Raw genomic sequence first — 55,438 nt, 5'->3', positions numbered from 1 at the left:
TTCGATAGGTGCATGTCCCATGCCGGACGCGAGCCGTCACTTCCGCGCGTGCGTGATCAGATTGTTGCGGAGCTTGACGATCGACTTCTGCGTCTCCGCAAACTCATCGGCATCCATGCCGGTCGCCTTGACCAGTGTCCTCTGCGCCCCTTTCTCGCGCAGGTGGCGCCCCGTCTCGGTCAGGCTGACGATGACCTGCCGTTCATCGTCGGGATCACGTCGGCGGCGCAGATAGCCCAGTTCCTCGAGCTTCTTGAGCATTGGCGTCAGCGTGTTCGACTCGAGGAACAGCTTCTCGCCCAGGCTCTTCACCGTCTGGTTGTCTTCCTCCCACAACGCCACGATTGTGATCCACTGCGTATAGGTGACGCCCAGCGCCTCGAGGATCGGCTTATAGGCGCGACCATAGGCGAGGTTGGCCGAATAGACCGCAAAGCACATGAAATCGGCGAGATTCGCCGTCGCGAGGCCTTCTTGCTTCGTTTTGGTCATGGACGCCTCCTGTTCCGGCATGGGCCGGACAAGCAGATATAAATCGCATGCGATTAAATCGGAAGGGGGTTGACAATCCAAGGCGCATCCCCAATTTAACTCGTATCCGATTAAAGCGGATGCGAGTTAAAAGAAAGGGATACCGCCATGGCCACCAAGGTCCTCTACACCGGCAAGACGCACACCACCGGCGGGCGCGAGGGCGCCGCTCGCAGCTCCGACGGTCGCCTCGATATCGCCCTCTCCTCGCCCGGCTCGTCGGGCGCCGGCACCAATCCCGAGCAGCTCTTCGCCGCCGGCTGGTCCGCCTGTTTCATCGGCGCGCTCGGCCTTGCCGCTGGCGCACGCAAGATCCAGCTGCCCGCCGACACTGCCGTCGATGCCGAGGTCGATCTCGCCAATACCGACGGGGCCTATTTCCTGCGCGCCCGGCTCAATGTCAGCCTTCCCGGGATCGAGCGCGAGATCGCCCAGTCGCTGGTCGAAGCCGCGCACCAGACCTGCCCCTATTCCAAGGCCACACAGGGCAATATCGACGTGGTGACCACTGTCGTCTGACCATCTGCACGGCTCCGGCGACCGCACTGCCACCTCGGCAAGGGTGCGGCCGCCCGGCCGGAAGGTCCTCCCGGGCCGGCCAGTGGAGCCGGCCTTGGCTTCCAACTCCACGCCGACGCAACCCTTGCACTGAGCAAACCTTGCCCAGAGCAAACCCTGCACTGAGCAAACCCTTGCTTTGAGCAAACCCTTGCTTTGAGACGAAAGGCACCGATGACCCTTTTCATCCTGGCCTATCTCGCGGGCGTGCTGACGATCCTCTCGCCCTGCATTCTCCCGGTCGTGCCGTTCATCCTGGCGCGCGCGAACCAGTCCTTCCATCGCAGCGGTCTACCGATGCTGCTCGGACTGGCTTTCGCATTCGCCGCGGTGGCGAGCCTGGCGGCGGTCGCCGGTGGCTGGGCTGTCGAGGCGAACCGCTTTGGCCGCGCCGCCGCGCTGGTTCTGCTGGCGGCCTTCGGTCTTGGCCTGATCTTTCCGTCGCTCTCCGCCCGGCTAGCTGCGCCGCTGGTGACGACGGGCTCGCGGCTGACGACATGGGCGCAGGACGGACGGGCGGGCACGCTTTCGTCGCTCGTCCTCGGCGTTGCCACCGGACTGCTCTGGACGCCCTGCGCTGGCCCGGTCCTGGGGCTGATCCTCTCGGGCGCTGCGTTGAGCGGGCCCGGTCCTCAGGCCAGCGCGCTCCTGCTCGCTTACGGTATCGGAGCCGCCACCTCGCTGGGCGCGGCCCTGCTGGCCGGCCGGCAGATCCTCGGCCGGCTGCGGCCATCGCTGCTCTGGGTCGAGCGGACGCGCCGGCTCGCCGGGGTCGCCGTGGTCGGCAGCGTGGTGCTGCTGGGGCTGGGCCTCGACACCAGCCTGCTGCAGCGCCTCTCCGCCGAACAGACCGCCAAGCTGGAGAACACGCTCTTGACGAAACTCGCAAAGCCGCTTGGCGGCTGGGGGCAATCTGCCGAGGCCGCAGTCCCCGATACGCTGTCAGGCCCGCTGGCCGCCTTGCTCGACCGGCAGGGCTGGATCAATTCGCCGCCGCTTCGCGCCGAAGCGCTGCGCGGCAAGGTCGTGCTCGTCAACTTCTGGACCTATTCCTGTATCAACTGCCTGCGCGCCCTGCCCCATGTGAAGGCCTGGGCGGAGACGTACAAAGCACAGGGTCTCGTCGTCATCGGTGTTCACACGCCTGAATTCGCCTTTGAGCGAGATCCCGACAATGTGGCGCGAGCCAAAGCGGCGCTCGGCGTGAGCTATCCGGTCGTGCTCGACAACGACTTCCGCATCTGGCGAGCCTTCGGCAACTCGGGATGGCCGGGGATCCATATCGTCGGCGCTGACGGCCGCATTCGCCATCAGGCGACCGGCGAAGGCCGCTACGACCAGTCCGAGCAGGCAATCCGGCGTCTGCTGGCTGAAGCGAACGCCCCCGGCGCCGCCGATGGCAGGCAGCCGGTCGAAGGCCAGGGCACCCAGAAGGAGGCCGACTGGGCCAATCTGCGCTCGCCCGAAACCTATCTGGGGCATGACAAGGCCGAGCGTTTCGCCTCTCCCGGCGGCCTCACCAGGGACGCGCCGCGCGAATACCAGCATCCTGCCACGCAACCAGGTAATTTCTGGAGTTTGTCGGGGAATTGGACAGTCGGTTCGGAATTCGCGGTGCCTAACGCGGCCGGAGGCGGGCTGCGCTATCGCGTCCATGCCCGCGACCTGCATCTCGTGCTGGTTCCGGGCTCCCCCGACCGCCCGGTCCGGTTTCGTATTAGAATCGACGGTGCCGCGCCAGGGGCAAGCCATGGCGCCGACACCGACGAGCAGGGATTCGGCACTGTTCGCGACGGCCGGCTCTACCAGCTCGTGCGCCAGGCCGGGCCGGTCGCGACACGAACCGTCGAAATCGAATTCTTGGATCCGGGCGTGCGCGCCTACGCCTTCACCTTCGGCTGAAGTAGCCGATCCAGATGCGCTTTCAGCCCCCGCAAGCAATCTTCGGAGAATGACAATGCAATCTTCCCGCTCCGCTGAATCCGTCGACCAGAGCCGCCGCCGCCTGCTGGCAAGCGCGGCCGCGGCTCTCGCGGCCACGCAGCTCGGCCCGATCAGCCCGGCGGCCGCCCAGCCGGCGGCAGCCCCATCGGGCGCCTCCGGCTTCCCCTCCCTCAAGCAGATCGACGCCGGGCTCCTTAATATCGGTTATGTCGATGCCGGCCCGACCAGCGGCCCCGTCGTCATCCTCCTGCACGGCTGGCCCTACGACATCCACAGCTATGTCGATGTCGTGCCCTTGCTGACGGCTGCAGGTTACCGCGTGATCGTGCCGCATCTGCGTGGCTACGGCACGACCCGGTTCCTGTCGGATGCGACGCCGCGGAATGGACAACAATCGGCGCTCGCAATCGACGTGATCGCGCTGATGGACGCACTCAAGATAGAGAAGGCCGTGCTCGGCGGTTACGACTGGGGCGCGCGAACGGTCAACATCGTCGCTGCGCTCTGGCCTCAGCGCGTCAAGGCCATGGTCTCGGTCAGCGGCTATCTGATCGGCAGCCAGAGCGCGAACCGGATGCCATTGCCGCCGAAGGCCGAGCAGGAATGGTGGTACCAGTACTACTTCGCCACCGAGCGCGGCCGGGCCGGCTACCAGCAGAACACGCATGATTTCGCGCGGCTGATCTGGCAGACCGCATCGCCGCGCTGGGCTTTCGACGACGCCACCTTCGCGCGCAGCGCCGCCTCTCTCGACAATCCCGATCACGTCGCCATTACGATCCACAACTACCGCTGGCGGCTCGGCCTGGCGGAGGGCGATGCCCAGTATGACGATCTGGAGCAGCGGCTCGCCCAGGCTCCGTCGATCGCCGTGCCGACCATCACGCTGGAAGGCGACGCCAACGGCGCACCGCACCCGGACCCGGCAGCTTATGCCAAGAAGTTCTCGGGCCGGTATCAGCACAGGACCCTCTCCGGCGGCATCGGGCACAACCCTCCGCAGGAGGCGCCGGCAGCCTTCGCCGAGGCGATCATCGCGGTCGATCGCGCTTGAACCTGGTCGGCGAATGACCGAGTTTAAGCGCCTCGCGGGGGCGCAGGGCGTGCATGGATCGCATCGATGCGATGAGGGTGTTCATCGCCGCCCTCGATGAAGGAAGCCTCGCCGGGGCGGGCCGCCAGCTCGGCCGCTCCCCGGCAGCGGTCAGCCGTGCGGTGGCCTTCCTCGAGCAGCAGGTCGGCGCCACGCTGCTGCACCGAACCACCCGGGCGATCAGGCTCAGCGAAATCGGCGAGCGCTATGCCGCGGCTTGCCGCCGCGTCCTCGCCGAGTTGCAGGAAGCCGAGGCTGTTGGGGCGGGCGAGCGAGTCGCTCCCCGCGGCACCCTGACGATCACGGCGCCGCCGATCAGCGGCGAGGAGATCCTGCGCCCGATCGTCGATGCCTATATCGAGGCCTTCCCAGCTGTTTCGGTCAATCTCGTTCTGCTCGTACGCAGCGCAAACCTGATCGAGGAAGGGATCGACATCGCTCTGCGCATCCTGGAGCTGCCCGATTCCTCGATGACGGTCATCCGCATCGGCGGTGACGTCAAACCCGTGATCGTGGCCTCGCCGCGCTATCTGAGCCAGCATCCCCGCATCGACGACCCCAGCGACCTGACCAGGCACAGCATCATCGCCTGCACCGATTTCGGGCGTGACACCTGGGTCTTTCCGCCAGCGAAGGGCGGCTCCATCCCCCGCTCCGTGCCCTTCAAGCCACGGCTGACGGTCAACAGCGTCAGGGCGGCGCTCGGCGCGGCCGTAGCCGGCCTGGGCGTCACGCGTCTGCTCACCTATCAGGTGGCTGAGCGCGTGCAGGACGGCTCGCTGGTCCTCCTGCTGCGGGACACCGAGCCGCCGGCTCGCCCGGTCAATCTGGTTCTGCCGCAGGGCCGCTCCTCGGTTCCCAAGGTCCGCGCGTTCCTGGACTTCGCGGTGCCGCGCCTGCGCGCCGACTTCGCCCGGCTATCGGCTGCCTCGATCGCGATGCGCGGCTGATACGAGGCATTCTTCCACTTGAGGGAAGAATGCCTGCCGAACGACAGGCATTCAATCGATCCGCGAAATCTTCAAAATGATTCTCACCAGGCCAGACGGGCCGGACAGCGGTCATTCCGCTCGCTGTCGAAGACACGAGGATCATCATGAGCGACGAACGGAAAGTGGCTGTCATCACCGGCGCTTCGCAGGGCATCGGCGCGGCCCTGGTGAAGGGATTTCGCGACCGCAACTATCGCGTCGTGGCGACGTCGCGCTCGATCAAACAGGGCAGCGACCCGGACATTCTCGCCGTTCCCGGCGATATCGCCGATCCGGCGACGGCCAAGGCGGTCGTTCGCGAGGCGCTCTCCCGCTTCGGACGGGTCGACACGCTGGTGAACAATGCCGGCGTCTTCATCGCCAAGCCTTTCACCGACTACACGACCGCCGATTTCGAGAGCAAGATCGCGACCAACCTAGCGGGCTTCTTCCACATCACGCAGCAGGCCGCGGGCGCGATGCTGAAGCAGGGCTCGGGTCACATCGTCAGCATCACGACCAGCCTGACCGACCATGCTATCGCCGGCGTCCCGACCGTGCTTGCCAACCTGACCAAGGGCGGCATCAATTCAGCGACGAAGGCGCTCGCCATAGAGTATGCCGGCCAGGGCATCCGCGTGAACGCAGTCTCGCCGGGCGTGATCAAGACGCCGATGCATGCGCCGCAGACGCATGAGTTCCTGGCCGGCCTGCATCCGATGAAGCGGATGGGCGACATCCGCGACATCGTGGAGGCCGTGCTGTTCCTGGAGAGCGCCGGCTTCGTCACCGGCGAGATCCTGCATGTCGATGGCGGCCAGAGCGCCGGGCACTGAGGGAGGAAGGGACATGCCTATCGTCACCATCCAGGTCACGCGCGAGGGCTCCGGTCCCGGACGCGTCTCGGTTACGCCCGAAGAGAAGGCGCAACTCATCGCCGGCGTCAGCCAGCTTCTGCTCGATGTGCTCAACAAGCCGCTCGACGCGACCTTCGTTGTGATCGAGGAGGTCGAGCTCGAAAACTGGGGCTGGGGCGGCTTGCCCGTCCCGGAATATCGCAAACGACGCGCGGCGAGCTAGAGCATCGGCCCGAAAAGGCGAATGCGGTTTTCGCGAAAAATCGATGCAAAAACAAAGAGCTAGAGCGCGAGAGCTCTCTCGTCTGGTTCGTCCAGCGTCGAATACCGATGTCTGCAAGGGATGAGGTGGTTAGCAGACATCGGGCAGGCGCCCGCAAGCGGAGCTTGAAACCTTCACAATAGCGAAGATCCGCAGACCGCTCTGTTGCCAAACCCTTCCCGCGCGCGGGCCTCGGATGCCGCATGTCCGAACTGCAACCTGTCAGGGGCTTAAGTGCGGGGCTTCAGGTCTCCCAGAACGGTCGGGATCAATTCCGAGACGGTCGGATGGATCGGGACCGCCCATTGCAGCACCGGATAGGAGGCTCCGGCATTCATCATGTCCAGGATGCCGTGGATCGCTTCGTCGCCGCTGACGCCGAGGATGGCTGCCCCCAGAATCTGCTTCGTCTCCGCGTCGGCAACCACCTTCATGAAGCCCTTGGTCTCCCCCTTTTCGATCGCGCGTCCAACCCGCGTCATCGGGCGTTTGGATACCAGCAGCTTGCGGCCTGTGTGCATCGCCTCCGCTTCCGACAGGCCGACGCGCCCGAGCGGCGGATCCACATAAAGCGCGTAGGCGCTGATCCGGTCGCTCACGCGACGGCCCGCGCCGTCGAGCAGATTGGCGGCGACGATCTCGTAATCGTTGTAGGAGGTGTGGGTGAAGGCTCCGCGGCCGTTGCAGTCGCCGAGCGCCCAGATGCCGGGGACATTGGTGGCCAGGCCGTCATCCACGCCAATATAGCCCCGGGCATCCACCGCGACTCCTGCCTTGTCGAGGCCGAGATCATCCGTGTTGGGACGGCGCCCCACCGCCAGCAGAACATGCGAGCCCACCGCGACAGGCTCACCGGAGGTGCAATCGATGCCGACGGCTATGCCGTCCGCATGAGGCTTCAAGGCGATGCAGGTGGCGTCGGTGCGCACGACGATTCCCTCATCGACGAGGATCTCCCTCACGGCCTCGGAGATGTCCTCGTCCTCGCGCGCGATCAGCCGCGGTCCTTTCTCGACAATCGTGACCTCCGCGCCGAACCGCCGGTACATCTGTGCGAATTCGAGCCCGATATAGCTTCCGCCGACGACGATCAGGTGCCTCGGGACGGTTTCGAGCTTGAGGATCGAGGTGTTGGTAAGATGCTCCACCGTGCCGACACCGGGCAGATCGGGCACGCTGGCGCGCCCGCCGACATTGATGAAGATGCGCGGCGCCTTCAGCAGGCTTTCGCCTATCCGCACGACGTCCGGGCCTTCGAACCGGGCATGTCCTTCGATAACGGTCAGGCCGCCCATGCCGCGCAGCCACGTCTCGACTCCCGTGCGGGCATTGGTCGAGACTGTATCGGCCCGGGCCTTGACCCGCTTCATGTCGATCCGGATCGGACTCTCGATCGCGATCCCATACTCGCTGCTTCGCCGGGCAAGATGGGCCGCATACGCGCTGGCCACGAGCGTCTTGGTCGGCATGCAGCCGGTATTGACGCAGGTTCCGCCAAACAGTTTGCGCTCGACGAGCGCAACCTTCATCCCCGCAGCAGTCAGCCGTCCGGCGAGCGAGGGACCGGCCTGCCCGGCCCCGATGATGATGGCGTCGAAAGATTGCGTCATGTCGAAGAGCCCTGGGACCGAGCTCGGACCCTAGCGAATTTACCATGCAAGCCGAGGATTGGCTTGCTGCAAAAGCGCGCCCTGGACAACGCACTGAGCCCGGATATTCACGCCCGAATTTGCCTGTCTGGCCGCATTGCCGCAGCTATTCGGCGGCGCGCCCGGTCGTCCTGGCATGCCTGCCTCACAAGAACAGTAAGTAGAGCCCTATTCCGAGGCCGGCGAGCCATAGCGAAGTCATGGCAATCACCACGGCGAGCAAGCGATTTTCGGTCATTGCGCCCTCCGGTTTTATCGAGTTCGGCCTAGTTAATCACCCGAACTTCGTCGCGGCCTCCCCCATTCAGACGACGTCGGGCAGCTTTCTCACAACTGAAGCCCGGCATGAACACTCGCGAGCGCAAGCTGTACTGCTTTCGCTTGGTCATGCATGGCAAGTCAGGGCAGAAATGACGGCGTCGGTCGCCATCGGGAGAGCTAACCAGCTAGGCGAGGCCGACGCCGGACGCGATCAAGGCGCTGCTGGCTGCGATCTGCCAAATCCCAATCTCGCAATCTGTCAGCGCAAAATGTGATGGATCTGACCGGTCAAAGTTGGACGCCCCGGGACAGTTGTGCTGAGGTACAGGCATGGACCATCCCCCGATCCACATCGATTTCCTGAACGCGCTTGATGTCGAGGCGCTGGCCTTGACCGACGCGGAGATCATTGCCGCTGTCGAGGCGGGGCTTGCCGCCCAGGGCCACGGGCAGACCGAGATCGAACCGCGCGTGCATCTGATGCCGAAGGCCGGGGCCAACGGCCATTTCAACGTGCTGCGCGGCGCCTTCCGCGCGCCGATCAACCGGGCGGGCGTCAAGGTGATCGGGGATTTCGTCGACAACTACAAGCTCGGCCTTCCCTCCGAGATGGGCCTGCTGCTGTTGATGGACCCGATGACCGGCGTGCCGACCGCGATCGTCGACGGCAGCCACCTGACCGACATGCGCACCGGAGCGATCACCGCGATCGGAGCCAAATATCTCGCGCGCAAGGACTCCAAGGTGCTCGGCCATATCGGTGCGCGCGGCACCGCCTACTGGAATGTCCGCCTGCTGGATTCGCTGTTCGATTTCGACGAGATCCGCGTCCATTCGCGCCGGCCCGAAAGCCGCGACGCCTTCGGCGCGCGCCTCTCGGCTGAGCTGGGCAAGCGCGTGATCGTGACGGATGACTGGCGCTCCTGCGTTGAAGGCGCCGACATCGTCGTCGAAGCCTCGCGGCTGAATGCGCCTGAGCCAATTTTGAAGACGGAGTGGATCAAGCCGGGTGCATTCGTCGTTCCCTATGGCACGATGAGCGCGGTCGAATTGTCGCTGACCGACATCATGAGCAAGCTCGTCGTCGATGATTGGGGCCAGTGCAAGGGCGGGCCTTTCGGCTCGCTGCGCGCCCATGTCGAGGCGGGTAAGCTCTCCGAGCAAACGCTGCATGCCGAGATGAGCGAGATCGTCGCAGGGCTGAAGCCCGGGCGCCAAAACGAGGACGAGACCATCCTGTTCTGGCATCGCGGCCTCTCGCTCTCGGACATCGCGCTCGGGCATTTCATGCTGGAGAAGGCGAAGACCATGGGCCTCGGCCAGCGCCTGCGCTACGCGTGAGCCTGATCGCGAATGCGCGGATGTACGCCGTCGATGCCGCAACGACAGCCACGTGGGCGGCCTTCTTCGCCCGCATCGCGAAAACGAGTGGGGTAGATCTCACGGTTTTCGCGCATCCCGCACCGGCGCCGCTCGAGGACCTCTGGCGGCGCGGCGATCTCGGGCTCGCCTTCATCTGCGGTTATCCCTTCGCGCGCGGTGGCTTTCCCGTCCTTCCCGTTGCCGCACCCATCCCCGCTTCGGGCGACGGCCGGCCGCTCTATGCGACGCATCTGGTCGTGCGGGCCGATAGTGACATCATAAGTCTGCGAGAGAGCTTTGGCCGCCGGCTCGGCTGGACGGTCGCGCATTCGCAATCCGGTTTCAACGCGTTGCGGACGCATCTGCTTGCGAGTCGGCAGGAGCGCGGGGCGCTCTATGCCGACAGCATCGGCCCGCTGCTGACCCCGCGCCGGGTGATCGACACCTTGCTGGCCAACGAAATCGACATCGGCCCGCTCGATTCCTATTTCTACGACCTCCTGCTGGCAGCCGAACCGAACACCGCGGCGCGCCTGCGCATCGTCGAGACCACGCAACCCCGGCCGATGCCGCTGCTGGTGGCTTCGCGCGGGATCGACGAGACGATTATTGCCCGCCTGAGGGCGGCGCTTCTCGAAGCGGATAGCGACATCGCCATGCGCGACATTCTCGCCCGCCTGCGGTTGTCCGGCTTCGCGGCGCTCGATCCTGCCGCCTATCGCGTGCTTGTCGCGGAGGCGGATGCCGCCGATCGCGCGGGTTATTTGCAGCCGGAGTGAGCTTTGATTGCGTGCAGAATCACGCCGTCATCCCGGACGCAGCGAAGCGAAGCTCCGGGATCCATCATAGAGCGCGTGGCCTCCGATGGATCCCGGAGCGGCGTCGCTTCGCGACTTGTCCAGGATGACGTCAGGGGGGCAGGGTAACTCCAGCACTCCGCGCGCGGATGCCGGCCAGCGTGATCTGTCCCAATGGCTTGCCCCCTTCGCCGAGGATGGTCGCAGCGTCGCGCGCCTCCGCCAGCAACGCCGACAGCACCTCCCGGACCGACAGCGAGCCCGGCAGAGCGAAGCCATCGTGGGCCTCGCCGGGCTCGACCGCATCGGCCGCCCGCACCAGCGACAATCTCCGCAGCGCCCGGTCCGCGCCGACGAAATCCGCGACGAAAGCGTTGACGGGGGCAGCCAGAAGCCGGTCGGGCGTGTCGTACTGCACGAGCCTGCCGTCCTGCATGATCGCGACGACGTCGCCCATGCGGATCGCTTCGTCGATATCGTGCGTCACCAGGATCACGGTCTTCTTCAGCCGCTTCAGTATGGCCAGGAACTCGTCCTGCAAACGGCCGCGCACGATCGGGTCGACCGCCCCGAAGGGCTCGTCCATCAGCATCACCGGAGGATCGGCTGCGAGCGCGCGCGCCACGCCGACGCGCTGGCGCTGGCCGCCCGAGAGATGGCGCGGATAGCGCGACAGGTACTGCGCGGGGTCGAGCCCGACGAGGTCCAGCATCTCTTCGCTGCGCGCCTTGATCTTCTGCGGGTCCCAGCCGAGCAGCTTGGGGACGGTGGCGACGTTCTGCGCGATCGTCATGTGCGGGAACAGGCCGATCTGCTGGATAACGTAGCCGATATGGCGGCGCAGCTCGACCGGGTCGGCCTCGGTGACATCCCTGTCACCAACGATGATGCGCCCCGACGTCGGCTCGATCAGCCGGTTGACCATGCGCATCGTCGTGGTCTTGCCGCAGCCCGAGGGACCGATCAGCACGCAGACCCGGCCCTTCTCGATCGTCAGGTCGAGCCCATCCACAGCGGGGCGCGCGACGCCGGGGAACAGCTTGGTGACCTTCTCCAGCCGGATCGTCATGAGGTTCCCATCCGCAGCTGGCGTGTCATCAGCCGCTCGATTCCCGCAAAGACGATCTCGACACCCAATGCCAGAAGGGCGACCGCGACGGCGCCGGCGATCAGCTGCGGGAAGTTGAAATTGGCCATGCCGGCGGTGATCAGCTCGCCGAGGCCCCCACCGCCTATGAAGGCCGCCAGCGTTGCCGCCGAGACGATCTGGACCGCGGCCGTGCGGATGCCCGCGAAGATCACCGGCAGCGCCAGCGGGATCTCGATGCGTGTCATCACCTGCCTGTCGGACAAGCCCTGGCCGCGCGCCGCCTCGACGATGTCGGCATCGACCTCGGTCAGCCCCGTATAGGTGTTCAGCAGCAAAGCTGGCAGTCCGTAGAGCGTCAGCGCCACGACGGAAGGCAGGAAGCCCGTCCCCAGCAGCGGCAGCATGATCACGAGCAGCGCCAACGACGGCACGGTCCGCAGAATATTGACGATTGCGATCGCGGCATTGGCGAAGCGGCGATGGCGCGTCAGGGCCAGCCCGAGCGGCAGCGCGATCAGCAGCACGGCGGCCAAAGCCACGCCGGTCAGCCAGAGATGGTTCTGCAGCGCGACGATGAAGATCGAGGGGTTGGCGGCGATCCATCCTGCCATCAGGCAGTCTCCGCCTGATTGGCGCGCAGGCGCAGCTCGACCCGGCGCAAACTCTCGTCGCAAAGGATCGCCAAAGCCGAGGTCACCACCGCGCCAGCCACGACCTTCTCGCCGAAATCCTGGGTGATGCCTTGGAAGATGATGTCGCCGAGCCCGCCCGCATTGATGAAGGCGGCTACGGTCGCGACAGAGACCTGCGTGACCACGGTGATCCGGATGCCGGCGATGATGACGGGAAGGGCCAGCGGCAGCTCGATGGCAAACAGCCTGCGCCAGCGGCCATAGCCCATGCCGTCGGCGGCATCGAGGATATCTGGCGAGATCTCCCGGAGTCCGGTGGCGACGTTGCGGATGATGATCAGCAGTGCATAGGCGACGAGCGCGACGATCGCCGGCCAGAAGCCCAGTCCCAAATAGGGGATCAGCAGCGCGAAGATCGCCAGCGCCGGCACGGTATAGAGCGCGCCCGAAACCAGCAGGACAACGAGGGCGAAACCCGGCCGCCGCGCCGAAAGCACGCCGAGCGGCAGGCCGATGGCGAGCGCGATGGCGAGGCCGACGCCGACGAGCTGGATATGCTCCCACAGTGCGATCAGCAGACGGTCATAGTTCTCGATCGTCCAGCTCATGGCGCGGAGTCTTTGCCGGTCGCCATATCCGCCCAGGCCAGTCCACCGGCTTCGATGGTCAGAGCCAAAGCCTCATATTCGCGCCCCATCGGGCGGTCGTCATCGAGGCGGGCGACGTGTCGGCGGACGAAGACGTGCGCGGCCGCGGTTCCGCGCCCGAGCGTGATGTCGCCGCGCAGATCGACCGCCTCCGCCGCGACGACGAGTTCGATCGCAGCCAGCCGCGTCAGGCGCCTCGCGATCGCATGCGTCTTCTCGACGATGCGCGGCGTCATCGGCGCATAATCCTCGACGCCGTCGGCGACGGGTAGCGTCATCCCCCCGAGCGGCAGGGCGAGATGGCGAATCTCGGCCTCCAGCGCCGCGACGGTTTTCTGCGAGGTCGCGAAACCCGAATGCGAGCCGCCATGCCGCGTCAGGAAGCGCGGCAGGTCGCTCATCGATGGCGACATCAGCTTCATGACGCGCGCAGCCGATGTTGTCGCGAGATGGGCCAGCGCGAGGCCTGCCGCCTCCAGCGTCAGGGCGAGTTCCGTCGTGTCGAAATTGACGCTGGAGAGCATGGCGTCACGCGAGACCAGCACGGCCGGACTGTCGCAGACGCTGGCAAGCTCGGCCTCGACGATCGCCCTTGCCGCTGCGACGGCAAGCGATGCATGGCCTGCAACGGGAGCGAGACACCGGAAGGAGAGCGGGTCCTGAACCTTCCGCGCCGTGCCGGGCTCAAACAGGTCACTGCCGGCAAGCAGCGCGCGGAGCCGATCGGCGCCCGCACTATGGCCTGGCATGCCCCGCATCGCGGCGAGATCGGCGTCCAGCGGCGAGAGATTGGCGCGGAAACCCTCCAACGAAAGAGCACCCGCGACGACGCTGACCTGCAAGGCCGTGCTCAACGCATCGACGGCCAGCGCCGCCAACCCGACGCTTTGCGAGTTGGCGTTGAGCAGCGCGAGCCCGTCCTTGGGGCCCAGTTCCGGCAGGGCGATGCCGGCTGCCGTCATCGCTTCGCCGCCAGGCCGGACAGTGCCCCCGAATTCGGCTTCGCCCGCGCCAACCAACGGCAGGAAGGCCTGCGCCAGCGGGCTGAGATCGGCCTCGCCGAGCGAGCCGATCCTGCGCACGACAGGGTGGACACCAGCGTTGATCATGGCGGCAATCGTCGCTGCCAGCACCGGCGACAGCCCCGATGCGCCATGGCAGATACTGACAAGACGCGCGAACAGCAGCGCGCGAACCTCTTCGGTCGTCATCAGCTCGCCGACGCCGACCGCTCGCGCCCGGATGGCCCGCGCCTGGAAAGCCGGAATGGCCTCGGTCGAAAGACGCGTATCGACGGCGGCCCCCAGCCCGGTGGTCAGGCCGTAGACGCTCTCCCCGCGTTCGAGCGCACGCAGCACGACGGCGCGTGCAGCCAGCAGCCGCGGGCCAAGGGATTCGTGCAAGGCGACAGGAGCAAAGTCCCGCGCAACCGCAATGACCGCCTCGATCCCGATCGCGACCTCGCCGATAATGATCGGCGCGGCCGGTCTCGCAGCCGTATCATGCACTGGCGTCGAAACGATGCTCAGTTCACCAGTCCCTTGGCCTTCAGAAAGGCGGCAGCAACCGTGCGGGGCTCCTTCTTGTCGACCTCGACTTGCCGATTGAGCTCCTGCATCGTCGGGTTGTCGAGCGCGGCGCCGACTTTTTCCAGCACGGCGACGATCTTCTCATTGGCTGCGATCTCCGGTCGCACGACGGGAGCCAGGAAATAGGGCGGGAACAGTGACTTGTCGTCGTCGAGTGCCACGAATTTCTCGGCTGCGATCTGCCAGTCGGTCGAGAAGCCGTTGGCGACCTCGATCTGCTTCTGGTTCAGCGCCTCGTAGCGCAGCCGCAATGCGGCGAACTGCTTGAACTCGGCGAACTGCGCGCCATAAACTTCCTTCAATCCTGCGATGCCGTCGCGCCGGTCGACGAACTCCGTCCCGGCACCGAGCCTGAGCTTGGACGAAACCTTGCCGAGATCGCTCAGGGTCTTGAGGTTGAACTCCTTGGCGGTCTCGGGCCGTACCACGATCGCATAGCCGTTATTGATCCCCGACGGCTTCAACCAGGTCAGGTTGAACTCCTTCTCGTAGAAGGCCTTGACCATGCCGCGAACCTTCTCGGGGTCGGTCTCGGTGACACCCTGCGCCTTCATCACGGCGTTGAGGCCGGTGCCGGTATATTCCGGATAGAGATCGATCGCGCCGCTCTTCAGCGCCTCATGTGCGACCAGCGTGCCGCCGAGATTGATCTTGCGCTCGACCTTGAAGCCGGCGGCTTCCAGCGCCGCGCCATACAGTTCCGCGACGACGAACTGTTCGGTGAAGTTCTTCGAGCCGATCTTGATGGTCTGGGCCGAGGCGGCGGAAAGGCCGGTCGCCAGCACTGCAGCAGCCGCAATGACCGTTTTGAGAAGGCGCATGGCTTTGGTTCCTTGGCGTCTGAAGGGGGCAGGCTATCAAGCGAGGCGGCTGATGCAAGGAGCGGTCGAGACAAAGAATGGTGATGTTTCCATCGTTACGCCCGATGGAAGGACGATCTTTGCGACAAGGCTCAGGGCGGTGCGTTTCTTTCCCCGCCCCGGATTGCCACCGGCAGACGATTCTCGATCGGCGAGAGCGGGCAGACCCAGGCTTCCGAATAGGCGCAGGAGGGATAATAGGCGAAATTGAAGTCGAGGATCAGCCGCCCGTCGCCCGCGCTACCGAGATCGGCGCTCTTGATCGTGTCGAGAAGATAGCGTCCCCCGGCGAAACTCTCCTGGCCGTTGGTTGCGTCGCCGAAAGGCAGGAAGACGCCGCCGCCATAGCCTTCGATCCAGTAGAGCGTCAGCTCCTTGCCGAGCGCGGCCTCCAGCCCGATCGTCATGGCGAACGGCACGAGCGTCACCGTTCCGTCCTTGCCAGCTTCCAGCCTGATCATCTCACAGCCGAGTGCTGGGCCGAGTTCGACCTTGAAGCGCAGCGCCGGATCATAGGCAAAGCAGTCAATTCCGCGAAATTGGGCCCTGCGCGCCGGCGACAGAGGTGACTGCAAATGCTCGCGGAACAGCCGGTCACGCACCCCGCGCCAATGCATCCAGCCCTTCTCCTCGGGCATGGCCCGAACCGCGGCATAGAGATCGGCTATCTGGCGGCGCCAGTCATGCAGGCTGACATAGCGCCCAAACGCCGCTTCAGCCGACGCTTGCCCCGCCTCCTTGAGGATCTGATCCGTCATGATGTCTCGCCCTTGCGGCAGATGCACCGGTCAACGCGCCGTAACCCGCGACCCTTCATCGGCAATCGACGCTCCACTATGGCGGCGTCAGATCATGGCAGTTGGGATATCAAGCAAGACGGAGCCCTCGGTGTCAAAGCCCAGTTCTCGCCGGCTCGTTCGCGCCAAAAGCCGCCGTTGAATCGTCGCCGCGAAGCGGACCTGCAAAAGTGACCGGTTGGCGTGGACGTCAAGCTGCTGAGCCAACCCCGCTAGCGTCCTATCACCCTTGGTCGGGGCAGACGCCATCTCGGCCTTGCAAGCCGTTGCGTAATTCCACGCCGGGCGTCACGTCATAATCTCCCGTCGCAGCTATTATGGCGCCTTCGGGGAGAACGCCAATCGTCAACGCCGTTGAGATTTTCGGAGCACACTCTGCCAGCCCAACGAGTTCCACCCATCGTGGAAACCCCGGCCGCGCGGCGCTCACACGCTCAAAGGCAGTGTTCGAGGGCCGAGTGAAGTCGCCGCGCCAAGAACTGTGAACGCCGGCAACGGATCACGACCTAGCCCTTCAGCCCGCGCGGGAGGCCATCGCATCTTCGACATATGCCACATTCCCGCCATTAAGGATCGTATCGACCCAGGCGGGCATCGTCGCGCCGCTCTTCACCAGCGCATCGAGTTCGGCCTCCTTGGCCTTGAGCGCAGCAAGGCGCCCGATCACATCGGAGACCCTGCCGGAGGGCACGATCACGATACCGTCGCTGTCGCCCGTCACCACATCCCCCGGCTGCACGAGGACGCCGCCAAGCGCGATGCCCAGGCCGATGCTGCCAGGTCCGTGCTTGAACGGCGAATTCGGCGAAACGCCGCGGGCATGCACCGGGAGCCCGGTCTCGACAATCCCTACCACATCGCGCACGAGGCCGTCCGTGACGACAGCCAGGATGCCGGCATTGCGCATCAGGCCGATCAGCAGGTCGCCGATCACGGCCGCGCCCTCATAGGCATCCGTCGCGATCATCATGACATCGCCGGGCCGCGCGAATTTAAGCGCGGCATAGAGCGCGAGATTGTCCTTGGGGGCGGTCGCGACCGGCAGCGCCGCGCCGACGAAGGCTGGTCCGTCCCAGACCGGCCGGATGCGATGATCGAGTGCACCGGAGCGGCCCAGCGCATCAGCCACGAGCCCGGTCGATACCCCCCTCAGCGTCGCGATCGCCACCTCGTCCGGCCTGCGCCAGTCGCGTCGGATGGTGAGAAGCGCTGGCTCTGCCATGATGGCTCCATCCTGTTGCGATCAGTTCGTCTGCGGCGTCAATCGGCCCGGCCGCGCGCCTCGACACGCCAGAGTGCGACCAGGCTGTCGCCGGAGACCACATGCAGGAAATCGTGCAGATTGGTTGTCGGGTCGCAATGTGGGACCGTGCATTCCACCACTGTCCCGATCGCAAGGGTAGAACGCCCGGCCTCGGGGAGGACGCGCCCGAACTCGTCGCCGCACCACTCGATCCGCCCGACCAGTTCGGTGCCGAGGAAGACGCGCGGCGCCGGTCCGTCGAGGGCAAAGCTCTTGCTGCCGCCGTCGGTGATGGCAAAGCCCGCCGAGCTGTGCCCGACCACAGTCACCGCGACCCGCAGTGCGGGTCCGAACTCCGGCCCGCCCCGGCCATAGACGTCGACGGAATTATAGGCCTCGTCCATGAACACATAGGAGCCGGGCTGGACTTCGGTGAGAACCTTTTCCTCGCAATCTAGCAGGTGACTACCGGTGCCGCCGCCCGAGACGATGCCGGGTTTGAGACCGGCCTGCTCCAGAACGGTCAGCATATCGCGCAGGGTGCGGCTGGCCTCGGCATTTGCGGCGCGGCGCGCGGCGAAATCGTCGATATGCTGGACCTTGCCCTGATAGGCCTGCACGCCCACATAGCGCAGGTTCGCCTCGCACGTCACCGCCCTGGCGAGCGCCACCGCCTCCTGTGCATTGGCGACGCCGCTGCGCTTCAGGCCGGTATCGAGATCCACGAACACGTCGAAACGGGTCGCGTGCCGTGCGGCCGCTGCTGCATAGGCCGCGACGAGATCGAGCCGGTCGACCACCACGCCGATGCGCGCGCCCTTGGCCGCCGCCCGTGCCAGCGCATCGATCTTGGCCGGGCTGGCGATCGGCGCGCTCAGCATCAGGTCGTTGGCGCCGCCCTCGAACAGCGCCAGCAATTCGCCGGGCTTGGCGCAGCAGATTCCCGAGGCTCCCGCCGCCATCTGCCGCCGCGCGATCTCGGCGCATTTATGAGATTTTGCGTGCGGCCGGAAGCCGATGCCGGCGCGCTTGCAGGTCTGCGCCAGCGTCGCGATGTTGCGCTCGAAAATCTCAAGGTCCAGCACTGCGGCCGGCGTCTCGAGCCGGGCGCGGCTGCCGGCCTCGCCGACCATCGGCAGGTTGAGCGCGGCGGCTCCGAAAGGCTGCAGCGTCACGTCCGTTCTCCCATCCGCGCAGCCCGCGCCTGTTGGGTCGCAGGTAGGTCGACGGTTGCGCCGTCGGCTGCGAAGATCACGCCATAGTCGCGCTCCGCCCCCGCCAGAGTGACCTTTCCTTCATGGAGGTCGTCGGCGACGCGCCAGGGCTCACGTTTCAAGGCATCTCCATAGCCGCCGCCACCGGCCCCGGTGAGCCGGAAGATGTCGCCGCGCCTAGCATTGAAGCTCTCCATCGGCATGGTCGGTAGATGGCGCTGCGTGCCGTCGCGCTGGATGAAGAGATGTGCCGAGGGCGCGCCGGTGCCGCCGCCTTCGATCCCGAAGGGCGGATGATCGCGCCGGTCGCCCCGCAAGGTAAAGCGCGCATCGGAGAGGAAACGGAACTCCCGGACGAAGGCGAGTCCGCCGCGAAACTCACCCGCGCCGCCTGAATCCGGCACGAGCCCATAGCGCAGCACCTCGACGGGCATATCGGTCTCGACCATCTCGATGGGCTGATTGGAGAGATTGGCCGCCGGATTGGAGATGCCCTCGATGCCGTCCTTGCCGGAGCGTGCGCCCCAGGTGCCGACCACCATCTCGTTCAGCACGAAGGGCTTGCCCTCATGCACGCCGCCGCCCGCGAGCAGATAAGGCCCGCCCTCCGAGCCGCCGATGGCGCGTTCGGGCACGACCTGGGCCAGCGCCTGCATGATCGCGTCGAACACCCGGTAGCCGACGACGCCGCGCGCTCCGCAGGCCGCGGGATAGCGCGGATTGACCAGGCAGCCTTCCGGCGCGCGCACCGTGATCGGGCGCAGGTAGCCCTCGCAATTGGGAATGTCCTGCTGCGACAGGCAGCGAATTGCGCAAAACGCCGCCGATTCCGGGAGCGAGATCGGGCAGTTGATCGAGGCCGCCACTTGATCGGCCGTGCCGGTGAAATCGATGTCGATCGTGTCGTCGGCGATGGTCACCGTCGCGACGATCGGCAGCGGCACCGGGTTCTCGCCGACGCCGTCGATATAGTCGGTCGCGCGATAGATCCCGTTGGGAAGCGCGCGGATCACGTCGCGCATCATCGCCTCGGCATGGTCGTGCAATGCGTCGATGTAGCGGTCCAGCATCGCCGGCCCATAGCGGGCCATCAGCGAGCGCAGGCCTTCCTCGGCGACGTTGCAGGCCGCGATCTGCGCACGGATATCGCCCAGAACCTCGACGGGCGCCCGCGTATTCGCCTCGATGATGCGAAACACCGACTCGGCCGGCTCGCCGGCCTCGTAGAGCTTCAGCAGTGGCAGGCGCAGGCCTTCCTGCTGAATCTCGGTGGCATAGATCGCGACGCTGCCGGGCACGATGCCGCCGAGATCGGTGTGATGGGCAACGGTGGCGGCAAAGCCCGCGAGCCTGTCGTCTACGAAGATCGGCTTGAGGATGTAGACGTCGGGCAGATGCTGGCCACCCGAGCCATAGGGATCGTTGGCGATCAGCACATCGCCTTGCTTCAGCGTGCTGCCATAGCGCTCCCGCACGAAACCCATGATGCGCGGGAAGGAGCAGAGCTGGATCGGCAATGTCAGACCCTGCGCGATCACGCGGCCTTGCGCATCGCAGAGCGCGGTCGAGTAATCCATGATGTCGCGCACCACCGGCGAATAGGCGCTGCGCATCACGATCAGCGCCATTTCGTCAGCGGTGGAGGCGAGCGCGTTCCGGATCACCTCCAGGGTGATCGGATCGATCTTTTCGGCGCCGGTTTCTGCGGTTTTCATGCGGCCTCCAACGCGATGTCGATGTTGCCGGCATCGTCGAGGCGGGCGGTCTGGCCCGGCCCGATGACGCAGGTGCAGTCATATTCCTCGATGACGAAGGGGCCGCGTCGCGGCGATGCATCGAGATCGGCGCGGCCGATCACCGCGATTGAGGCCGTGCCGGTTTCCTCGAAGGAAACCTGCCGGTCGACGCGGCGTTGCGGCGGCGCTGCGCCGAATCTCTGCGGCGGCGCCACCAGCGGCAGCCGCACGGTGAGCCGCGCATTGATGAGATGGACCTGGTCCTTCTGCGAACGGTGGCCATAGGTGCGCTCGTGCTCGAGATGAAACAGCTCCGCCAGTTCCTCGAAGACGAGGCGCCGCGCCGGGACGGTCAGTTCATAGGCCTGCCCGACATAGCGCAGATCGGCGGCGTACCGGAATTCCGCGCCCGACAGCTCATAGCCTTCGAGCGTCAGAACCCGGCGGGCATCCTCGGTCAGCTGGCCGTAGAGCTCGGCCAGCCCGGCATCGTCGAGCTCACCGGCTCGGCGGCGCGAGGGCCGCACGAACTCCTGCTCGACATCCGAGCGCAGCAGTCCCAGCGCGCTGAACACGCCGGCCGCGCGCGGGACGACCACCCGCCTGATACCGAGCGCCTTGGCGACTTCGGCAGCCACGACCGGGCCGTTGCCGCCGAAGGCGACCAGCGTCGAATGGCGCGGGTCGCGGCCGCGATAGGTCGAGACGGCTTTCACTGCCCGCGTCATCGTAGTGACGGCCAGCGTCAGCACGCCGCGCGCCGTCTTGGTCAGGTCGAGGCCGAGCGGTCGGGCAACCTGGTCGTTCAGCGCCGCGCGGCCAGCGTCGGCCTGCAGCGGAAAAGTCCCACCGGCGAGTGCGACATCGTTGATGTAACCAAGGGTCAGGAAGGCGTCGGTCAGGGTCGCCTGTCTGCCGCCGAGCCCGTAGCAGACCGGTCCGGGATAAGCGCCCGCGCTCTGGGGACCGACGGAAACCTGGTTCATCTTGTCGATCGCCACGATGCTGCCGCCGCCGGCGCCGATCTCGGAGACGTCGATGAAGGGCATCTTGATCGGGTATCCGCCACCCTTCACCAGCTTGCTGGAGAGATTGATACCGGCTCCGACCTCGTATTCGGTGGTGCGGGCGGGCTCGCCATCCTCGATCAGCGCGGCCTTGGCGGTGGTGCCACCCATGTCGAAGGAGATGATGCTCGGCTCGTTACTCCCTGAGACCAGCCTTGCGCAGGCGATGACGCCGGCCGCCGGCCCGGATTCGACCAGCGAGGCCGCGCGCTTCACCGCCGAGCCCAAGCGCATGATGCCACCGCCCGAATGCATCATCTCGACTGGACAGGTGACGCCGATCGAGGCGAGGCGCGTCGTCAGCGCCGCCGCGTAGTTGCGTACCACCGGGCCGATATAGGCGTTTACGACGACGGTCGAGGTGCGTTCATATTCGCGGATCTCCGGCAGAATTTCCGAGCCGCGGCAGGTATAGACGCTCTCGTCGAGTTCCTCGCGCAGGATGGCCTCGGCCGCGATCTCGTGGTCGGGATTGGCATAGGCGTGCAGGAAGCTGATCGCGACCGCCTCGACCTTGTCCTCGCGAAAGCGGCGCGCGGCTTCGCGGACGTCGGCCTCGTTGAGCGGTATGCGCACTGTGCCATCCGGCCCGAGCCGTTCTCTGACTTCGAGCCGCAGATGCCGCGCGGCCAGCGGCTTGGGCTTGTCGTATTGCAGGTCGTAGAGCACGGGAATGCGCAGGCGACGCATCTCGAGCACGTCGCGAAACCCTTCGGTCGTCAGAAGCCCGGTGCGCGCGCCCTTGTATTCCAGGATCGCATTGGTCGCGACCGTGGTCGCATGGACGATGCCGGTGATGCGGTCTGGCGTCGTCGAATACTCTTGGACCAACGCCTTGAGCGCCTGGGCGATTCCGCGGCTGTAATCGTCAGGCGTCGAAGGCACCTTTCGCGTTTCGATCAGCCCGTCGTCGCGGGCGACGACGATATCGGTGAAGGTGCCCCCGATATCGATGCCGATCCTGTAGCTGTGTTGCACCATGGCGTTTTCGTCTCGTGGTTTGAAGAACGGCGGTCAGCCGACGCTGTCTTGCGCGTGGCCTCGGGATGGAGCGGAGGTCGGCTTGCGGCGGCCGGCGATGCCCTTCGGCACGGCCGCGATCAGAAGCTGGGTGTAGGGGTGGCTCGGTCGATCGAGCACGTCGAGGCAGGCGCCCTGCTCGACGATCTCACCCTTGCACATCACGATGATGCGCGAGCACAGCGTCCGGACCAGTGCGAGATCGTGGCTGATGAAGAGCAGGGTCAGGCCAAGCTCGCGCGTCAACCGGCTGAGCAGGTTGATCACCTGTGCCTGCAGCGAGACGTCCAAAGAGGATACAGGCTCGTCAGCGATGAGAATGTCGGGCTTCATCGCCAGCGCTCTTGCCAACCCGATGCGCTGGCGCTGGCCGCCGGAGAGTTCATGCGGCAGCCGGGGCGCCAGTTCGGCGCCGAGCCCGACGAGTTCGAGCATCGCCAGAGCCTCGGTCTCTCGCTGCTCGCGCGGCACGCCGCGCAGCGCCAGTGTCTCGGTCAGGCAACGGCTTACGGTCTTGCGAGGGTTGAGCGCGCTGCTGGAATCCTGGAAGGCCATCTGGACGCGGCGGCGCCAGGGGCCGGCATGGTCGCGCATCAAGACGGACAATGGCTCGCCATCGAGCAGCACGTCGCCCGATGTCGGTTTCGTCAGCCCGACCGCGATGTTCGCAAGCGTCGACTTGCCCGAGCCGCTCTCGCCGACGATGCCGACGATATCGCCGCGCGCGACCTCCAGCGAGATGCCGTCGAGCGCGACGAAGCGCGTGTCGCGGCCGAGCAGCCGATCGAACGCATTGCCCTGCGCGTAGGATTTCGTGACGCCGCGAAGGGAGAGGATCGGCCCGCTCATAGCGGCCTCCAGCAGGCGAAGCGGCGTTCGCCCTCGGTCAGCAGTGCCGGCATCTCGAGCTCGCAGCGCGCGACGACACGCGGGCAGCGCGGCGAGAACGGACAACCCTGCGGCATGCGGCCCAGGCGCGGCGGCGCACCTTCGATTGCCACCAGCGGGCCGACCGGTGCGGTCAGGCTCGGCACGCAAGCCTGCAGCAGGCCGGTATAGGGATGGCGCGGGCTGAGCTCGATCGCCTCCACCGGCCCGTCCTCGACGACCTTGCCGCCATACATCACCACGACGCGGTCGACGATCTCGGCAACGAGCTGGAGGTTGTGCGAGATGAAGAGCACCGCGATGCCGAGATCGCGGCGGAGTTCGGCGATGAGGTCGACGATCTGGGCCTGCACCGTAACGTCCAGCGCCGTCGTCGGCTCATCGGCAATGAGCAGACGCGGCCGGCAGGCGATCGCCATGGCGATCAACGCGCGCTGGCGCATGCCGCCGGAGAACTCATGCGGGTAGGCATCGAGGCGCTTGCCTGCCTCGCGAACGCCGACGCGTTCCAGCGACTCGCCTGCGATGCGGCGGGCCTCGCCTGCGGACACCCGCCGATGCGCCCGTACGACATCGGTGATCTGCCGGCCGATCGTCAGTGCCGGGTTGAGCGAACTCTGCGGGTCCTGGAAGACCATCGCGATGTCGCGGCCACGGATGGCGCGCATGCGGGCCTCGTCGACATCAAGCAGATCCTGCCCGTCGAACATCACGCGTCCGCCGGTCGTGCGGGCGGGCGCGCCCAGCAGTCGCATCACCGCGAGCATTGTCAGGCTCTTGCCGGAACCGGATTCTCCGACGACGCCCACCGCCTCACCGGCAGCGACGGCGAAATCGACGCCACGCACGGCCTCGATGACGCCGCCCGAGGCATTGCGGAAGCCGACCCGCAAGCCCTCGATGCTGAGCAGGGCGCCGTTCATGCGACGAGCGGCACTCATGCGACGAGGGTCCTGGTTTCGCTGCGCGGATCGAACAGGTCCCGCACGGCATCGCCGAGCAGATTGAAGCCGATCACTGTGATCGAGATGGCCAGGCCCGGGAACACCGGCAGCCACCATTCCCCGGAATAGATCGCGTTGCGCGCATCCGAGAGCATCGAACCCCAGCTGGCCTGGGGAGGCTGGACGCCGAGCCCCACGAAGCTGACGGAGGCCTCGACGACGATGCCGATCGCGACGAGCAGGGTCGCCTGAACGATGATAGGCGACAGGCAGTTGGGCAGGATGTCGCCGGCGACGATCTCCCAATGCCCCGCGCCCTGGAGATAGCGCGCCCGGACATAATCGGCTCCGACGATGCGGCTTGCCACCGCATAGGTGACGCGGGCGAAGACCGGCGAGAACAATACGCCGACCAGCAGGACGATCTTGACCTCGTTGGGGAGCAGCAGCGGCCCGACGCGCACCGGCCCGACGCCGAAGATGCCGACGATCGCGATCGCCCAGACCAGCAGCGGGATCGAGGCCACGCCATCGACGATCCGCATCACCAGCTGATCGCCAAGACCGCCCTTATAGGCGGCAAAGAGCCCGGCTGAGACGCCGATCAACGCACCGATCACCACCGCCCCGATGCCGACCGCAAGCGAGGCGCGGGCGCCGTAAATGACCCGGCTGAGCACATCGCGCCCCGCCTGGTCGGTGCCGAGCCAATGCGCGACATCGGGCGGCAGCAAGCGGTCCTCGATGCTGAGAGCGACCGGATCAAAGGGTGCGATCAGTGGCGCGAAGATCGCCGCCGCCAGCATCAGCACGACGATCGCGCCGCCAAGCCAGCCGGTCCAGCCGATGCCACGCAGCGCGTGCGAGAAACGCGTCATGCCGCCACCCGCTGGCGCGGATCGAGTACGCGGTTCACGAGGTCGGCAGCGAGATTGGCGACGACGAAGATGACGGTGAAGAGGAAGACGATGCCCTGCAGCAGCAGGAAGTCGCGCTGGGAGATCGCATTGAGCAGCGCGCGCGACAGGCCGGGAACGTTGAATACCTGCTCGATGATCAGCGCCCAGCCGAACATGTAGCCGAAGGACAGCGCCGCGAGATTGATCACCGGCGGCAGCGCATTGACCAGCGCATAGAGCACGACCTGGCGGGATGAGAGGCCCATCGCGCGGGCGGTGCGGACATAATCGCCGCGCAACGTCTCCTGCAGACTGGCCTGCGTCATCCGTGCGAGCACGGCGACATAATAGATCGCAAGCGACACTGCCGGCATCAGGATGGTCTTCAGATGGGCGCTCAGGCCCGCCGAGAGCGGCACATAACCGCCCGGCGGCAGCCAGCGCAGATCGACAGCAATAAAGCGGATCAGCACGATTCCGAGCCAGAAGGCGGGGATCGAGAGCCCGACCACCGAGGCGAAGCGGGAGACGCGATCGAACACGCCGCCCGGTCTCAGGGCGGCTAGTATGCCGATGCCGACACCGAAGCCGACGGCTATCGCGAAGGCGAACAGCACGATCGACAAGGTGACGGGCAGCGAATTGAAGATCTCGACCGCGACGTCGCGGCCGGTGACGAATGACCTGCCGAAATCGCCATGGAGGATGTCGGATAGCCAGGAGCCGTATTGCGCCACGAAGGGCCTATCGAGCCCGTTGGCCTGCTCGAACTGCGCGATCTGCTCCGCGGTCGCGTCGGCGCCCAGCACGATCCGGGCGGGAGAACCCGGACCGGAGCGCGTGAGCGCAAACAGCGCAAACCCGACGAAGAGAAGGGTGCCGATGGACGAAACGATCCGGCCGGCGATCAGGCGGAGCATGGGCGGGCGGTCCTGGAGCTTGGTGATCTGCGGCTGTCAGATTGTTCGCTTAAACCACCGCGTCATCCCGGGCTTGACCCGGGATCCAATCGAAAGGCGGCGCGCTCTCCGATGGATCCCGGATCTCCGCTTCGCTTACGGCCGGGATGACGGGGGTATCGGCGACGCTAGACCTTCACCTCGCCGACGCTGATGGTCAGCGCCTGGTTGACCTTGAAATCCTTGACGCTGTCGCGCCACAGGTTCGAGGCATGGACATAGCCGAGCACCCCAAGCGGCGCGTCGCGGGCGATGATCGCTTGGATCTTGCCATAGACCTCCTTGATCTTCGCCTGCTCGGTCTCGGCGAAGGCTGTGACCATCAGCGCATTGAGTTCGGGATTGTCGTAGCCTGTACTTTTCGACAGGAACTGGCCCGGCGTCAGCGTGTTCTGGATCAGGTAGCTGGCCTCGCCCGGTGACATGAAGACCTGCATCGCCATCTGATGTTCGCCACGCGCGATCTGCTGGATCAGCACCGAGAACTCATAGACCTTGAGGTTGATCTTCACGCCGATCTTGGCGAGCTGCGCCTGCAGGAAGATGGCCGCATCCTTGGTGTCGAGCAGATAGGGCTCGGCTTGGATGCTGATGTCGATCTCAGCTCCGGTCGGGTATTTCGACTTGGCGAGATACTCCTTGGCCCGGTCGAGATCGAAGCCGAGCTCCTTGTCGGCGGCTGCGTCATACCAGTAGCCGCGCGGCGGCGCCGGAACGGCCGAAGGGTCGAGCAACCCGTAATAGACCTTGTCGCCAATCGTCTTGCGATCGATCGCGCAGGACAGGGCCTTGCGGAAATTCACATCGTCCAGCGGCGCCTTGAGGTTGTTGGTGAACATCAGCAGCGCGCCACCCAAGGTCGGGCGCGAGGCTCCGGTGACCCCAGGCATGGTCTTGAGACGGTTGAACTCGCGCGGCGGCGGCGCGCTGATGATGTCGACCTGGCCGGTCAGGAGATAGGCGACGCGCGTCGCATCCTCCGGGATCATCTTCACCACCAGCCGGTCCCAGGCGGGCAGGCCCTTGCGCCAGTAGTTCGGGTTCTTCTTGAAGCTGATATAGTCGTTGGGCTTCCACTCCTCGAACATGCCGAAGCCCGTGCCCATGCCGACCGGCTTCGTCTTGAAATAGTCGTCGCCGTGCTCCTTGCGCGAGCCGGCCGGGAAGATGCCCATATATTTGGTCAGGAAGTAGAGCCACGGGCCATATGGTTCCGAAAGCTCGAACTGGACCTTCAGGGGATCGAGCACCGTCACCTTGGTGATGCGCGTGAACAACGGCCGGCGCAGCGCCTTGTTATTGGCGTCGAGCAGGTAGTCGAAGGAGTATTTCACGTCCTCGGCGGTCATTTTCTTGCCGTTCTGGAACGTGACGTCATCGCGCAGCTCGAAGGTATAGGTCTTCTTGTCGGCCGAGATCACCGGCAGCGCCTTGGCGAGCTGCGGCTTCAGCACGCCGTCGGCATCGTATTCGACGAGGTTCTCGAACACTGTCTGGCCCAGCACCATCGCGTCATGATTGAGCTGGTTGATGGGGTCGATGGTGATGGGATTGCTCGGCAGCACGATCGTCAGCGTCTTGCCGTTCGTCGGCTGGGCATGGAGCAGGCTGGCGGGAAGCAGCGACGCGAAAGCGCCGCCTGCGCCGGCCGCAAGAAACTGTCGGCGATTTGTCGGCAAACTGGCCATCGAACATCCCCTTTTTATGTGGCAATGCCTTGCAGCGTAGGACGCTGGCGTCGCGCTGAACCCGGAAAGCGTAACATCGCGTCCGCCCCGAATAAAAATAAGAACTGTTGGCTGCTCGATAGTCGCGGGCTATCGTCTTTATCGCATGCGGTATACCTTCGGTCAGGCTGAAGCATTCTACTGGGTGGCTCGACTCGGCGGCTTCCGCGCGGCCGCGACCCATCTCAATCTGTCGCAGCCGACGGTGAGCCTCAGGGTGAAGGAACTGGAGCGGATCCTGGGCGGCGAGTTGTTCGACCGCACGCTCTACCGGCCGGTACCGACGACGCTGGGCAGCGCGATATATGCCGATGTCGAGCGCATGCTCAGCCATGCCGAACAGGTCCAGCGTCGCTCGAAGGACGCCGAGCCGATGCGCAGCCTGCTGCGGATCGGCGCCGCCGATTCCTTCGCGGCGCTAATACTCCCCGATCTGTTGGCTTCGCTGGCCACGCGCCGCCCCTCGCTGCAGGTCGACGTGACCGTGGATTTCAGCCTGCGACTCGAACAATTGCTGCTCGACCGCTCGATCGATATCGCCTTCCTGTCGCAGCCGCGCGTGCATGAGCGCATCACCATCGCCCCGCTCTGGCTGATCGACCTGGTCTGGGTCGTCGGCAAGAGCCTTGATTTCGAGGGCGACATCGCGACACCCGGAAAGCTGGTCGACCTGCCGATCTTCACCAACAGCCCGCCATCGGGCCTGTTCACGACGATTCAGATGTGGTTCGGCACCCATGGCCTGAAGCCCAACCGGCTGAACACCTGCAACCCGCTGACAGTGATCGCGCGACTGGCCAATGCCGGCACCGGCGCGGCGATGCTGCCAAGAGAAATGCTGCGCCTCTCCGGGCACGATCTGGATCTGCGCGTCCTCGAGCCCGAGCCCGCCATTCCGTCGCATAATCTCTGCGCGATGTGGTGGGACAATGAATCGGCAGCCGAATGTGCCGATCTTGCCGAGATGGCACGGCAGATTTTCAGCGCCACGTCGGAAACGCGCGGCCCCGGGGCGGCGCCCTTTGTGTAAGCTATCAAATGCGACGCGAGTTTCGCTGCGTATCGCTGCGCGAAACCGACGCCAGATTGTCCGCAAGCCGACATTGGAAAAGGTCAGGAACGGGCCAGATTCGGAAGCTGATCTTGCCGGAAGCGGGCTGAGGATCAGCCTGCACGGTCCGCTCGATTGGTACGCAATGGCCAGGTTGCGGAAGCACTTCGCCTTAACTGCGGCACTTTAGCTTAAACACCCCGAAATCCCAATGCAGGTATTTCAATGGGTTATGGAGGGGCTTGACAGCCAGTGCGGCAAACTTCGCCTTTCCCTACACTGGTGGGTCTTGGTTCGCCTCAAGGCAGCTATTTGTCATGCCGGCCGCTCCCCGCGGCAGGCAGCCACATTCCCGAACGGATACCGGCCGTTTAGGGCAATCTTCGAATATCCAGTTGTGACGCGAGGCAGATGTCAGGCCTCATTGCGCGACGATCGACGGTGTCTCGGTCGCTGACGGGCGCGCTGGCTGCAGCCAGGTGCGATGCTCGCCTCCTTCCGGATTGGAGCTCGCACCTAGCTTGGCCATCCACATGCGGCAGAGAGCCGACGGGCTCAATACTTCTGGAAGTGGAAGCCTTCGGCGAAGGTAAGCTCCACCATGTCGCCGCGCCTCAGGCGCCTGATCCCGTCCTGAATGCCGGGATCCGACACTGTGCGGGTCCGGGGTCCGAGCGGCCCGACATAACTCACGATGCCTGTCGCCGGATCGAAGCTCTCGAACCTCGCCGTCAAGGTCAGTGTCCGCACGACGAACTTGTCGGGCAGGTTCTGGAAGCTGGGGCCGCTGACCGCCTCGGTATAGACGATTGCCGGCTTGGCACCCTTCCGGGCGCGCTTGGCACCAAGGATGACGCCTTCGACACGCCGGATCTGGACCCTGTCACCGGCGTTGATGTTCTGCAGATCGCCAAACACCTCGGGCACCGCGACAGGCCATGTCTGACGGCCCTGCCGGACGATCACCATGCGCTCCGCGGCGTTCACATCGGCGATCTCGACATCAAGCTGCTCGATTTCCACCGGCCCGACGCCGGCGACGATAACTGTCCGGCTTGTCACGGTCGGATCGGTCGCGCAGCCCGCAACTCCCACCGCCAGCGAGACCGCAAAGATCAAGCTTATCTGCTTCAACATCGGGCTTCTCCCTTTTCAAAAGCAATCCGGCTTGAGACCTATTGCCGGCCTCCGGATTTGATCTGCAAATCAAGAAAGGTTCGAATGGATGACTGGTAGAGGTTCAGGAATAAAGGCCAACTTCGGCCGCAACACAATAGCCGGGCGAATGACTTACTTGGGTCGCGATGAGAGATGGCCGATGAGGCTTGGCCGATGAGGCTTGGCCTCGGCTGGCCGGCAACGCCCGGTTTTGGTTCATCACTCGATGGCGCCGAGCGGCGGCTGGGCTCGGCACTCGTCCATATGTGCGCCCAATTCGTGCCATCACTGCTATAGATGGCGCGAATGCCAAGAATGTCCCGGCAGAGCAGGAGCAGATTGTGACCGAGCGATTTGAACGGCATCGCCAACCTTGGACACATGAGGAGCTCGAGAAGCTAAAGCTGCTCGCCAAGAAGGGCATGGCCCTGAAGGCGATCTCGAAAGCGATGACCCGCAGCGAAGAATCCATCAAAGACCGCGCCAAACTCGACGGCATCGGGATCGCCAAGCTCCGTTAGGCCGTGCTCACGGCACGGCCTTGGGGCGCAAAGCCGATCCGCTGTCGGACGATGATGCAACTCCGTTCCTGGCGCTGCGCCGACCGGCCGCAGGGAGCGCCCTGGCTTCACCGCACTAGCTCAACTCGAGCCACCCAGACAAATTGTCAATAAATTCAATATCCTATGAGGTGGACCAGTGGATTGCGAGGCGGGCTCCGGCTTGCCTTAACATCAGTCCGAAACGCCCTCGCGACCCGCGATGACCATGCAGGTCGCGGTCATCATGGCGCAGAGCTTGGGGACGCCGCCCGAGATGGCGAAGACCTCGGCCATGGCAAGCGTGAGGGTGCGCCCGGCCTTGACCACCCTGCCCTTCGCAAGCAGCCTCTCGCCAGCCGCCGGCGACAGCAGATTGATCTTGAACTCGGCCGTCAGGATACCGGCGCCCGCCGGCATCATCGTCAGCGCGGCATAGCCCGCAGCGGAATCGGCGATGGTGGCCACGGCGCCGGCATGGACGAAGCCGTGCTGCTGCGCGAGATGGGCTGAAACCGGCAGTTCGATCTCGACTTCGCCGGCGGCGACATGGACGAGCCGCGCGCCCAGCGTCGTCATGAACACCTGTTTGGCGAAACTCGCCTCGATGCGCTGCCGGATTTCGTCCTGCATATCGTCCGGCATGAGCGAACTTTCCTAAGAGCCTGGCCGAGAATGTCGTAAGCAATTTCAATCGTTTGGCATTTGGCATCGAAACGCGCCGTCATCCCGGGCGACCGCAGGGAGACCCGGGATCCATTCCGGAGCGCTTGGTTCCGGAATGGATCCCGGATCTCCGCTTCGCTGCGCCCGGGATGACGGCGCGTTTTCCGCTGATGTTCAAGTCCTTGAAAACTGGGATATCACTATTGGCCAGACTCTAAGCGGCGACGGCTTCGGCCGGCTCGCGCGAGAGATGAGCCACGGCCGCGCGCAGATCTGCAAGTCCCGCTTCGGCGCCGACACAGTGCTCGGCAAGATGGCGGCGGAACAGGCGGGATCCGCGCTGCCCCGGGAAGAGCCCGACGAGATGGCGCGTAAAGGCATGGAGTCGCCCGCCGCGCTCGATATGGTCAGCGATATGCGGCGCCAGGCCCTCCAGCATGGCGAAGGCATCCGCAACGGGGGCAGCCTCGCCGAAGAGCAGCGGATCGACCTGAAGCAGAATCTCGGGGTTCTGGTAGGCCTCGCGGCCGATCATGACGCCGTCGAGCTGCGCGAGGTGCGCGATCCATTCATTGGGCTCGCGGATGCCGCCGTTGATCGCCACCAGCAGGTCAGGATTGGCCGCTTTCAGCCGATAGGCGCGATCGTAATCGAGCGGCGGCACTTCACGATTTTCCTTGGGCGAAAGGCCCTGCAGCCAGGCTTTCCGCGCATGGACCACCAGCGCATCGACGCCGGCGGCGCGGACGCTCGCCGCGAGCGCATCGAGCGCCGCTTCCGGATCCTGATCATCGACGCCGATCCGGCATTTCACGGTCACGGGAATGGAGACCGCGGCCTTCATCGCCGCGACGCAGTCGCCGACCACAGCGGGCTCGCGCATCAGGCAGGCGCCGAACGCCCCGCCCTGGACCCGGTCCGAGGGGCAGCCGCAATTCAGGTTGATCTCGTGATAGCCGAAATCGGCGCCGATCCTGGCGGCCTGGGCCAGAAGCGTCGGATCGTTGCCGCCAAGCTGGAGCGCGACGGGATGCTCGACCGCATCGAAACCGATCAGGCGTTGGCGGTCGCCACGGATCACGGCCTGCGCCGTCACCATCTCCGTATAGAGCCGCGCGCGACGCGACATCAGGCGATGGATGACGCGGCAATGCCGGTCCGTCCAATCCATCATCGGCGCGACGGAAAAGCGCAGGTCCTGGGGCGTGAGGGCGATCATGGCGGCTCACTAGCGCAAAATGCGCGGCCATGCACCCCCGGCGCGCCTCAAGCGGTGAGCCTGCCCAGGGCACGCTCGATGCGCGAGCAGCCGGCGCGGGGTCTCGCCTTGTCGTAGCAGCGCTTCAGCTTGCCGCTGGCATAGGAGCGCAGCACGATCTCATGGACATAGCTTTTGCGCACCACGGCTGGCGTGTTGACCAGCCGTTCCGAGATCGCGCGCATGATATCGGCGAGCTGACGCTTCCTGCCGGTCTCGGTCGCGACGATTTCGCTGGCCAGCAACAATTCGGCAGCGGCAGCGTTGGCGGCGAGCATGCGCAGATCCTTGCTGCTGATGGCGAGACCAGAGACGCGCTTCAGATAGGCGTTGATATCGCTTGCGTGGATTTCGGCGACGGAACCATCCTCGCGTCGATATTGCAGCAGCCTGCGCCCCGGCAGTGTCATGATGCGGGTCAAGGCGCGGGCAAGGCCTGCATCCTCGACAGCGCAGCCGATCTCCTTGCCGCTCTTGCCGCGAAAGGACAGCTCAACGCGGCTCCCTCTCAGCGCGGCATGGCGCTTCAGCAAGGTCGAGGCGCCGTGACTGCCATTCGCCTTGGCATAGGTCTCGTTGCCGACGCGGATATGGCAGCGATCGATAATCGCGGCGGCGCAGGCCAATGCCTTGTCCTGACTGAGGTCGCGGCCTTTCAGATCGCGCGCGATTGCGGCGCGCAACTTCGGCAGCGCATCGATGAGGCGTTGCAACCGCTTGAGCTTGCGGCGCTCGCGAACCTTGTCCCATTCGGGGTGATAGCGGTGCTGGGCGCGGCCGGCTTCGTCATGCCCAATGGCCTGAAGATGGGCGCGGGGATCGGCCGCGATCTGCACGTCGACATAGGCTGGAGGGATGGCGAGCGAGCGAATGCGCTTCAGCGTCTCGGCATCGACGATGCGGCGCCCTTGCGCATCAAGATAGGCGAAGCCGCGGCCGAAGCGGCGGCGCGTGATCGTCAAGGCCGTGGCCGACACCCGTTTCAGGCGGCCCGGTGCGGCGGCAGGACGCGAAGCATCCTCAACGATCATTTGTTCCATGTCCCGCGCTCCAAAAAAAGGCGCGGGACATGTATGGGGTTTCGCCCGCGCTGCCTTGGCCTCAATCGCCCAGGCAGCCTCCGGTTCCCGAGGGCACCGGAGTTTTTGCAGTCTTACTTAGTTTAGCGGCTTACTTCTTGGCCCGGGCGACGATCTGCGTCGGGTTGACGAAGCGCAGTGCGATCAGGAGCCAGATCAGCGTCGTCACCATGTAGATCACCGCCATGGCGTCGATCGACTGCACGGCGCGCACACCGGCCGCGAAGACGGCATAGTAGAGCGCCACCACCAGCGTCTGGCTGGTCGGACCGGCCGTGAGGAAGGTCAACTCGAACATCGCGATCGTGCGGACCAGAACCAGGAGCAGCGCCGCCAGGATACCGGGCATGAGCAGCGGCAGCAGGACGTAGATGAACAGCTTGAAGGTGTTGGCGCCGAAGACGCGTGCGGCCGCCTCGATCTTGGTGTCGATCTGTTCGATGAAGGGGATCATCACCAGGATCACGAACGGGACGGTCGGCACCAGATTGGCCAGCACCACGCCCGACATGCCGCCGGCAAGCCCCGCGCGGTAAAGCACCGTCGCCAGCGGAATGCCGAAGGTGATCGGCGGAACCAGCAGCGGCAGCAGGAACAGCAGCATCACCAGCTTCTTGCCCGGGAAATCGCGACGCGCCAGCGCATAGGCTGCGGGCACGCCGATCAGGCCGGAGATGAAGACGACGAGGAAGACGATCTGGAAGGTGACGCTCAGCACTTCATAGAGCTGGAACTCGTTCCAGGCCGATGAATACCAGCGCGTCGTCCAGCCCGCCGGGAACCAGGTTCCGAGCCAGCGTGTGGCGAAGGAACTGGTGACCACGGTGGCGATCATCCCGAAGAGATTCAGGATGAAGAAGCCGATCACGGCCCAGTTGGCGAAGGCCCAGAGCTTGGCCGAGAGGCGGTTATCCTTGACCATGACTCAGCCCTTTCCGCCGCCGGCCGGGCCACGATAAAGCAGGCCACGCGCGGCCAGGACGGCCACGACGATGGCAAGCTGAACCAGCCCCATGATCATCGCGACGGCCGAGGCCATGGAATAATCGTACTCCTCGAAGGCCGCCTGATAGGCCGCGATCGAAATCACCCGCGTCGGCCCGGCCGGCGCGCCAAGCAGCACGGCGGAGGGAAAGACCGAGAAGGCTTGCACGAAGCTCAGGCAGAAGGTGATGGCGAGGCCCGGCAGCAGCAGCGGCAGCAGGATGTGCTTGAAGCGCTGCCAGGGACCGGCCCCCAGCGTCGCGCCAGCCTGCTCCAGCGCCGGGTCGACGCCCGAGAGATAGGACAGCGTCAGCAGGAAGGTGAAGGGGAAGCCTGTGATGACCAGAGAGATCATCACGCCCCAATAATTGTGCAGCAGCTTCACCGGCGTCGAGATCAGGCCGAGCGTCAGCAGCGTGCGGTTGAACCAGCCTTGCGGGCCGAGATAGTTCAACAGACCCTGCGCCACCAGCACGGTGCCGAGCGTGATCGGGATCACCAGGATGGTGGTCAGCAGGCGCTGATGCTTCATCAGCCTGACGCGGAAAGCGATCGGCACCGCCATTACCAGCGTCAGCACCGTCACCGGCAGCGCCAGCCAAAGCGTGGTCGCGATCGTGCCGTACAGGAACGAGTCGGAGAAGAACCGGCTGTAATTCGCGAAAGTGCCGCCGGCCTTGGGATTGAAGGAGAGGAACAGCCCGTAGAAGAACGGGTAGATGAACAGCAGCAGCAGGAACAGGACGGCCGGCAGGACCAGCAGCGTCAACCCGTCCAGCCCGCGTGCGGCGAGCCTTTGGCTCAGCGGTATCGTGGGGGCCGACATGCTCACACCTTGTCCCCATAGACGAGAACACGATCGGGCTCGGCGGCAAGCGTGACCTGGGCTCCGGCCGCGATGCGATCATGGGCGAGGAACGAAAGATCCGTACCATCGGCCATGCGGGCGAATCCGACGAATTCGCGACCGCGGAATTCCGTCGAGATGACCTGTGCCTTGAGGCCTGGGACGCCTTCAGCGACCGGGTGAAGATCCTCGGGGCGGATGGCGACATGCGCAGCCACGCCCGGCGCGACAGCGTTGCGCGAGCGGCCGACGATCGACGCGCCGTCCACGGCAACCGTCGCACGCTCGCCTTCGACCGAGGCGACGCGGCCGGCGACCTTGTTGCGGAAGCCCATGAACTCGGCGACGTCGAGATGATCCGGCCGGGAGAACAGATCCTCGGGCACGCCGACCTGACGGACCTCGCCATCGCGCATCACGACGATGCGGTCGGCAAGCGACAGCGCTTCTTCCTGATCGTGGGTGACGTAGATCGTGGTTGCGCCCAGCGTGTTGTGGATGCGGCGGATTTCGGCGCGCATCTCGAGGCGCAGCTTGGCGTCGAGGTTCGAGAGCGGCTCGTCCATCAGCACCAGCGGCGGCTCGACGACGATGGCGCGTGCAATGGCGACGCGCTGCTGCTGGCCGCCCGAAAGCTGGCCCGGCAGTTTCTCGGTCTGGCCCTGGAGCCTGACGAGCGCGGCAGCCTCGCCGACGCGGCGGTCGATCTCGGCCTTGGGCACGCCGCGCATCTTCAGGCCGAAGCCGATATTTTTGTTCACGCTCATATGCGGGAACAGTGCGTAGTTCTGGAAAACCATGCCGAAGCCACGCTCTTCCGGACGCAGCGGGTCGATGCGCTTGTCATCGAGCCAGATGCCACCGCCGGTCGCCGGCAGCAGCCCCGCTATGATGTTGAGCGTGGTCGACTTGCCGCAGCCCGACGGGCCGAGAAGGGCGATGAACTCGCCCTTGCCGATCGTCAGGGAGACGTTCTTCAAGGCGTTGTGGGTGCCGAAGTCCCGGCTCAGGCCGTCGAGCCTGAGCTCGCGGAAGGATGCTGCGTTGATCGTCATGGCTACCGGGTGCTGGAGTCAGGTGCGAATTTCTGATGGAGACGGCCCGGCGCGCAGCCCGGCCATCGCCGCGTGGCTTACTTACGCTTGGCGCCGCCGACCTGCTCGTCCCAGATGCGGAAGGCGACGACCATTTTGTCAGGATCGAGCGGGGTCTCAAGCGGGTTCTCGGCGATCAGCTTGTCATATTCGGGACGGCCGAACTCCTTGATCGACTTCTGGCTGTCTTCCGGAGCCATGGCGAGCGTGACGCCCTTCACGGCCGGACCCGGATAGAAATAGCCTTCGTCATAGGTATAGGCCTGCTGCTCCTTGGTGAGCAGGAAGTTCATCAGGTCGATCAGGACCGCGAGCTTCTCGTCGGACACGCCCTTGGGAATGCACATGTAGTGCGCGTCGGTGACCCAGTGGAAGCCCTTCAGGGCGGCGATCTTCGCCTCCTTCGGCACGACACCCAGCACGCGCGGGTTGATGTCCCAACCAGTGGTCGTCACCGTCATGTCGCGCGAGCCGTCGCCGAGTTCCTTCATCACGGCCGCGGTGCCGCCGGGATAATACTCGATGTTCTCGCCGAGCGCCTTGAGATAGGCCCAGGTCTTGTCCCAGCCCTTGACCGGATCCTTGGGATCGGAATCGCCGAGCAGATAGGGCAGGCCCATCATCCAGGTGCGGCCGGGGCCGGAATTGGCGGGACGCGGATAGATGAAGCGGCCCTTGTTCTGCTGCGTGTAGGCCAGCAGTTCCTCGGCGGTCGCGGGAACCGTCTTGACCTTGTCGGGCATGTATTCGAGCAGCGGGCCGGACGGGTAGTAGGTCACGACGACGCCCTGCCCGCTGGCAAGGCCCTGCATCTTGGCGGCGCCTTCGAGGAAGATCTCGTCGAGCTTAGGCAGGTTGGCGGCATGCTGGGGCAGCAGCGGTACCCAGAGCTTCTGCTCGACGCCGGCAGAGAGGGCGTCCGTTCCGGTCAGCACCATGTCGATGTCGACGCGGTTGGCGTCCTGCTGTGCCTTGATCTTGCCGGGCAGTTCAGGCGCCGGGGCCTTGGTGAAGGTGATGCGCGAGACCAGATTCGGCTTGGCCTTGCGATAATTCTCGATCGCCCGCTGCGTCAGGGCGAGATTGCCGGCAACGTCGACGATGGAGAGCGTGACGGGAGATGTCGGCAGCTTGAGCTGCTGGGCGAAAGCCACAGGTCCGTGCGCCGCAACACCGGCCAGACCAGCGACGCCACCGAGGAAAACACGCCGATTGATGCTGTCCTGAACCATAGTCTCTTCCTCCGGATGCGGGTTTCCCGCCTTATTGTCTTCTGGGCTCCAGCCGGCCGATTTCCGAGGCTGGAACCACAATTCGCGCGGCGTATAAGTTGACGCCGACCCGAATTAGTCGGTATCCTAGTATACTAGTCGACCAGAGCTTGGCAATGGGCATCGCAGCAGCACGACAAAGCACCGAACAGATCCACCGCCTGCTGCGGACCGACGTCCTCACTGCGGTTCTGCGGCCGGGAGAGGCGATGTCGGAGGCGCGCATGGCGGTGCGATTCGGCGTCAGCCGGACACCGGTGCGCGAGGCCTTCAAGCGGCTGGTCGAGGAAGGTTTCCTGATGGTGGTGCCGCAGGTCGGCACTTTCGTCGCGCCGATCGACCTTGCCTCTGTGCATGACAGCCAGTTCGTGCGCGAGACGCTCGAATGCCGCACCGTCGTGCTGGCGGCCAAGCATATCGATGATGCCGGCAAGGCCGCGCTCGAACAGCATGTCGTGCAGCAGGAACGCGATCTCGACATCGGCGACCGCGCCGGCTTCTTCGAGCATGACGACCAGTTCCATGCCGAACTCGCGCGGCTGGCCGGTCATCCATCCGTCTGGAGCCTGATCGAAGGCGTGAAGGCGCAGCTCGACCGGGTCCGCTGCCTGTCGCTGGAAAGCGCGGCATGGCCGGGCATGATCCTGCGGCAGCATCGTGAGATCGCCGAGGCCGTCATAACCGGCAATGAGGCCGCGGCGGAAAAGGCGATGCGCGCCCATCTGCGCACCGTCTTCGACGCCATTCAGACCATCGCGCAGAGCCATGTCGATGCCTTCGCCGGGACAGCCCCGCCGTTGCGACTGGACTGACGCGCCCGCGTCACTCCCTGCAAGAACCCCCACTCCCCACAAGAACACTACGAAGGAAACGCGACCATGGAACAATGCTGGCGCTGGTTCGGGCCAGACGATGTCGTGACACTGGCCCAGGCCCGACAGGCCGGGGCGAGCGGCATCGTCAACGCGCTGCACCAGATTCCCTACGGCGTCGTCTGGAGCGTCGAGGAGATCGAGGCGCGCAAGGCGATCATCGCCGCCGACGCCAGTCTCGGCCTGCGCTGGACCGTGGTCGAGAGCCTGCCGATCCATGAGAGCGTCAAGATCGGCGAAGGCGATCTCGAGCCGATCTTCGAGAACTACCGCCAGTCGATGCGCAACCTCGCCGCCTGCGGGCTCGAGGTGATCTGCTACAATTTCATGCCGGTGCTGGACTGGACCCGCACCGAGCTTGCCTATCCCCTGCCCGGCGGCGGCACGGCGCTGCGCTTCAACATCCATGAATATGTCGCCTTCGACCATTTCATGCTGAAGAGGCCGGGATCGGCGGAAGGGCATTCGGCCGATGTGATGGACCGCGCCAAGGCCTGGTTCGAACGCTCCTCGGAAAGCGACCGCGACAGGCTGCTCGCCAATATCATGGCGGGGCTGCCCGGCGCCTATGACCGCTATGATGTGCCTGGGCTCGCGCGCATGCTGGAGCGCTATCGTGGCATGAGCCATGAGCGCCTGCGCGCCAATCTGAAGCGCTTCCTGGAGGCCATTATCCCGACGGCCGAAGAGGTCGGCATCCGGATGTGCATCCATCCCGACGACCCGCCGCGCCCGCTGTTTGGCCTGCCGCGCATCTGCTCTGACGAGGACGACATCGCCTTCATCCTGAACGCGGTCGACAAGCCCGCCAACGGGCTGACGCTGTGCGCGGGGTCGCTGGGCGCCAATCCGAAGAACGACGTGCCTGCGATCGCGAAGCGCTTTGCCGACCGGATCTGGTTTGCGCATCTGCGCAATGTCGCCAAGGACCCGGACGGCTCCTTCATGGAAGCCGAGCATCTGGGAGGGGATACCGACATGGTGGCGCTGGTCGAGGCGCTGATGAGCGAGGAGCAGCGGCGCAAGGCCGCCGGCCTGCCGCATTGGCGCATCCCGATGCGGCCCGACCACGGCCATGCCCTGCTCGACGATGTCGGCAAGGGCAGCTTCCCGGGTTATCCGGCGGTCGGCCGCCTGCGTGGGCTTGCCGAGCTGCGCGGCGTGATGACCGCGATCAGCGGCCTGCGCGGCTACGACGCCTGATCAGGCGAGGATGCGCTGGTCCGCGAGATGGACCAGCTTTCCGCCCGCGATCGTCGCCACCACGTGCGGGTTCGGGCCGTCCTCGACGAGGATCAGGTCCGCCCGCTTGCCCGGCGCGACGACGCCGCGATCGGTCAAGCCGAATGCGATGGCCGGAGCCTGCGAGACCAGTTTCCAGGCATCCTCGAAGGAGGCTGCGCCCTTGCGTGCAAGGATGAAGGGCGCGAGCGGCAGCGCAGGATAATAATAGTCCGAGGCGAGGATGGTGCAGAGCCCTGCCCTCACCATCTGCTCGGCGCCCGGACAGTCGATATGCGAGCCGCCGCGCACGACATTGGGCGCCCCGAAGACGATGGCCTCGCCATGTGCGGCGGCCTCCTGCGCCGTCGCCTCGTTGATCGGGAATTCGGCGACGGTCACGCCGAGCGAGCGGTACCAGCTGCGCATCTGCGGCGTCATGTCGTCATGCGAGAGCGTCGGAATGCCTGCGGCGAGCGCGGCGGCGGCAAGGCGCTGAGTCGAACCCGCGACCTCGTCCTGGCGGCGGGCGACATTGCCGACAAGCGTCATGAAATCGCCATGGGAGAGGCCGGTACGCTCGACCATCTTGGCGATCTTGTCTGGGCGGCCGGTCGATTTCAGGATGCCGCCGGTGTGGTCGTTGAAGGCGAGCACACCGATCTTGCCGGCACCGAGCCAGTCGACGATCTCGGCCTCGGCATCGAGGTTGAAGGTCTCGTGGCGCAAATGAAAGCGGGTGTCGGCGCCAAGGACAGGTCCGAGGCGCCCGATCGCCTCGACCAGCCGGCGCGCATTCCCGGCCCCGCGCAGGCCCGGCTCCCAGGACCAGGTCACGCCATGGAAGGCGGTGGTGATGCCGTTTGCGAGCAGCGCCCGGTCGGCATCGCGCAGCGCGAGATCGATATCGAAGGACACGCCGGGACGGGGCATGATGTAGCGTTCGAAGGCGTCGCCATGGCAATCGACGATGCCGGGCAGCACCAGCAGGCCGGTGGCATCGAGGTGCAGAGCGCTCGATCCCGCGATTCCGCCGATCGACGATATCAACGATCCGTCTGTGACGATGTCGAGCGGGGCGAGGCCATCCGCCAGCACCCTGCCCCCGGTAATATGAAGTGCCACAGTCGTCTCCGCCGCCATCGTGAGCGGCGCGTCTGGGACGCCATCATGACAATGCGATGACGGGGGGATGTCGCAAACCGCCCGCCTGAGCGCAGCACCCAGATCATTTCACGGTCGAGTAATTGTGGCTGGGTCATCCCGGGCGAAGTGTAGCGAAGACCCGGGATCCATTCCGGAGCGCTTCCGATAGAACTTCCGGAATGGATCCCGGATCGGCGCCGCTCCGCGGCTTGTCCGGGATGACAACGCCCCAACCAACCTAAACCCAAAATGATCTAGCTGGCGAGGATGGCGACGCCGGCCGCCACCAGACCGCCGCCTGCAACGCGCGCCAGCAGCGGCGCCCGCGTCGCGATCTGGCTCGCAAAGGCGAGGCCGACACCGTGGAGCGCCGCTGTCGCCAGGACGAAGCCCAGCGCATAGCCAAGACCGCTCGCACCTTGCGGCAGTTCGGCACCGTGGGCATGCCCGTGGAAGATCGCGAAGATGGCGCAGGCTGCCGTGCCGGCTGCCAGCGGCGGCGTGAGGTTCAGGGCGATCGCGAGGCCGAGCACGACGACAGACACCGCGATGCCGATCTCGACGCCCGGAAGCTCGGCCCCCGACATGCCCCAGAGACCCGCCACGACCATCATCGATACGAAGGCGACCGGATAGGCAAAGCGCGCCTTGCCGCCGACAAGACCGGCCCAAAGGCCGACCGCAACCATGGTCAGAACATGGTCGATTCCAAACAACGGGTGCATCAGGCCTGCCTCAAATCCGTGCACCGGGCCGGCTCCGGTATGCGCCAGCGCCGGCCCCGCCAGAGCCACCGTCACCAAAGCCATGCCCATCCGCTTCACAACCGCCTGCATGATCCCGTTCTCCCCTGTCGTCACGCGGCCGAAGCCGCCTTCAGCCCACCGGCCGCCTCGATGAAATCGACCACCGCATCGACGCCCTCGCCTTCCCGGGTGTTGGTGAAGACGAAGGGCCGCTTGCCGCGCATCAGCCGCGAGTCGCGGTCCATGACAGCAAGATCCGCGCCGACATGGGGGGCGAGATCGGTCTTGTTGATGACGAGCAGGTCGGAGCGCGTGATGCCCGGCCCGCCCTTGCGCGGGATCTTTTCGCCGGCGGCGACGTCAATGACATAGATCGTCAGGTCCGCGAGCTCGGGCGAGAAGGTGGCGGCGAGATTGTCGCCGCCCGATTCGATCAGGATCATGTCGAGGTTGGGGAACTTGGCTCGCATCTCCTCGACGGCGGCGAGGTTGATCGAGCAATCCTCGCGAATGGCGGTATGGGGGCAACCGCCGGTCTCGACACCCATGATCCGCTCCTGCGGCAGCGCGCCCGCCACCGTCAGCAGGCGGGCATCCTCCTTGGTGTAGATGTCGTTGGTGATCGCGCAGATGTCGTATTGATCGCGCATGCGCTTGCAGAGCACTTCGATCAGCGCGGTCTTGCCGGAGCCAACGGGGCCGCCGATGCCGACGCGCAGGGGGCCGTGGGGAGAGCGGGTCATGAGCGAAACAGCCTCGAATATTGAGTTTCATGGCGCAGCGAAGCGAGATCGGACCGCAAGGCGCAGCCGCCGATATCATCGAGCGTCGCCACCTCGGCAGCAGCCGCCGCTTCATGCAAGGCCGGGACCAAGCCGGCCGTGATCCTCTGCCCATCGGTCTGGCCGATGATGCCGAGTCTCACCGAAGCCGAGACCAGATTGGCAACGAAGGCGAGACCATAAGCCTCCAGCGCCAGCAGCAAGGGAACGCCATGGCCGGCACTCGCACAGGCCACGGCCACGGGATAGGCGATGTCCCCCGGCCAGCTGGCGCGCAGATGCTCGATCGCCGCACAAGGCCAGGCGGCGCGCACCGCAGCGACGAAGGCATTGCCCTGCGTGACGGTCTCAAGCCGTCTTTCCGAGGAGGTCGCCAGAGCAAGGGCCAGTTCGGCGGTCTCAGCTAGCGCGGCCTCGTCCCTGTCGACAGCGGCGCGAAAAGCGCAGGCGAACAGGATGAGATCGTTGCGCAGCGAGCCGTGGACGACGAGCGCCTCCAGCCAGTCCCGCAGCGTCGCAGCATCATGCAGGTCGCCCGCCTCGAACGCCCATTCGAGACCGTGCGAATAGGCGAAGGCCCCCACCGGAAAGGACGGTGACAGCCAGACCATCAACGGCAGATGGGCAGACATCCGCTGAGGTCAGTGATCGTGCGAATGGCCCTTGTGGCCATGCTCGGCGCCATGCTTGTGGCCGTGGTCGTGCTTGTGATCATGCCCGTGATCTTGGCCGTGATCATGCGCATGGCCGTGATCGTGGTGATCATGACCGCAGCCACAGGCTGAACCATGGGCATGATGTTCGTGGGCCTTGTGGTCATGCGCCTCATGCTCATGAGCCTTATGATCATGCCCGTGATGGTCATGACCATGCTCATGACCGTGATCATGGCCTTGGGCGTGAGCGTGGCCGTGGGCGTGGCTGGGGTGGTCGCATCCGTCATGGTCGTGGCCATGATCATAGGCGCCGCGCTCGGGCTGGAACGGGCGCGTGACCGCATTCATCGCGCAGCCCTGCCCTCGGACCATCTCCGCCAGGACATGGTCGTTCTCGATATAGATCGCGTCGGCCGTGACTTCCGCTGGCGTGTGGCGGTTGCCGATATGCCAGGCGACGCGCATCAGCCGCAGCGGATTCTCGGCCCGGATTTCGAGCAGGCTTTGCGCAGCCGCCTTGATCAGCACCAGCCGACCATCCTCCAGCTTCACGGCGTCGCCATCCCCGAGCGCGGTCGCCTTGTCGAGGTCGAGCAGGATATCGAGGCCGCCATCGCCTTTCAGCGCCAGGCGACGGCGATTGCGGTCCTCATGGTCGAGCGTCAACGTCTCGACGACCTTGTCCGCCCTGACCGCAGCCTTGCGAACGACGGAGGTGGCACGCAGCATGATGATGAACCCGTATCAGTGTTGGATCAGAGGCGATCGATCGATCGCGGCTGCACCACTTCGATCACCGTAGGAGCTGTGACGCAAGCCCCGGCCTCCTGGAGGAAGGCCAGTACGTGGGGTTGCTTCATATGAGCATCGACGTGCTCGCGCTGCTCCCAGCTCTCGATGCACACGAACTGACCGGGCTCGGTGACGCTTTCATGCATGTCGTAGGCGAGACAGCCGTGTTCTCGCCGGGTGGCGGCAATACATTCCAGGGCTGCGGCAATGAAGCGCGCCCGGGCATCCGGACGACTGCGGGCCCGTGCGATGACGATAACCGGATCTGACATCCTGCTTGAAACTCACTGCTGATAAAGGTGAGGCGTCTACGCGGGCAGCTCGGCTGCCGGATGCAGCAGCGGCGACGTTATGCTTTACGGATCGTTAAGCCCCGTCGATCGGACCGGCTCCCGGGACATTGCTGCGACCCGCCAGTCGGCTGACGACGGCCCTGACGGGCGACTATCTGCCCGTAAGATCGCCTATCTGTGCAAGCGAGCGTTCGATCGGCCTGGCCCAGCCATCGCGCCCGCGCCCTCTCGCATCATCGAGCGCGTCGTCGAGTTCGAACGGCGCATTCAGCCGCAGTGCTGCGACCATGGCTGCCGCCTGAGCCAGATCCTTCCGGCTCTTGGCGAGTTCATGCGCACCGCGCTTCTGCGCCAGGATCAGCTTGTGCACGGCAAAACGGGCAGGACGCGGCAACATGACGGCGACACCGGCGCCATGCAGGGCCACGGCTGGAACGGGATCTTCGATCAGCCAGTCGAGATGCTGCAAGGGGGTGGCGCCAGCGGCGAGCGCCTTGAGCGGCATCGGGTCGCGATCGCTCCGGCGACGCTGTGGTGTCAGCAGATCGACGACAAAGCTCTCGGCATTGCGAAAGCGAGCTGGCGGCGCCTTCGGGTCCAGCCCCGGCAGGGCAGCAAAGCTGGCGTCGGCGCGCTGGAGGATGGCGGTCATGCTGTCGCCCGCGATCTCGCCTTCCAAAGCGAGATCCGCGGTCGCCAGGTCCGCATCCTGCGTCATCACCGTCGCCGAGGGCAGAACAGCGCCGAGAAGCGGCGGATAGCACTGATAGGCAGCCGTCCCAATCAGAACGGCTCCGCGCCGGAACAGTCCCGCATGCGCAATCGCATCCAGCACGCGACCCAGCGTCGCCGTCGGGCCGGGAATGAGACGGCGCAAGGTCGAAACAAGCCGGCGACGCTCCTGCCGGTGCGCCATCTCGGTTCGCGCCGCTTCGGCCCGTGCCATGACGGCAACATCATCGGCGCGGCCGAGATGCTCGACCGTGCGGCTCGCACCGACCCAGCGCTGAAGGCGCAGATAGCGGATACCCCCGATCGAGGTCGCGACGACTGTAGCCTCATCGGCCGAGGCCACCGCAACCTGCTGTTGCAGGTCGGCGTAGAGCGTCTGGATATTGAGCGGAATGCGCTGCATGGAACTTAGTAGCACAGATTGATGTTTGTGCTACTAAGTTCGAGGGGCGCTCGCGCCTCATTTCGCGTTCAGGTTTATTTCTGTGGTCATCCCGGACGCAGCGAAGCGGAGACCCGGGATCCATTCCTGAACCTTGACGATGGAGGTTCTGGAATGGATCCCGGATCGGCGTCGCAATGCGGCTTGTCCGGGATGACGAGCCTCTAAAGCAACCTAAACGCGCAATGATCTATCGCGGCAGGGCCTTCACATCGGTGTCGAACTTCTTCAACAGGCGCGAGCGCTCGGCAGGGCTGCCCCAGCGCGGCGTGTCGTAATCGATCAGCTTGATCTCGGCGAATTTCGGCGCGTCGGGCGAGAGCTGCGCATTTTTGTTCGACGGGATCGAGTTGATCTTCAGCTTGGCGTTGATGTCCTGCGCTGCCGGCGAGAGCGTGAAATCGACGAAGCGGCGCGCCGCCTCCGGGTTCTTGCCACCCTTGATGACCGAGACCGAGCCGGTCTCATACCCAGTACCCTCACAGGGCGCGACGGTCTTGATCGGGGCGCCCTGCAGCTGTTGCGTCAGCATGTCGTGGATGAAGGCGATGCCGATCGCAGTCTCGCCCAGCGCCGTCGCCTTGACCGGGGCAATGCCGGATTTGGTGTATTGGTTGATGTTCTTGTGCAGGGCCTTCAGGTAGTCGAAGCCCTTCTCCTCACCCAGGCGCTGGACGGTGGTTGCGAGGAAGACATAGGCCGTTCCCGACGAACTGGGATCGGCGATCTGGATTTCGTCGGCGTATTTCGCATCCAGCAGATCGGCCCAGCATTTCGGCTCGGGCAGGTTTTTCTTCTTCAGGACTTCGGTGTTGTAGCCGACGCCGAGTGCGCCGAGATAAATTCCCGAAGTCCGGAATTTCGACTGCTCGGCATGGCGCTGCGCCCATTCATGCAGCTCGGTGAACCTGGGCGAGCGATAGTCGTCGAGCAGCCCCTCATCGGCGGCTTGCAGATGCGGCTCGCCGGGACCGCCCCACCAGACATCCCCGCGCGGGTTGGAGGCCTCTGCCTTGACCTGCGCATAGACCTCGCCGGTGCTCTTGCGCACCATAGCGACCTTGATGCCGGTCGATTTCTCGAACATCGCCGCGCCCTCCCGGCATTGCTCCTCGAGGATCGAGCAATAAACCGTGACTTGGCCCTGCGCTGCGGCTGGCGCGGCGAGGGCGATATAGGCCAAGCCGACGATGGCGGCGGAAACTGGATGAAACTGGCGGATACCGAACACGGATTTGCCTCTCCCGATTGGCTCTTTTTTGTTAGCCGACGAGATGATCGCGGGAAGAGATGGCTGTCAATCAGGCAGTCACGAACTGCAGTGAGCCGAGACATGCCGTGCCGAACCACGCGTCATCCTGGAGCGCAGCTCCGGGATCCATCGTAGGGCTGCGGAGCCGTACGATGGATCCCGGGCCTCCGCTTCGCTGCGCCCAGGATGACGGCGCGTCTCCAAGGAAAACAGCATGCTTGAATGTCAGGAGCTGCGCGTGCGGTCCGGGAGCCGGTCGACAGCCTCCTCGGCGCCCTGATCCGTTCCAAGCACCCCCTCGCGCAAAACCTTCGTAGCCGCGTCCGCTTTCTTCTTGGAGGAGGTCGGAAGCGGTGCGGTTTCTGCCGTTGCGTTCAGCCCGATATCACCGGGCTTCTTGCCTTGATTGCGCGCGCTTGCCGCAAACGTCGCCAGAGCCTCCGGCTGCTGGCCATCTGCCGGAGTCGCGGATTTCTTGGTCATGGAACCCTCCCTGGGTGTGCACAGGGAGTGAACGCCGCCCTGTGAGGGCAGGTTCCGCGATCGCCAGTACGCCCCTGATCAGAACAGGAAGTAGCGCTGCGCCAGCGGCAATTCCTTGGCGGGCTCGCAGACCAGCAACTCACCATCGGCCACCACCGCATAGGTCTCCGGGTCGATCTGGATGTCGGGCGTGGCGTCGTTATGGATCATGCTCTTCTTGGAGATGCCGCCGCGGGTGTTCTCAACCGCGACCATCTCCTTTTCGGTGCCCAGCCGGTTTCTGAGACCGTTGGCGATGGCGGCCTGAGACACGAAGACCAGCGAGGTCGTCGTCACGGCCTTGCCGAATGCGCCGAACATCGGCCGGTAATGGACCGGCTGCGGTGTCGGGATCGAGGCGTTGGGGTCCCCCATCGGAGCGGCTGCGATCATGCCGCCCTTGATCACCATGTCCGGCTTGGTCGCGAAGAAGGCCGGGGACCACATCACAAGATCCGCCAGCTTGCCGATTTCGACAGAGCCGATATGGCGCGAGATGCCGTGCGAGATCGCCGGGTTGATCGTGTATTTCGCGACGTAGCGCTTGGCGCGGAAATTGTCGGCGCCGGTGCCGACATCCTGCGGCAGCGCCCCGCGCTGCACCTTCATCTTATGCGCGGTCTGCCAGGTTCGGGTGATGACCTCGCCGATGCGGCCCATCGCCTGTGAATCCGACGACATCATCGAGAGCGCGCCGAGATCGTGCAGGATGTCCTCGGCGGCGATCGTCTCCTTGCGGATGCGGCTTTCGGCGAAGGCGAGGTCTTCAGGGATCGAGGGCGACAGGTGATGGCAGACCATCAGCATGTCCAGATGCTCGTCGAGCGTATTGACCGTGAAGGGCCGCGTCGGATTGGTCGAGGATGGCAGGACGTTGGGCAGCCCCGCGACCTTCATGATATCGGGCGCGTGGCCGCCGCCCGCCCCTTCCGTATGGAAGGCGTGGATCGTGCGGTTCTTGAAGGCCTTGATCGTGTCCTCGACGAAGCCTGACTCGTTCAGCGTGTCGGTGTGGATCATCACCTGGACGTCGTAATCGTCGGCGACCGAGAGGCAATTGTCGATCGCGGCGGGCGTCGTGCCCCAGTCCTCATGCAGCTTCAGCGCGCAGGCCCCGGCCTCGACCATCTCGACCAGCGCACCGGGCAGCGCGGCATTGCCCTTACCGGCGAAGGCGAGGTTCATCGGAAAGGCGTCGGCGGCGCGGATCATCTGGCCGAGATGCCAGGGGCCGGGCGTGCAGGTCGTCGCCAGCGTGCCATGGGCCGGGCCGGTGCCGCCGCCGAGCATGGTGGTGAGGCCGCTCATCAGCGCATCCTCGATCTGCTGCGGGCAGATATAGTGGATATGGCTGTCGAAACCGCCGGCCGTGATGATCTTGCCTTCGCCGGCGATGACCTCGGTGCCGGGACCGACGATGATCGTCTCGGTCGGATCGAAATTGCCGAAGCCGGCCTGGATATCGGGATTGCCCGCCTTGCCGATCGCGCAGATGCGCCCTGCCCTGATGCCGATATCGGCCTTCACGATCCCCCAATGGTCGAGAATCAGCGCATTGGTGATGACGGTGTCGACGGCACCGTCTGCATTCGTGACCTGGGACTGCCCCATGCCGTCGCGGATGACCTTGCCACCGCCGAACTTCACCTCCTCGCCATAGGTCGTGAAGTCCTTCTCGACCTTGATGCGGAGTTCCGTGTCACCGAGGCGCACGATGTCGCCGGTGGTCGGGCCAAACATCGCGGCATAGGCATTGCGCGGGAAATTGAAGGGCATTGTCTGGTCTCCTCGAGGCCGCTGCTCAGAGCTTGCCCATCACATCCTGCCGGAAGCCGTAGACCTCGCGCTTGCCGGCGAGTGCGACGAGCCGGACCTCGCGGGTCTGGCCGGGCTCGAAGCGCACGGCGGTGCCGGCCGGGATATCGAGCCGGAAGCCGCGCGCCCGATCGCGCTCGAAGCGGAGCGCCGGATTGGCCTCGAAGAAATGGTAGTGCGAGCCGATCTGGATCGGGCGGTCACCGGTATTGGCGACTGTGAGCGTCAGGCTCTCGCGGCCCTCGTTCATGATAAGGTCGCCGGGCAGCGTCGTGATCTCGCCGGGCTTGAGGCGGCCGGCCGAGCCGCGAATAGGCTCGTGGACGGTGACGAGCTTGGTCCCGTCGGGAAAGGTCGCCTCGACCTGAACGTCATGGATCAGTTCGGCGATGCCATCCATGACCTGATCGGCGGCGATGACATGGGCGCCGGCCTCCATCAATTCGGCCACGGATTTGCCGTCGCGCGCGCCCTCGACCACGAAGTCGGTGATGAGCGCGACGGCTTCCGGATAGTTCAGTTTGACGCCGCGCTCGAGCCTTCGCCGCGCCACCATGGCAGCCATGGCGATGAGCAGCTTGTCCTTTTCGCGCGGCGTCAAATTCATGCCTTGGCCTTCTCGTCCTCGTCGGAAGAGGTCTCGTCTTCGGAGACGTCCTCATCCTCGTCCTCGTCTTCATCGCCCACTTCGGCGTCTTCGTCTTCCTCATCCTCGTCGCCGTCGAGATCGGCATATTCATAGGTGAAGACGATTTCGCCGGTCGCGGGATCGAAGGTGCTGAACGAGGAATCCTCGAAAGCCTCGATCAGCATTTCCGCGTCATCGGGCCCGTCGACGTCGAAGCGGCGCGCCGCATTCTCGCCCTCGCCATCGAGTGTGACTTCGATCGCCCAGCCCCGCGCGCCGGTGTCATAGATGCATTTCAGACCCTGGATCGCCAGCATGATGCTCTCCTTATGTTGACCAGGTGCGCGGCAGCGCACGTCCGGTCAGATGCCCGAGCAGCGTGACGAGCGCGCGACGCAACAGCTGGGCATCGGGAGAGAGCAGGCGGATCAGGAGGAGGTCCGCGACCAGGCCGGCACCGGCCTCGACCTCGGCAAAGGCGCTTTCCCCGAACAGGAGGCGAAGCTCTTCGAGTCTTTCGGCGAGACCGGGGCCGGCTGCAAGCAGCGTCGCCGTCGCGCGCGCACCGGCTGCGATAGCGGGGCGCGTGAGCGTTTCGGCGATGGCGCCGTCGAGCCGCAGATCGTCGGCGAAGACCAGCCTGCCCGCGCGACGGACGCGCCAGCGGTCGCGCAGTGAACCGCGAAGCATCGCCTCGCCCATGGCGCTGCGGCCGAAGAAGACGGATTCGCAAGCGATCAGCCGGGCGTCCGCGGCCAAATCGATCGTCAAGCTCCGCGAAAGACGCGCGCCGGAAAACAGGATGCTCTCCTGCGGCAACCAGGAAAGGCTGGCGCCGGCACCGACCGTCAGATTCGTCTCGATGCGCGTATCGGAGCCCTGGCTGCGATAGACCTTCTCGGCCGCCTGCGAGGTGATGACGACATCGCTTTCCGGCTCCAGCACCGCCTCGACGCGCATCGCGTCGCCGCCGGCCATACCGCCGCCGGTGTTGATCAGCACGGCTTCGCTGGTCGTGTCGAAGGTCGTGGGGAAACGGGCCCGATAGCCGCCGGATTCAGCCAGCTCCAGGCGATGCGTGCGTGCGCCGACCTTGCCGAAGCGCAGTCGCACACCTCCGCATGCCCTGACATAGGCCGGCAGGAGCGGATCATTGGCTGCCGGAACGGGCGGCGCGAACATGCACTGTCTCGACGAAAAGGAGCTGACAATCTTTCGCTTGCCTGTTTGCCGGGCAAGAGGCTGCATGCCCCTGCCTGCTCAAATTTCAGGCACGGCGCGATTTTAGCCGTGACGATCAGATCGTTTGCGCCAGAAAACTCTCGACCTCGGCCCGATCGGGCGCGCCTGTGCGCCCACCGAAGCGCGTGCATTTGATCGCAGCCGCGGCCGAGGCGAAGCGGATCGCCTGCCGCTCGTCCTTTCCCTCCGCCAGCGCCAGGGCGAAAGCGCCGTGCCAGACATCGCCCGCGCCAAGCGTATCGACCGTCTCGACCGCGAAAGCCGGGATATGGGCGACCTCCCCCTTGTCGAGGAGGAGCACGCCCTCCTTGCCGAGCGTCACGGCGAGCCAACTGGACTCGGCCCTGCCGATCTTGGCCAGACCCAGTCGAGGATCGTCCTCGCCAGACAGCTCGCGCAAGGCCTGGGCACTGAAGGCGACGTGGCTCGCGGTTGCGACGAGATCGTCATGCGGCGGCCTGCGGTCCCCGTCGAGGACACCGGGAACACGCGCCTCGCGCGCCAGCCTGAGCGCGGCGAGCGCGCCCTCGCCCCAGCGCGTATCGGCGAGCACGGAACCGGCGCCCTCGGGCAGGCGCTGCGGCAGCCATTCGACCGTCTCCGGCATGGCCGGGTCGGAATAGGAGATCACCATGCGCTCGCCCTCGGCATCGACCAGAATGGCTGAGACCGGCGAACGCAATCCGGCGACCCGATGAGCGAAGCGGGTCTCGACACCTTCCGAAGCGAGGTCGGCGACGATCTGGTCGCCGGTCAGATCCTCGGCAAGGCGCGTCGCCAGCCAGCAGCGCCCGCCAAGCCTGGCCACCGCGACCGAGGCATTGCCGGCACAGCCGCCGCCGACCACCGCCAGACCGCGCGAGCGATATTTCTCGCCGCGCGTCGGCATGGTCTCGACACTGTAGACATAGTCGAGCGTGGCAATGCCGAGACAGAAAACGCCGGTCATGATGCCTCAGCCGTCAAAGCGGTATTCGCTGACCTGCCGGTAGACCTCGCCCGGCCGCAGGACGGTCGACGGGAAATGCGGCAGATTGGGAGAATCGGGAACATGCTGCGGCTCCAATGCGATGCCGGCACCGGGTCCATAGCGCCTGCCATCAAGACCGGGCACCGGCGTATCCAGACCGGCACCATCATAGACCTGCAAAGCAGGCTCAGTGGTCCAGAGTTCCATCGCAAGGCCATTCCGGGTGGATCGCAAGGACGCCGCAAAGGCGAGCGCCTGCCCCGACTTCCCGCTCGGCTCGCAGCGTTCGCGGCGCAGCATGTAATTGTGGTCGTAAGAGAAGCGCGCCCCGTCGGCTGCGGCGTGGCGAATCGGCCGGGCCTTGCGGAAGTCGAAGGGCGTTCCCGCGACATCGGCCAGCGAGCCGTCCGGGATCAAATCGGCATCGACAGGCGTGATGAGATCGGCGCCGACTTGCAGCTCATGGTCGAGAATGTCGGGGCCGTCGTCGAGCCGGAAATAGGAGTGGTGGGCGAGGTTTAGCACCGTGGCTGCGTCCGTCGTCGCGCTCAGTTCGACGCGCAAGGTCGCATCGCCCTCCAGGCTGTAGCGGCACCAGACCCGCAGCGTGCCGGGATAGCCGGCATCGCCATCGGGCGAGACCAGCGCCAGCGTTACGCTCATCTCGTCGTGATCGACGATCGTCCAGGGCCGCACGCCGAAACCCTGTCCGCCGCCATGCAGCGAATGACGGCCGTTCTGATTGAGCGGCAACTGATAGGATCGACCATCGAGAACGAAGCGGCCTTCCGCGATACGATTGGCGTAGCGACCGGCGATCGCGCCCATATGGGGCGAATGCGCGGGATAGTCGGCGAAATCCGCGAAACCCAGCACGACGCGCTGGCGCCCGCCATCGTGGAGCGGCACGACGAGATCGCGCAGCACAGCGCCCCATTCCATCACTTTGGCCTCGGCGCCGGCCGGCGTGCGGAGCGTGACCTCATGGATCGGCGTACCATCGGCGAGCGTACCGATCACGGCTTTGGTCAAGGGCTGAGCCTCCGCTCGGCTTCAGGCTCCGAAGCGGACGCCGTCGATATCGATTTGGACGTAATCATTGCCCCGATCTCTACAGCCTCCGGCTCGTCTCCCTGTGCGTCATACCCTCGTCGACAACCGGTGATCCAGCCATAATCTCCTGCGCCCAACGGGTCGCCTCGGTAGTCTGCTTCTCTGCCCTGCACGCCAGTTCACGCTCGACAGCCATGCCAATGGCACCCTGCAACGTCAGGCCGTCGCGCTTCGCCAGTTCCCGGACCTGGCGCTCGATCTTTTGGTCGCGAACGAGAATACCCATGTCGCCCTCGATGCTAGCGTTCCTCGAAATCATGGCGGGCGAAAGCGACAATCCGGAGTCGTTTCTGGCTACCAGACGCCAGTGTTCGGCATGCTCAGCCACGGCTCGGCCGGCGGCTTGGGATCGCCCTTCTGCAGAATTTCGATCGAGATATTGTCGGGCGAGCGGATGAAGGCCATGTTGCCATCGCGCGGGGGACGGTTGATCGTCACTCCGGCCTTCATGAGCTTGTCGCAGGTGGCGTAGATATCGTCGACCTCATAAGCGAGATGGCCGAAATTGCGCCCGCCTGTGTACACCTCGGGATCCCAATTATAGGTCAGCTCCAGTGTCGGACGGCCGCGGCTGCCCTGCTCGCGGACGGTCTCGACCTCGTCGGGAGCCGCCAGGAAGACCAGGGTGAAGCGCCCCTTCTCGCTCTCGATGCGACGGGTCTCGACCAGCCCGAACTTGGTCACATAGAAGTCGAGCGCCGCATCTAGATCGGTGACACGCACCATGGTGTGGAGATATCGCATCGTGGACGATTCCTTTTTAGGCCAAGATCGGGTTGATCCTACCCCGAAATCGGGCGAAAGCATCGCCGCTCCAAGAGATCGCAGTCAGGACGCCTTATGACCTCAACGCAAGACGGACCGGAGCAGGCGCCTGTTCGCGCCACATCGGCCCAGATCGCGCAGATCAAGCAGCGGGCCGCGATTCTTTCGGTGATGGCGACGCTGCTCCTGACCGGAGCCAAGATCGTCGGTGCGATCCTGTCGGGATCGCTGGCGCTGTTGACCGATGCGCTGCAGGGCCTCGTCGATATCGGCTCGACGCTGTTCACCTGGTTTGCCGTGCGCGCCTCGGACAAGCCGGCCGATGACGAGCATCATTACGGGCATGGCAAGGTCGAGGCCGTCGCCGCGCTGGTGGAGACCGCCATCCTCTTCGCGCTTGCCGGCGCGATCCTGTGGGAAGCGGGCAACCGCCTCTGGACCGGCCTGATCGAGCATGTCGAGGTCACGCCGCTCGTGATCGGCGTGATGCTGCTGTCGATGACGGTCGACGCCATTCGCTGGCGCTCGCTGACGAAGGTCGCGAAGGAGACCGGCAGCGAGGCGCTGGCAGCCGAAGCAACGCATTTCTCGACCGATTTCGTCGGCTCGGCGCTGGTTCTCGCCGGCCTGATCGGCGTCTGGTACGGCGTGCCGCGCGCCGACACGATCGCGGCCTTCGCGATCGCAGCCTTCACCGCGCTTTCGGCTTTCCGGCTCGGACGCCGCACGCTCGACACGCTTCTCGACACAGCTCCCGAAGGCGTCAGCGAGCGGCTGCGCGAAGTGGCGCGGGCCGTGCCCGGCGTCGTCAGCATCAACTGGCTCAAGGTCCGGCCGACAGGCGGGCGCGTCCATGGCGAGATCGGCATCAATGTCTCCCGCACCCTGCCGCTCGACCGCGTCGTCGCGATCAAGGACGCGCTGAGTGCCGCCCTGCGAAAGGTCGAGCATGATGCCGAGATCACGATCACGACCGATCCGGTACAGGTCGATGACGAGACCGCGCTGGAGCGCGTGCTGCTGATCTCGCTGAAACTCAAGATCCCGGTGCATCATGTCACCGTGTACACCATCGGCGAGCGGCTCTCGGTCAGCCTCGACATGGAGGTCGACGCCAGGCTCCCCCTCGGTGAGGCGCATGAGATCGCGACCCGGCTCGAAACCGCGATCCGGGCCGAGTTCGGCGGCGAGACCGAGGTCGAGACCCATATCGAGCCGATGGATACCGGCGCTCCGGCGGGGCACAATGCCGCGTGGGAGACGGTCGAGGATATCGGCAAGGCACTGGCGGGCGAGGCGACCAAGCTCTCGGGGCCGATCCACGACATTCACAGCGTTCGCGTGCGGCAAACGGCTAACGGCCTCGTCGTCAATTATCACTGCCGCGTCGACCCCGCCCTGGACGTCGCCGCCGTGCACGCGGCCGTCGACGCGATCGAACGCGCGGTCAGGATCGCACGACCGCAGGTCTGCCGCCTCGTCAGCCACGCCGAACCGGCTGTGCTGGGCGGAACCAACTAAGATCATCGGTCTTCCGGCTGACCTCGGTTGGTCATCCCGGGCGCAGCGAAGCGTAGACCCGGCAACTGTGTCGTTTGGGGTCATGTCTGGAAGGCTGTGTTTGTTTTGAGCATGGCGTTGAGGACGGTGATGAGCTTTCTTGCGACGGCGATGATGGCGACTTTGGCGGCGGCGCTTCGGGCGCGGATGGTGTCGTAGAAGGTCTTGAAGCGCGGCGATGTCCGGATGGCGGCAAGCGCGGCCATGTAGAGGGCTCGCCGGACGCGGCGCCTTCCGCCCCTGATCATGCGCTGGCCGCGCCTGCGTCCGCTGTCGTTGTTGAAGGGCGCGAGGCCCGTCAGGGCAGCGATGGCCTTTGGCGAGACGTGCCCGAGTTCGGGCATC

At 65.3% G+C, this 55,438-nt stretch carries 57 protein-coding genes; 14 read left to right on the top strand and 43 right to left on the bottom strand.

The annotated features are described in order from the left end of the window. Positions 1-36: 36 nt before the first annotated feature. The gene (locus C4S73_RS20075; RefSeq protein ID WP_103874463.1) at positions 37-492 is read right to left on the bottom strand and encodes a MarR family winged helix-turn-helix transcriptional regulator; all 456 of its coding nucleotides are present in this window, start codon (positions 490-492) and stop codon (positions 37-39) included. A gap of 147 nt (positions 493-639) precedes the next feature. Here C4S73_RS20075 and C4S73_RS20070 point away from each other — a divergent pair, with 147 nt between their 5' ends. From C4S73_RS20070 to C4S73_RS20045, 6 genes are all read left to right on the top strand, one after another. After that, positions 640-1,050 carry an organic hydroperoxide resistance protein gene (locus C4S73_RS20070; RefSeq protein WP_103874316.1) on the top strand — a complete coding sequence of 137 codons (411 nt, stop codon included), beginning with the start codon at positions 640-642 and terminating at the stop codon, positions 1,048-1,050. A 213-nt stretch (positions 1,051-1,263) separates the two neighbouring features. After that, positions 1,264-2,991, top strand: a complete 1,728-nt coding sequence (locus tag C4S73_RS20065; protein WP_103874315.1) for a redoxin domain-containing protein — start codon at positions 1,264-1,266, stop codon at positions 2,989-2,991. A gap of 55 nt (positions 2,992-3,046) precedes the next feature. Then, entirely contained in the window at positions 3,047-4,087 is a 1,041-nt protein-coding gene (locus C4S73_RS20060) for an alpha/beta fold hydrolase (RefSeq protein ID WP_103874314.1), read from the top strand. Positions 4,088-4,140: 53 nt separating this feature from the next. Continuing rightward, positions 4,141-5,076 (top strand): LysR family transcriptional regulator, encoded by a 936-nt coding sequence (locus C4S73_RS20055; RefSeq protein WP_103874313.1) that lies wholly within the window; start codon positions 4,141-4,143, stop codon positions 5,074-5,076. Positions 5,077-5,222: 146 nt separating this feature from the next. After that, positions 5,223-5,933, top strand: a complete 711-nt coding sequence (locus C4S73_RS20050) for an SDR family NAD(P)-dependent oxidoreductase (RefSeq protein ID WP_103874312.1) — start codon at positions 5,223-5,225, stop codon at positions 5,931-5,933. A gap of 13 nt (positions 5,934-5,946) precedes the next feature. Next, positions 5,947-6,177, top strand: a complete 231-nt coding sequence (locus C4S73_RS20045) for a tautomerase family protein (RefSeq protein ID WP_200828062.1) — start codon at positions 5,947-5,949, stop codon at positions 6,175-6,177. A 269-nt stretch (positions 6,178-6,446) separates the two neighbouring features. Here C4S73_RS20045 and C4S73_RS20040 read toward each other — a convergent pair whose 3' ends face one another. Next, complete coding sequence (locus C4S73_RS20040) at positions 6,447-7,826, bottom strand: FAD-containing oxidoreductase (protein ID WP_103874310.1); 1,380 nt, start codon at positions 7,824-7,826, stop codon at positions 6,447-6,449. 239 nt (positions 7,827-8,065) lie between these two features. Between C4S73_RS20040 and C4S73_RS28005 the strand changes: the two genes are divergently transcribed. The 3 genes from C4S73_RS28005 to C4S73_RS20030 are packed head-to-tail and all read left to right on the top strand — an operon-like array spanning position 8,066 to position 10,267. Continuing rightward, the gene (locus C4S73_RS28005; RefSeq protein ID WP_146071445.1) at positions 8,066-8,401 is read left to right on the top strand and encodes a hypothetical protein; all 336 of its coding nucleotides are present in this window, start codon (positions 8,066-8,068) and stop codon (positions 8,399-8,401) included. A 55-nt stretch (positions 8,402-8,456) separates the two neighbouring features. Further along, positions 8,457-9,467 carry an ornithine cyclodeaminase family protein gene (locus C4S73_RS20035; RefSeq protein WP_103874309.1) on the top strand — a complete coding sequence of 337 codons (1,011 nt, stop codon included), beginning with the start codon at positions 8,457-8,459 and terminating at the stop codon, positions 9,465-9,467. Continuing rightward, positions 9,464-10,267, top strand: coding sequence for a phosphate/phosphite/phosphonate ABC transporter substrate-binding protein (locus tag C4S73_RS20030; RefSeq protein WP_103874308.1), 804 nt, complete (start codon positions 9,464-9,466; stop codon positions 10,265-10,267). Before C4S73_RS20035 ends, C4S73_RS20030 begins: the two co-directional genes overlap by 4 nt. Positions 10,268-10,397: 130 nt before the next feature. On the opposite strand, the gene C4S73_RS20025 is transcribed toward C4S73_RS20030, so the two are convergent. The 15 genes from C4S73_RS20025 to C4S73_RS19950 all read right to left on the bottom strand — a co-directional run bounded on the left by C4S73_RS20025 (position 10,398) and on the right by C4S73_RS19950 (position 27,558). Next, entirely contained in the window at positions 10,398-11,354 is a 957-nt protein-coding gene (locus C4S73_RS20025) for an ABC transporter ATP-binding protein (protein WP_103874307.1), read from the bottom strand. After that, entirely contained in the window at positions 11,351-11,986 is a 636-nt protein-coding gene (locus C4S73_RS20020; protein WP_103874306.1) for an ABC transporter permease, read from the bottom strand. Before C4S73_RS20020 ends, C4S73_RS20025 begins: the two co-directional genes overlap by 4 nt. Continuing rightward, positions 11,986-12,615 carry an ABC transporter permease gene (locus tag C4S73_RS20015; RefSeq protein ID WP_103874305.1) on the bottom strand — a complete coding sequence of 210 codons (630 nt, stop codon included), beginning with the start codon at positions 12,613-12,615 and terminating at the stop codon, positions 11,986-11,988. The genes C4S73_RS20020 and C4S73_RS20015 overlap by 1 nt, the downstream gene beginning before the upstream one ends. After that, entirely contained in the window at positions 12,612-14,162 is a 1,551-nt protein-coding gene (locus C4S73_RS20010; protein WP_103874304.1) for an HAL/PAL/TAL family ammonia-lyase, read from the bottom strand. The genes C4S73_RS20015 and C4S73_RS20010 overlap by 4 nt, the downstream gene beginning before the upstream one ends. Before the next feature lie 17 nt (positions 14,163-14,179). Continuing rightward, positions 14,180-15,064 carry a glycine betaine ABC transporter substrate-binding protein gene (locus tag C4S73_RS20005; protein WP_103874303.1) on the bottom strand — a complete coding sequence of 295 codons (885 nt, stop codon included), beginning with the start codon at positions 15,062-15,064 and terminating at the stop codon, positions 14,180-14,182. Positions 15,065-15,195: 131 nt separating this feature from the next. Then, complete coding sequence (locus tag C4S73_RS20000) at positions 15,196-15,861, bottom strand: DUF1684 domain-containing protein (protein ID WP_103874302.1); 666 nt, start codon at positions 15,859-15,861, stop codon at positions 15,196-15,198. Positions 15,862-16,414: 553 nt separating this feature from the next. Next, the gene (locus tag C4S73_RS19990) at positions 16,415-17,122 is read right to left on the bottom strand and encodes an RraA family protein (RefSeq protein WP_103874300.1); all 708 of its coding nucleotides are present in this window, start codon (positions 17,120-17,122) and stop codon (positions 16,415-16,417) included. Positions 17,123-17,160: 38 nt separating this feature from the next. After that, positions 17,161-18,318, bottom strand: coding sequence for an alanine racemase (locus tag C4S73_RS19985; RefSeq protein WP_103874299.1), 1,158 nt, complete (start codon positions 18,316-18,318; stop codon positions 17,161-17,163). Next, a complete protein-coding gene (locus tag C4S73_RS19980) occupies positions 18,315-20,072 on the bottom strand; it encodes a hydantoinase B/oxoprolinase family protein (RefSeq protein ID WP_103874298.1) in 1,758 nt (585 codons plus the stop codon). The genes C4S73_RS19985 and C4S73_RS19980 overlap by 4 nt, the downstream gene beginning before the upstream one ends. Further along, the gene (locus C4S73_RS19975) at positions 20,069-22,141 is read right to left on the bottom strand and encodes a hydantoinase/oxoprolinase family protein (RefSeq protein WP_103874297.1); all 2,073 of its coding nucleotides are present in this window, start codon (positions 22,139-22,141) and stop codon (positions 20,069-20,071) included. Before C4S73_RS19975 ends, C4S73_RS19980 begins: the two co-directional genes overlap by 4 nt. 33 nt (positions 22,142-22,174) lie before the next feature. Continuing rightward, positions 22,175-23,029 (bottom strand): ABC transporter ATP-binding protein, encoded by an 855-nt coding sequence (locus tag C4S73_RS19970; RefSeq protein ID WP_103874296.1) that lies wholly within the window; start codon positions 23,027-23,029, stop codon positions 22,175-22,177. Beyond that, positions 23,026-24,009, bottom strand: a complete 984-nt coding sequence (locus tag C4S73_RS19965; protein ID WP_200828061.1) for an ABC transporter ATP-binding protein — start codon at positions 24,007-24,009, stop codon at positions 23,026-23,028. The genes C4S73_RS19970 and C4S73_RS19965 overlap by 4 nt, the downstream gene beginning before the upstream one ends. Then, positions 24,006-24,890: an ABC transporter permease gene (locus tag C4S73_RS19960; RefSeq protein ID WP_103874294.1), complete on the bottom strand. Its 885-nt coding sequence runs from the start codon at positions 24,888-24,890 to the stop codon at positions 24,006-24,008. Before C4S73_RS19960 ends, C4S73_RS19965 begins: the two co-directional genes overlap by 4 nt. Next, positions 24,887-25,831 (bottom strand): ABC transporter permease, encoded by a 945-nt coding sequence (locus C4S73_RS19955; RefSeq protein ID WP_103874293.1) that lies wholly within the window; start codon positions 25,829-25,831, stop codon positions 24,887-24,889. Before C4S73_RS19955 ends, C4S73_RS19960 begins: the two co-directional genes overlap by 4 nt. A gap of 167 nt (positions 25,832-25,998) precedes the next feature. Further along, entirely contained in the window at positions 25,999-27,558 is a 1,560-nt protein-coding gene (locus C4S73_RS19950; protein ID WP_103874292.1) for an ABC transporter substrate-binding protein, read from the bottom strand. 145 nt (positions 27,559-27,703) lie between these two features. Here C4S73_RS19950 and C4S73_RS19945 point away from each other — a divergent pair, with 145 nt between their 5' ends. Next, the gene (locus C4S73_RS19945) at positions 27,704-28,627 is read left to right on the top strand and encodes a LysR family transcriptional regulator (protein ID WP_103874291.1); all 924 of its coding nucleotides are present in this window, start codon (positions 27,704-27,706) and stop codon (positions 28,625-28,627) included. A 576-nt stretch (positions 28,628-29,203) separates the two neighbouring features. Here C4S73_RS19945 and C4S73_RS19940 read toward each other — a convergent pair. Continuing rightward, positions 29,204-29,785 (bottom strand): hypothetical protein, encoded by a 582-nt coding sequence (locus C4S73_RS19940; RefSeq protein WP_103874290.1) that lies wholly within the window; start codon positions 29,783-29,785, stop codon positions 29,204-29,206. A gap of 188 nt (positions 29,786-29,973) precedes the next feature. On the opposite strand from C4S73_RS19940, the gene C4S73_RS28720 reads away from it, so the two are divergent. Continuing rightward, on the top strand, positions 29,974-30,327 hold the full coding sequence (locus C4S73_RS28720; protein ID WP_244595691.1) for a hypothetical protein: 354 nt from the start codon (positions 29,974-29,976) through the stop codon (positions 30,325-30,327). A 213-nt stretch (positions 30,328-30,540) separates the two neighbouring features. Here C4S73_RS28720 and C4S73_RS19930 read toward each other — a convergent pair whose 3' ends face one another. The 7 genes from C4S73_RS19930 to C4S73_RS19900 all read right to left on the bottom strand — a co-directional run bounded on the left by C4S73_RS19930 (position 30,541) and on the right by C4S73_RS19900 (position 37,505). After that, positions 30,541-30,990 (bottom strand): PaaI family thioesterase, encoded by a 450-nt coding sequence (locus tag C4S73_RS19930; RefSeq protein WP_200828060.1) that lies wholly within the window; start codon positions 30,988-30,990, stop codon positions 30,541-30,543. Positions 30,991-31,225: 235 nt separating this feature from the next. Next, entirely contained in the window at positions 31,226-32,230 is a 1,005-nt protein-coding gene (gene dusA, locus C4S73_RS19925; protein WP_103874289.1) for a tRNA dihydrouridine(20/20a) synthase DusA, read from the bottom strand. Between the two features lie 47 nt (positions 32,231-32,277). Then, on the bottom strand, positions 32,278-33,309 hold the full coding sequence (locus C4S73_RS19920) for a DNA topoisomerase IB (RefSeq protein ID WP_244595690.1): 1,032 nt from the start codon (positions 33,307-33,309) through the stop codon (positions 32,278-32,280). Positions 33,310-33,439: 130 nt separating this feature from the next. Beyond that, a complete protein-coding gene (locus C4S73_RS19915) occupies positions 33,440-34,270 on the bottom strand; it encodes an ABC transporter permease (RefSeq protein WP_103874287.1) in 831 nt (276 codons plus the stop codon). 3 nt (positions 34,271-34,273) lie between these two features. Then, on the bottom strand, positions 34,274-35,158 hold the full coding sequence (locus tag C4S73_RS19910; RefSeq protein ID WP_103874286.1) for an ABC transporter permease: 885 nt from the start codon (positions 35,156-35,158) through the stop codon (positions 34,274-34,276). Positions 35,159-35,160: 2 nt separating this feature from the next. Then, positions 35,161-36,234 (bottom strand): ABC transporter ATP-binding protein, encoded by a 1,074-nt coding sequence (locus C4S73_RS19905; protein ID WP_425290359.1) that lies wholly within the window; start codon positions 36,232-36,234, stop codon positions 35,161-35,163. 77 nt (positions 36,235-36,311) lie between these two features. Beyond that, positions 36,312-37,505, bottom strand: coding sequence for an ABC transporter substrate-binding protein (locus C4S73_RS19900; RefSeq protein WP_103874285.1), 1,194 nt, complete (start codon positions 37,503-37,505; stop codon positions 36,312-36,314). 155 nt (positions 37,506-37,660) lie between these two features. Between C4S73_RS19900 and C4S73_RS19895 the strand changes: the two genes are divergently transcribed. Both C4S73_RS19895 and uxuA read left to right on the top strand, forming a co-directional pair. Next, the gene (locus C4S73_RS19895) at positions 37,661-38,356 is read left to right on the top strand and encodes a GntR family transcriptional regulator (protein WP_103874284.1); all 696 of its coding nucleotides are present in this window, start codon (positions 37,661-37,663) and stop codon (positions 38,354-38,356) included. Positions 38,357-38,422: 66 nt separating this feature from the next. Next, positions 38,423-39,619, top strand: a complete 1,197-nt coding sequence (gene uxuA, locus C4S73_RS19890; protein ID WP_103874283.1) for a mannonate dehydratase — start codon at positions 38,423-38,425, stop codon at positions 39,617-39,619. Here the strand turns inward: uxuA and C4S73_RS19885 are convergent, their stop codons facing one another. The 17 genes from C4S73_RS19885 to C4S73_RS19805 form a co-directional block, all read right to left on the bottom strand. Further along, the gene (locus C4S73_RS19885) at positions 39,620-40,780 is read right to left on the bottom strand and encodes an alpha-D-ribose 1-methylphosphonate 5-triphosphate diphosphatase (RefSeq protein WP_103874282.1); all 1,161 of its coding nucleotides are present in this window, start codon (positions 40,778-40,780) and stop codon (positions 39,620-39,622) included. 257 nt (positions 40,781-41,037) lie between these two features. Then, a complete protein-coding gene (locus tag C4S73_RS19880; protein WP_200828059.1) occupies positions 41,038-41,619 on the bottom strand; it encodes a HupE/UreJ family protein in 582 nt (193 codons plus the stop codon). 20 nt (positions 41,620-41,639) lie between these two features. Continuing rightward, a complete protein-coding gene (gene ureG, locus C4S73_RS19875) occupies positions 41,640-42,272 on the bottom strand; it encodes an urease accessory protein UreG (RefSeq protein WP_103874281.1) in 633 nt (210 codons plus the stop codon). Continuing rightward, complete coding sequence (locus C4S73_RS19870) at positions 42,269-42,943, bottom strand: urease accessory protein UreF (protein ID WP_103874280.1); 675 nt, start codon at positions 42,941-42,943, stop codon at positions 42,269-42,271. The genes ureG and C4S73_RS19870 overlap by 4 nt, the downstream gene beginning before the upstream one ends. A 9-nt stretch (positions 42,944-42,952) precedes the next feature. Next, a complete protein-coding gene (locus C4S73_RS19865) occupies positions 42,953-43,696 on the bottom strand; it encodes an urease accessory protein UreE (protein ID WP_103874279.1) in 744 nt (247 codons plus the stop codon). Positions 43,697-43,722: 26 nt separating this feature from the next. Continuing rightward, positions 43,723-44,031: a putative quinol monooxygenase gene (locus C4S73_RS19860; RefSeq protein WP_103874278.1), complete on the bottom strand. Its 309-nt coding sequence runs from the start codon at positions 44,029-44,031 to the stop codon at positions 43,723-43,725. 172 nt (positions 44,032-44,203) lie between these two features. Then, entirely contained in the window at positions 44,204-45,187 is a 984-nt protein-coding gene (locus tag C4S73_RS19855; protein WP_103874277.1) for a GSU2403 family nucleotidyltransferase fold protein, read from the bottom strand. Positions 45,188-45,416: 229 nt separating this feature from the next. Then, positions 45,417-46,457: an ABC transporter substrate-binding protein gene (locus C4S73_RS19850; protein WP_244595688.1), complete on the bottom strand. Its 1,041-nt coding sequence runs from the start codon at positions 46,455-46,457 to the stop codon at positions 45,417-45,419. 246 nt (positions 46,458-46,703) lie between these two features. Then, complete coding sequence (locus tag C4S73_RS19845; protein WP_103874276.1) at positions 46,704-46,961, bottom strand: hypothetical protein; 258 nt, start codon at positions 46,959-46,961, stop codon at positions 46,704-46,706. Between the two features lie 78 nt (positions 46,962-47,039). Beyond that, positions 47,040-48,776 carry an urease subunit alpha gene (ureC, locus tag C4S73_RS19840; RefSeq protein ID WP_103874275.1) on the bottom strand — a complete coding sequence of 579 codons (1,737 nt, stop codon included), beginning with the start codon at positions 48,774-48,776 and terminating at the stop codon, positions 47,040-47,042. A 25-nt stretch (positions 48,777-48,801) separates the two neighbouring features. Beyond that, the gene (locus C4S73_RS19835) at positions 48,802-49,422 is read right to left on the bottom strand and encodes an urease subunit gamma (protein WP_103874274.1); all 621 of its coding nucleotides are present in this window, start codon (positions 49,420-49,422) and stop codon (positions 48,802-48,804) included. After that, positions 49,419-49,760 (bottom strand): hypothetical protein, encoded by a 342-nt coding sequence (locus tag C4S73_RS28485; protein WP_200828058.1) that lies wholly within the window; start codon positions 49,758-49,760, stop codon positions 49,419-49,421. The genes C4S73_RS19835 and C4S73_RS28485 overlap by 4 nt, the downstream gene beginning before the upstream one ends. Before the next feature lie 10 nt (positions 49,761-49,770). Then, positions 49,771-50,625, bottom strand: coding sequence for an urease accessory protein UreD (locus C4S73_RS19825; protein WP_160115846.1), 855 nt, complete (start codon positions 50,623-50,625; stop codon positions 49,771-49,773). A gap of 115 nt (positions 50,626-50,740) precedes the next feature. After that, positions 50,741-51,634: a PfkB family carbohydrate kinase gene (locus tag C4S73_RS19820; RefSeq protein ID WP_103874272.1), complete on the bottom strand. Its 894-nt coding sequence runs from the start codon at positions 51,632-51,634 to the stop codon at positions 50,741-50,743. 6 nt (positions 51,635-51,640) lie between these two features. Further along, positions 51,641-52,687, bottom strand: coding sequence for an aldose epimerase family protein (locus C4S73_RS19815; RefSeq protein WP_103874271.1), 1,047 nt, complete (start codon positions 52,685-52,687; stop codon positions 51,641-51,643). Between the two features lie 79 nt (positions 52,688-52,766). Then, entirely contained in the window at positions 52,767-52,994 is a 228-nt protein-coding gene (locus tag C4S73_RS19810; RefSeq protein ID WP_160115845.1) for a type II toxin-antitoxin system VapB family antitoxin, read from the bottom strand. A 68-nt stretch (positions 52,995-53,062) separates the two neighbouring features. After that, positions 53,063-53,512, bottom strand: coding sequence for a VOC family protein (locus C4S73_RS19805; protein WP_103874269.1), 450 nt, complete (start codon positions 53,510-53,512; stop codon positions 53,063-53,065). 96 nt (positions 53,513-53,608) lie between these two features. Here C4S73_RS19805 and C4S73_RS19800 point away from each other — a divergent pair, with 96 nt between their 5' ends. Further along, the gene (locus tag C4S73_RS19800) at positions 53,609-55,054 is read left to right on the top strand and encodes a cation-efflux pump (protein WP_103874268.1); all 1,446 of its coding nucleotides are present in this window, start codon (positions 53,609-53,611) and stop codon (positions 55,052-55,054) included. Positions 55,055-55,134: 80 nt separating this feature from the next. On the opposite strand, the gene C4S73_RS19795 is transcribed toward C4S73_RS19800, so the two are convergent. Continuing rightward, the coding region (locus C4S73_RS19795) for a transposase (protein ID WP_103874267.1) at positions 55,135-55,438 on the bottom strand (304 nt) is incomplete at its 5' end.

Source organism: Allobosea lathyri, assembly GCF_900108245.1.
Classification (GTDB): domain Bacteria; phylum Pseudomonadota; class Alphaproteobacteria; order Rhizobiales; family Beijerinckiaceae; genus Allobosea; species Allobosea lathyri.
Note: the sequence above shows the minus strand (reverse complement) of the source record. Positions and strands in the feature narration are given on the sequence as shown.

Excerpts from the sequence above, each read along its gene's own strand:
- C4S73_RS20075 (WP_103874463.1), bottom strand. The coding sequence starts at position 492 with ATGACCAAAACGAAGCAAGAAGGCCTCGCGACGGCGAATCTCGCCGAT.
- C4S73_RS20070 (WP_103874316.1), top strand. The coding sequence starts at position 640 with ATGGCCACCAAGGTCCTCTACACCGGCAAGACGCACACCACCGGCGGG.
- C4S73_RS20065 (WP_103874315.1), top strand. The coding sequence starts at position 1,264 with ATGACCCTTTTCATCCTGGCCTATCTCGCGGGCGTGCTGACGATCCTC.
- C4S73_RS20060 (WP_103874314.1), top strand. The coding sequence starts at position 3,047 with ATGCAATCTTCCCGCTCCGCTGAATCCGTCGACCAGAGCCGCCGCCGC.
- C4S73_RS20055 (WP_103874313.1), top strand. The coding sequence starts at position 4,141 with ATGGATCGCATCGATGCGATGAGGGTGTTCATCGCCGCCCTCGATGAA.
- C4S73_RS20050 (WP_103874312.1), top strand. The coding sequence starts at position 5,223 with ATGAGCGACGAACGGAAAGTGGCTGTCATCACCGGCGCTTCGCAGGGC.
- C4S73_RS20045 (WP_200828062.1), top strand. The coding sequence starts at position 5,947 with ATGCCTATCGTCACCATCCAGGTCACGCGCGAGGGCTCCGGTCCCGGA.
- C4S73_RS20040 (WP_103874310.1), bottom strand. The coding sequence starts at position 7,826 with ATGACGCAATCTTTCGACGCCATCATCATCGGGGCCGGGCAGGCCGGT.
- C4S73_RS28005 (WP_146071445.1), top strand. The coding sequence starts at position 8,066 with ATGGCAATCACCACGGCGAGCAAGCGATTTTCGGTCATTGCGCCCTCC.
- C4S73_RS20035 (WP_103874309.1), top strand. The coding sequence starts at position 8,457 with ATGGACCATCCCCCGATCCACATCGATTTCCTGAACGCGCTTGATGTC.
- C4S73_RS20025 (WP_103874307.1), bottom strand. The coding sequence starts at position 11,354 with ATGACGATCCGGCTGGAGAAGGTCACCAAGCTGTTCCCCGGCGTCGCG.
- C4S73_RS20020 (WP_103874306.1), bottom strand. The coding sequence starts at position 11,986 with ATGGCAGGATGGATCGCCGCCAACCCCTCGATCTTCATCGTCGCGCTG.
- C4S73_RS20015 (WP_103874305.1), bottom strand. The coding sequence starts at position 12,615 with ATGAGCTGGACGATCGAGAACTATGACCGTCTGCTGATCGCACTGTGG.
- C4S73_RS20005 (WP_103874303.1), bottom strand. The coding sequence starts at position 15,064 with ATGCGCCTTCTCAAAACGGTCATTGCGGCTGCTGCAGTGCTGGCGACC.
- C4S73_RS20000 (WP_103874302.1), bottom strand. The coding sequence starts at position 15,861 with ATGACGGATCAGATCCTCAAGGAGGCGGGGCAAGCGTCGGCTGAAGCG.
- C4S73_RS19990 (WP_103874300.1), bottom strand. The coding sequence starts at position 17,122 with ATGGCAGAGCCAGCGCTTCTCACCATCCGACGCGACTGGCGCAGGCCG.
- C4S73_RS19980 (WP_103874298.1), bottom strand. The coding sequence starts at position 20,072 with ATGAAAACCGCAGAAACCGGCGCCGAAAAGATCGATCCGATCACCCTG.
- C4S73_RS19975 (WP_103874297.1), bottom strand. The coding sequence starts at position 22,141 with ATGGTGCAACACAGCTACAGGATCGGCATCGATATCGGGGGCACCTTC.
- C4S73_RS19970 (WP_103874296.1), bottom strand. The coding sequence starts at position 23,029 with ATGAGCGGGCCGATCCTCTCCCTTCGCGGCGTCACGAAATCCTACGCG.
- C4S73_RS19965 (WP_200828061.1), bottom strand. The coding sequence starts at position 24,009 with ATGAGTGCCGCTCGTCGCATGAACGGCGCCCTGCTCAGCATCGAGGGC.
- C4S73_RS19960 (WP_103874294.1), bottom strand. The coding sequence starts at position 24,890 with ATGACGCGTTTCTCGCACGCGCTGCGTGGCATCGGCTGGACCGGCTGG.
- C4S73_RS19955 (WP_103874293.1), bottom strand. The coding sequence starts at position 25,831 with ATGCTCCGCCTGATCGCCGGCCGGATCGTTTCGTCCATCGGCACCCTT.
- C4S73_RS19950 (WP_103874292.1), bottom strand. The coding sequence starts at position 27,558 with ATGGCCAGTTTGCCGACAAATCGCCGACAGTTTCTTGCGGCCGGCGCA.
- C4S73_RS19945 (WP_103874291.1), top strand. The coding sequence starts at position 27,704 with ATGCGGTATACCTTCGGTCAGGCTGAAGCATTCTACTGGGTGGCTCGA.
- C4S73_RS19940 (WP_103874290.1), bottom strand. The coding sequence starts at position 29,785 with ATGTTGAAGCAGATAAGCTTGATCTTTGCGGTCTCGCTGGCGGTGGGA.
- C4S73_RS19930 (WP_200828060.1), bottom strand. The coding sequence starts at position 30,990 with ATGCCGGACGATATGCAGGACGAAATCCGGCAGCGCATCGAGGCGAGT.
- dusA (WP_103874289.1), bottom strand. The coding sequence starts at position 32,230 with ATGATCGCCCTCACGCCCCAGGACCTGCGCTTTTCCGTCGCGCCGATG.
- C4S73_RS19920 (WP_244595690.1), bottom strand. The coding sequence starts at position 33,309 with ATGGAACAAATGATCGTTGAGGATGCTTCGCGTCCTGCCGCCGCACCG.
- C4S73_RS19915 (WP_103874287.1), bottom strand. The coding sequence starts at position 34,270 with ATGGTCAAGGATAACCGCCTCTCGGCCAAGCTCTGGGCCTTCGCCAAC.
- C4S73_RS19910 (WP_103874286.1), bottom strand. The coding sequence starts at position 35,158 with ATGTCGGCCCCCACGATACCGCTGAGCCAAAGGCTCGCCGCACGCGGG.
- C4S73_RS19905 (WP_425290359.1), bottom strand. The coding sequence starts at position 36,234 with ATGACGATCAACGCAGCATCCTTCCGCGAGCTCAGGCTCGACGGCCTG.
- C4S73_RS19900 (WP_103874285.1), bottom strand. The coding sequence starts at position 37,505 with ATGGTTCAGGACAGCATCAATCGGCGTGTTTTCCTCGGTGGCGTCGCT.
- C4S73_RS19895 (WP_103874284.1), top strand. The coding sequence starts at position 37,661 with ATGGGCATCGCAGCAGCACGACAAAGCACCGAACAGATCCACCGCCTG.
- uxuA (WP_103874283.1), top strand. The coding sequence starts at position 38,423 with ATGGAACAATGCTGGCGCTGGTTCGGGCCAGACGATGTCGTGACACTG.
- C4S73_RS19885 (WP_103874282.1), bottom strand. The coding sequence starts at position 40,780 with ATGGCGGCGGAGACGACTGTGGCACTTCATATTACCGGGGGCAGGGTG.
- C4S73_RS19880 (WP_200828059.1), bottom strand. The coding sequence starts at position 41,619 with ATGCAGGCGGTTGTGAAGCGGATGGGCATGGCTTTGGTGACGGTGGCT.
- ureG (WP_103874281.1), bottom strand. The coding sequence starts at position 42,272 with ATGACCCGCTCTCCCCACGGCCCCCTGCGCGTCGGCATCGGCGGCCCC.
- C4S73_RS19870 (WP_103874280.1), bottom strand. The coding sequence starts at position 42,943 with ATGTCTGCCCATCTGCCGTTGATGGTCTGGCTGTCACCGTCCTTTCCG.
- C4S73_RS19865 (WP_103874279.1), bottom strand. The coding sequence starts at position 43,696 with ATGCTGCGTGCCACCTCCGTCGTTCGCAAGGCTGCGGTCAGGGCGGAC.
- C4S73_RS19860 (WP_103874278.1), bottom strand. The coding sequence starts at position 44,031 with ATGTCAGATCCGGTTATCGTCATCGCACGGGCCCGCAGTCGTCCGGAT.
- C4S73_RS19855 (WP_103874277.1), bottom strand. The coding sequence starts at position 45,187 with ATGCAGCGCATTCCGCTCAATATCCAGACGCTCTACGCCGACCTGCAA.
- C4S73_RS19845 (WP_103874276.1), bottom strand. The coding sequence starts at position 46,961 with ATGACCAAGAAATCCGCGACTCCGGCAGATGGCCAGCAGCCGGAGGCT.
- ureC (WP_103874275.1), bottom strand. The coding sequence starts at position 48,776 with ATGCCCTTCAATTTCCCGCGCAATGCCTATGCCGCGATGTTTGGCCCG.
- C4S73_RS19835 (WP_103874274.1), bottom strand. The coding sequence starts at position 49,422 with ATGAATTTGACGCCGCGCGAAAAGGACAAGCTGCTCATCGCCATGGCT.
- C4S73_RS28485 (WP_200828058.1), bottom strand. The coding sequence starts at position 49,760 with ATGCTGGCGATCCAGGGTCTGAAATGCATCTATGACACCGGCGCGCGG.
- C4S73_RS19825 (WP_160115846.1), bottom strand. The coding sequence starts at position 50,625 with ATGTTCGCGCCGCCCGTTCCGGCAGCCAATGATCCGCTCCTGCCGGCC.
- C4S73_RS19820 (WP_103874272.1), bottom strand. The coding sequence starts at position 51,634 with ATGACCGGCGTTTTCTGTCTCGGCATTGCCACGCTCGACTATGTCTAC.
- C4S73_RS19810 (WP_160115845.1), bottom strand. The coding sequence starts at position 52,994 with ATGGGTATTCTCGTTCGCGACCAAAAGATCGAGCGCCAGGTCCGGGAA.
- C4S73_RS19805 (WP_103874269.1), bottom strand. The coding sequence starts at position 53,512 with ATGCGATATCTCCACACCATGGTGCGTGTCACCGATCTAGATGCGGCG.
- C4S73_RS19800 (WP_103874268.1), top strand. The coding sequence starts at position 53,609 with ATGACCTCAACGCAAGACGGACCGGAGCAGGCGCCTGTTCGCGCCACA.